General features: G+C 54.6%; 46 protein-coding genes and 1 pseudogene (2 of these 47 running past the window's edge). 11 read left to right on the top strand and 36 right to left on the bottom strand.

Annotation, left to right across the window (positions count from 1 at the left end; genetic code table 11):
- Positions 1-2,443 carry the 5' portion of an alanine--tRNA ligase gene (alaS, locus tag AB1500_05020; GenBank protein ID MEW6182526.1) on the bottom strand. 179 nt of this gene lie to the left of the window's left edge, so the window shows 2,443 of its 2,622 coding nt (coding positions 1-2,443); it begins with the start codon at positions 2,441-2,443; the stop codon falls past the left edge of the window.
- Between the two features lie 501 nt (positions 2,444-2,944).
- On the opposite strand from alaS, the gene AB1500_05015 reads away from it, so the two are divergent.
- Both AB1500_05015 and AB1500_05010 read left to right on the top strand, forming a co-directional pair.
- Positions 2,945-7,186, top strand: coding sequence for a PKD domain-containing protein (locus AB1500_05015; protein ID MEW6182525.1), 4,242 nt, complete (start codon positions 2,945-2,947; stop codon positions 7,184-7,186).
- Positions 7,187-7,292: 106 nt separating this feature from the next.
- Complete coding sequence (locus tag AB1500_05010; protein ID MEW6182524.1) at positions 7,293-11,051, top strand: PKD domain-containing protein; 3,759 nt, start codon at positions 7,293-7,295, stop codon at positions 11,049-11,051.
- A 400-nt stretch (positions 11,052-11,451) separates the two neighbouring features.
- Here AB1500_05010 and deoC read toward each other — a convergent pair whose 3' ends face one another.
- From deoC to AB1500_04995, 3 genes are read right to left on the bottom strand one after another with little or no spacing between them, the layout of a single operon-like run.
- The gene (gene deoC, locus AB1500_05005; GenBank protein MEW6182523.1) at positions 11,452-12,150 is read right to left on the bottom strand and encodes a deoxyribose-phosphate aldolase; all 699 of its coding nucleotides are present in this window, start codon (positions 12,148-12,150) and stop codon (positions 11,452-11,454) included.
- Positions 12,150-12,347, bottom strand: coding sequence for a hypothetical protein (locus tag AB1500_05000; protein ID MEW6182522.1), 198 nt, complete (start codon positions 12,345-12,347; stop codon positions 12,150-12,152). The genes deoC and AB1500_05000 overlap by 1 nt, the downstream gene beginning before the upstream one ends.
- A 17-nt stretch (positions 12,348-12,364) precedes the next feature.
- Positions 12,365-13,288 (bottom strand): D-alanine--D-alanine ligase, encoded by a 924-nt coding sequence (locus AB1500_04995; GenBank protein ID MEW6182521.1) that lies wholly within the window; start codon positions 13,286-13,288, stop codon positions 12,365-12,367.
- A gap of 426 nt (positions 13,289-13,714) precedes the next feature.
- Between AB1500_04995 and AB1500_04990 the strand changes: the two genes are divergently transcribed.
- Positions 13,715-14,680 carry a SpoIID/LytB domain-containing protein gene (locus AB1500_04990; protein ID MEW6182520.1) on the top strand — a complete coding sequence of 322 codons (966 nt, stop codon included), beginning with the start codon at positions 13,715-13,717 and terminating at the stop codon, positions 14,678-14,680.
- A 198-nt stretch (positions 14,681-14,878) separates the two neighbouring features.
- On the opposite strand, the gene AB1500_04985 is transcribed toward AB1500_04990, so the two are convergent.
- From AB1500_04985 to AB1500_04965, 5 genes are all read right to left on the bottom strand, one after another.
- Positions 14,879-15,193 (bottom strand): phosrestin, encoded by a 315-nt coding sequence (locus tag AB1500_04985; GenBank protein MEW6182519.1) that lies wholly within the window; start codon positions 15,191-15,193, stop codon positions 14,879-14,881.
- A 58-nt stretch (positions 15,194-15,251) separates the two neighbouring features.
- Complete coding sequence (locus AB1500_04980) at positions 15,252-15,989, bottom strand: class I SAM-dependent methyltransferase (GenBank protein ID MEW6182518.1); 738 nt, start codon at positions 15,987-15,989, stop codon at positions 15,252-15,254.
- Between the two features lie 161 nt (positions 15,990-16,150).
- On the bottom strand, positions 16,151-16,642 hold the full coding sequence (locus AB1500_04975; protein MEW6182517.1) for an isoprenylcysteine carboxylmethyltransferase family protein: 492 nt from the start codon (positions 16,640-16,642) through the stop codon (positions 16,151-16,153).
- A gap of 15 nt (positions 16,643-16,657) precedes the next feature.
- The gene (locus AB1500_04970) at positions 16,658-17,017 is read right to left on the bottom strand and encodes a hypothetical protein (protein MEW6182516.1); all 360 of its coding nucleotides are present in this window, start codon (positions 17,015-17,017) and stop codon (positions 16,658-16,660) included.
- Between the two features lie 78 nt (positions 17,018-17,095).
- Positions 17,096-17,539: a hypothetical protein gene (locus tag AB1500_04965; GenBank protein ID MEW6182515.1), complete on the bottom strand. Its 444-nt coding sequence runs from the start codon at positions 17,537-17,539 to the stop codon at positions 17,096-17,098.
- A gap of 631 nt (positions 17,540-18,170) precedes the next feature.
- On the opposite strand from AB1500_04965, the gene AB1500_04960 reads away from it, so the two are divergent.
- Positions 18,171-18,416, top strand: coding sequence for a hypothetical protein (locus AB1500_04960; GenBank protein MEW6182514.1), 246 nt, complete (start codon positions 18,171-18,173; stop codon positions 18,414-18,416).
- 221 nt (positions 18,417-18,637) lie between these two features.
- Here AB1500_04960 and AB1500_04955 read toward each other — a convergent pair whose 3' ends face one another.
- From AB1500_04955 to AB1500_04940, 4 genes are all read right to left on the bottom strand, one after another.
- Positions 18,638-19,213, bottom strand: a complete 576-nt coding sequence (locus AB1500_04955; protein MEW6182513.1) for a transposase — start codon at positions 19,211-19,213, stop codon at positions 18,638-18,640.
- 264 nt (positions 19,214-19,477) lie between these two features.
- Positions 19,478-20,098 carry a DUF2703 domain-containing protein gene (locus AB1500_04950; protein ID MEW6182512.1) on the bottom strand — a complete coding sequence of 207 codons (621 nt, stop codon included), beginning with the start codon at positions 20,096-20,098 and terminating at the stop codon, positions 19,478-19,480.
- A 95-nt stretch (positions 20,099-20,193) separates the two neighbouring features.
- Positions 20,194-20,610 (bottom strand): sigma-70 family RNA polymerase sigma factor, encoded by a 417-nt coding sequence (locus tag AB1500_04945; protein MEW6182511.1) that lies wholly within the window; start codon positions 20,608-20,610, stop codon positions 20,194-20,196.
- Between the two features lie 220 nt (positions 20,611-20,830).
- The gene (locus AB1500_04940; GenBank protein MEW6182510.1) at positions 20,831-21,133 is read right to left on the bottom strand and encodes a hypothetical protein; all 303 of its coding nucleotides are present in this window, start codon (positions 21,131-21,133) and stop codon (positions 20,831-20,833) included.
- Positions 21,134-21,721: 588 nt separating this feature from the next.
- Between AB1500_04940 and AB1500_04935 the strand changes: the two are divergent.
- A pseudogene (locus AB1500_04935) lies at positions 21,722-21,919 on the top strand (ATP-binding protein).
- A gap of 498 nt (positions 21,920-22,417) precedes the next feature.
- Here AB1500_04935 and AB1500_04930 read toward each other — a convergent pair.
- The 10 genes from AB1500_04930 to AB1500_04885 all read right to left on the bottom strand — a co-directional run bounded on the left by AB1500_04930 (position 22,418) and on the right by AB1500_04885 (position 35,138).
- Positions 22,418-23,917, bottom strand: coding sequence for a stalk domain-containing protein (locus AB1500_04930; GenBank protein ID MEW6182509.1), 1,500 nt, complete (start codon positions 23,915-23,917; stop codon positions 22,418-22,420).
- A 288-nt stretch (positions 23,918-24,205) separates the two neighbouring features.
- Complete coding sequence (locus tag AB1500_04925) at positions 24,206-26,968, bottom strand: CHAT domain-containing protein (GenBank protein MEW6182508.1); 2,763 nt, start codon at positions 26,966-26,968, stop codon at positions 24,206-24,208.
- 12 nt (positions 26,969-26,980) lie between these two features.
- Positions 26,981-27,829, bottom strand: coding sequence for a hypothetical protein (locus AB1500_04920; GenBank protein ID MEW6182507.1), 849 nt, complete (start codon positions 27,827-27,829; stop codon positions 26,981-26,983).
- Positions 27,816-28,664, bottom strand: a complete 849-nt coding sequence (locus AB1500_04915) for a hypothetical protein (GenBank protein MEW6182506.1) — start codon at positions 28,662-28,664, stop codon at positions 27,816-27,818. The genes AB1500_04920 and AB1500_04915 overlap by 14 nt, the downstream gene beginning before the upstream one ends.
- Positions 28,665-28,765: 101 nt before the next feature.
- Positions 28,766-30,073: a GTPase-associated system all-helical protein GASH gene (locus AB1500_04910; protein MEW6182505.1), complete on the bottom strand. Its 1,308-nt coding sequence runs from the start codon at positions 30,071-30,073 to the stop codon at positions 28,766-28,768.
- Between the two features lie 461 nt (positions 30,074-30,534).
- Positions 30,535-31,593: a DUF262 domain-containing protein gene (locus AB1500_04905; GenBank protein ID MEW6182504.1), complete on the bottom strand. Its 1,059-nt coding sequence runs from the start codon at positions 31,591-31,593 to the stop codon at positions 30,535-30,537.
- A 2-nt stretch (positions 31,594-31,595) separates the two neighbouring features.
- A complete protein-coding gene (locus tag AB1500_04900) occupies positions 31,596-32,405 on the bottom strand; it encodes an FRG domain-containing protein (protein MEW6182503.1) in 810 nt (269 codons plus the stop codon).
- A gap of 270 nt (positions 32,406-32,675) precedes the next feature.
- Positions 32,676-33,248 (bottom strand): hypothetical protein, encoded by a 573-nt coding sequence (locus AB1500_04895; protein MEW6182502.1) that lies wholly within the window; start codon positions 33,246-33,248, stop codon positions 32,676-32,678.
- Positions 33,249-33,435: 187 nt separating this feature from the next.
- A complete protein-coding gene (locus AB1500_04890) occupies positions 33,436-34,413 on the bottom strand; it encodes a glycerophosphodiester phosphodiesterase family protein (GenBank protein ID MEW6182501.1) in 978 nt (325 codons plus the stop codon).
- Positions 34,410-35,138 (bottom strand): hypothetical protein, encoded by a 729-nt coding sequence (locus AB1500_04885; GenBank protein ID MEW6182500.1) that lies wholly within the window; start codon positions 35,136-35,138, stop codon positions 34,410-34,412. Before AB1500_04885 ends, AB1500_04890 begins: the two co-directional genes overlap by 4 nt.
- Before the next feature lie 449 nt (positions 35,139-35,587).
- Between AB1500_04885 and AB1500_04880 the strand changes: the two genes are divergently transcribed.
- Positions 35,588-36,283, top strand: coding sequence for a copper amine oxidase N-terminal domain-containing protein (locus tag AB1500_04880; protein ID MEW6182499.1), 696 nt, complete (start codon positions 35,588-35,590; stop codon positions 36,281-36,283).
- A gap of 326 nt (positions 36,284-36,609) precedes the next feature.
- Here AB1500_04880 and moaA read toward each other — a convergent pair whose 3' ends face one another.
- The 10 genes from moaA to AB1500_04830 form a co-directional block, all read right to left on the bottom strand.
- Complete coding sequence (gene moaA, locus AB1500_04875) at positions 36,610-37,578, bottom strand: GTP 3',8-cyclase MoaA (GenBank protein MEW6182498.1); 969 nt, start codon at positions 37,576-37,578, stop codon at positions 36,610-36,612.
- Positions 37,579-37,774: 196 nt separating this feature from the next.
- Positions 37,775-38,188 carry a DUF202 domain-containing protein gene (locus AB1500_04870; protein MEW6182497.1) on the bottom strand — a complete coding sequence of 138 codons (414 nt, stop codon included), beginning with the start codon at positions 38,186-38,188 and terminating at the stop codon, positions 37,775-37,777.
- Between the two features lie 300 nt (positions 38,189-38,488).
- Positions 38,489-39,430, bottom strand: coding sequence for a DUF4349 domain-containing protein (locus tag AB1500_04865; GenBank protein ID MEW6182496.1), 942 nt, complete (start codon positions 39,428-39,430; stop codon positions 38,489-38,491).
- A gap of 277 nt (positions 39,431-39,707) precedes the next feature.
- Positions 39,708-40,895 carry an AMP-binding protein gene (locus AB1500_04860; GenBank protein ID MEW6182495.1) on the bottom strand — a complete coding sequence of 396 codons (1,188 nt, stop codon included), beginning with the start codon at positions 40,893-40,895 and terminating at the stop codon, positions 39,708-39,710.
- The gene (locus AB1500_04855; GenBank protein ID MEW6182494.1) at positions 40,892-41,686 is read right to left on the bottom strand and encodes an ABC transporter ATP-binding protein; all 795 of its coding nucleotides are present in this window, start codon (positions 41,684-41,686) and stop codon (positions 40,892-40,894) included. The genes AB1500_04860 and AB1500_04855 overlap by 4 nt, the downstream gene beginning before the upstream one ends.
- 233 nt (positions 41,687-41,919) lie before the next feature.
- Positions 41,920-43,128: an ABC transporter substrate-binding protein gene (locus tag AB1500_04850; protein MEW6182493.1), complete on the bottom strand. Its 1,209-nt coding sequence runs from the start codon at positions 43,126-43,128 to the stop codon at positions 41,920-41,922.
- Between the two features lie 88 nt (positions 43,129-43,216).
- Positions 43,217-44,260, bottom strand: a complete 1,044-nt coding sequence (locus AB1500_04845) for a branched-chain amino acid ABC transporter permease (GenBank protein ID MEW6182492.1) — start codon at positions 44,258-44,260, stop codon at positions 43,217-43,219.
- 27 nt (positions 44,261-44,287) lie between these two features.
- Complete coding sequence (locus AB1500_04840) at positions 44,288-45,166, bottom strand: branched-chain amino acid ABC transporter permease (GenBank protein ID MEW6182491.1); 879 nt, start codon at positions 45,164-45,166, stop codon at positions 44,288-44,290.
- Positions 45,167-45,230: 64 nt separating this feature from the next.
- A complete protein-coding gene (locus AB1500_04835) occupies positions 45,231-47,123 on the bottom strand; it encodes an AMP-binding protein (GenBank protein MEW6182490.1) in 1,893 nt (630 codons plus the stop codon).
- Positions 47,124-47,489: 366 nt separating this feature from the next.
- Positions 47,490-48,260 carry an ABC transporter ATP-binding protein gene (locus AB1500_04830; GenBank protein ID MEW6182489.1) on the bottom strand — a complete coding sequence of 257 codons (771 nt, stop codon included), beginning with the start codon at positions 48,258-48,260 and terminating at the stop codon, positions 47,490-47,492.
- Between the two features lie 300 nt (positions 48,261-48,560).
- Here AB1500_04830 and AB1500_04825 point away from each other — a divergent pair, with 300 nt between their 5' ends.
- The gene (locus tag AB1500_04825; protein MEW6182488.1) at positions 48,561-49,076 is read left to right on the top strand and encodes an O-acetyl-ADP-ribose deacetylase; all 516 of its coding nucleotides are present in this window, start codon (positions 48,561-48,563) and stop codon (positions 49,074-49,076) included.
- A gap of 263 nt (positions 49,077-49,339) precedes the next feature.
- On the opposite strand, the gene AB1500_04820 is transcribed toward AB1500_04825, so the two are convergent.
- The 3 genes from AB1500_04820 to rmuC form a co-directional block, all read right to left on the bottom strand.
- Positions 49,340-49,447 carry an RCKP-type rubredoxin-like domain-containing protein gene (locus AB1500_04820; protein ID MEW6182487.1) on the bottom strand — a complete coding sequence of 36 codons (108 nt, stop codon included), beginning with the start codon at positions 49,445-49,447 and terminating at the stop codon, positions 49,340-49,342.
- Between the two features lie 364 nt (positions 49,448-49,811).
- Positions 49,812-50,525 (bottom strand): DNA alkylation repair protein, encoded by a 714-nt coding sequence (locus tag AB1500_04815; GenBank protein ID MEW6182486.1) that lies wholly within the window; start codon positions 50,523-50,525, stop codon positions 49,812-49,814.
- A gap of 168 nt (positions 50,526-50,693) precedes the next feature.
- On the bottom strand, positions 50,694-51,863 hold the full coding sequence (gene rmuC, locus AB1500_04810; protein ID MEW6182485.1) for a DNA recombination protein RmuC: 1,170 nt from the start codon (positions 51,861-51,863) through the stop codon (positions 50,694-50,696).
- Between the two features lie 245 nt (positions 51,864-52,108).
- On the opposite strand from rmuC, the gene AB1500_04805 reads away from it, so the two are divergent.
- From AB1500_04805 to pflB, 4 genes are all read left to right on the top strand, one after another.
- Complete coding sequence (locus AB1500_04805; GenBank protein MEW6182484.1) at positions 52,109-52,861, top strand: SIMPL domain-containing protein; 753 nt, start codon at positions 52,109-52,111, stop codon at positions 52,859-52,861.
- A 313-nt stretch (positions 52,862-53,174) separates the two neighbouring features.
- Entirely contained in the window at positions 53,175-54,404 is a 1,230-nt protein-coding gene (locus AB1500_04800; protein ID MEW6182483.1) for a 2,3-bisphosphoglycerate-independent phosphoglycerate mutase, read from the top strand.
- Positions 54,405-54,477: 73 nt separating this feature from the next.
- Positions 54,478-57,033: an alpha-glucan family phosphorylase gene (gene glgP / locus AB1500_04795; GenBank protein MEW6182482.1), complete on the top strand. Its 2,556-nt coding sequence runs from the start codon at positions 54,478-54,480 to the stop codon at positions 57,031-57,033.
- Between the two features lie 570 nt (positions 57,034-57,603).
- A protein-coding gene (gene pflB / locus AB1500_04790) for a formate C-acetyltransferase (protein ID MEW6182481.1) crosses the window boundary here: on the top strand, positions 57,604-57,671 show its beginning. 2,161 nt of this gene lie beyond the right edge of the window; 68 of the gene's 2,229 nt are visible here — the first part of the coding sequence; it begins with the start codon at positions 57,604-57,606; its stop codon lies off the right edge, out of view.

Raw genomic sequence — 57,671 nt, 5'->3', positions numbered from 1 at the left:
TTACCGCAGCAACAACATTCGCCTTGTCACCCGCAGCGCTCCCGAGAACAATCACCCCGGATCCCAGCCGCTCGCGCAATATGTCCAGCAAACCCCTGAGCTGGGCCATATCGGAGGCGTTTGCCCGCGATACCAGTACGTTGACGCCGTTAATATCCTGCTGGCGGTTTAAGAGGTCCAGCACCTCATATGCGGCCGCCTTATCCTTAAGGGATTCGTTCTCCCGCGAAAGCTCTTTCAATTGTTCCATCAGCGATGTCACCCGGGACGACAGGTCGCGCGGCGACGCCTTCAAAACCTCGGCTATCCGCCGGTAATCATCCAGGGCCGTGTTAAGATAGGTCAGCGCCGCTTCTCCGGTAACCGCCTCAATCCGCCTTATTCCCGAGGCGACGCTGCCCTCGGATATAATCTTGAATACTCCCGCTTCTACGGTATTCCTGAGGTGGGTTCCGCCGCAGAGCTCGATACTGAAATCACCGATCCGGACCACCCGCACCGTATCGCCGTACTTTTCCCCGAATAACGCGACCGCTCCGATTTCACGGGCCTCTTCGAGGGAGGTTTCGAAGGCCTCGACCGGTATGGCCGCGAGGATCGCCCTGTTGACCATCTCTTCCACCCTTTGCAGTTCCCCCGGGTTTACCGCCTGGTAGTGGCTGAAGTCAAACCGCAGTCTTTCCGACGCAACCAGCGAACCGGCCTGGTTGACATGGCTCCCCAGTACGGCTTTGAGAGCCCGGTGCAGCAGATGCGTCGCCGTGTGATTGCCGGCGGTTTTCCGCCGCTGGAACATATCGACCGAAGCGGTCACGATACCCTTTTCCTCAAGCATGCCCTCAATCACCCGCACACGGTGAACCAAGACATCCTCCACCGGGCGGTCGACGCGCTCCACTTCCGCCCGCAGCTTCACACCGGTAAGGATGCCGTTATCACTGACCTGCCCGCCCGATTCGGCGTAAAACGGCGTGGTCTCGAGGACAACGCTGACCGTTTCCCCCGCCTTCGCTGTTTTAACCAACGCGCCGTTTTCAACCAGTGCGAGAACCTTAGCCGGTGTTTCGAGCGTAAAATACCCGACAAAATGAGTCCGCCCTTTGTTATCCCTTATCCGCTTAAACAACCGCTCGCGCTCACCAAGATATTCCGTGGCCTCACGCGCCTGCCGGGCGCGCTCGCGCTGGACCACCATGGCCGCCGCGTAACCTTCCTTATCTAGTGTCATCCCCTGTTCGGCGCAGATCTCTTCTGTAAGCTCCAGGGGGAACCCGTAGGTGTCGTACAGCTTGAAGGCCATCTCCCCCGGAAGGGTTCCGGCCGTCTGTGCCTCGCCGATCATGCGGTTAAGGATCTCCGTCCCCTGCGCGAGGGTTTCGAGGAAACGTTCTTCCTCGGCCCGGATCACCCGGAGGATATACTCCCGCTTCTCGAGAAGTTCAGGGTACGTTTCACCCATTTTGTTTTGAATCTGCGTTGCCACGCGCTCAAGAAACGGTTTATCGACGCCGTAAAGCACACCGAACCGCACGGCCCGGCGCAGCAACCGCCGGATTACGTAACCCCGTCCTTCGTTTGAAGGAAGGGCCCCGTCCGCTACGGCGAAGGTTATCGCACGGGCGTGGTCCGCAATAATCTTCACGGCTGTGGCGGCTGTCGCACCGGCGTCTCGTTGGACGTTAAGGATATCGGCGATTTCGCCGGTCAAGTCCCGGAACAGGTCGGTTTCGAAGCCCGTTTTCACGCCTTGAAGGACCGCGGCCGCCCTTTCGAGCCCCATTCCGGTATCGATACCCTTGTTTTCAAGCGGGGAGTAATTTCCCTTCTCATCCCGGTAAAACTGTGTAAAAACCAGGTTCCAGAGTTCCAGAAACCGGTCGCAGTCGCACCCGACCTTGCAGTCCCTCCCGCAGGAGCTTTCCTCACCGAAGTCAAAATGTATCTCGGAGCAGGGACCGCAGGGACCCACCCCTATCTCCCAGAAGTTGGTGTCCTTCCCCAGCCTGACAATCCGCTCCGGGGACACACCCACTTTACGCCACAGATCGTAAGCCTCGTCGTCCTCGAGGTAAACCGATATCCACAGGCGTGCCGGATCGATCCCCAGGTCCCGGGTCATAAACTCCCACGCCCAGGGAATGGCCTCTTCCTTGAAATAATCGCCGAAAGAAAAATTACCGAGCATCTCGAAAAAGGTCAGGTGGCGGGCGGTCTTGCCGACGGATTCAATGTCCGGGGTCCGGAGGCACTTCTGGCAACTGACCATACGTCTGTTATCGGGAACGGCGGCGCCGGTGAAATAAGGCTTAAAGGGGACCATCCCCGCCGACGTCCACAACAGGCTCGGATCGCTCGCCGGAATCAGCGAGGCGCTCGGAATAACCGCGTGATCCTTTGTCCTGAAAAAGTCAAGAAATTTTTGACGAATCTCTTTTCCTATCATAAAAAACAACCTCTACCTCCCACGCTGTCCCTCAACCACCAGTCACGGCAGACGTTTTTAGCTGCTTTATCCATTCATTATATTAAGCTTGCAATACAGGGTCAAGCAGTCCGTCTCCTTGAGCAGACTCGATCACAGTTGTTAATTAAGCGTGATCTGCAAAAGCAAAGACAATATGAGGAAGATAGATTGACGGCATTAAATATACTTCATTACAGGCAATTACATAAACGGAAAAAGGAAACATATATTACTGATAATATTAATATACTTGAACACAATCAAATTAATTTAACTTCCAAATGCAAATAAATTTACAATAACGACCCAAAACGCATTTTACCTTAGTATATAATTTTAATACAGAATACATGACTCATAACAGGTGCAAGAAAATACCTTCACCTAAAACAGGAAGGTATGTGTTTTATTATTGTTTTATAATCTCCGGTTTTTATAAAAGCTGCAGTACAGGGTTTAGTAATAAACGGAGGTGGTTTGATGAAAAGATTATGGTTGTCCTGTTTATTCAGTCTGTTTCTGTGCTTTACCTTTGCGTGTTCCGCATTCGCCGCCGATCCTCTGTATTACACTCTTTCCGTTACCAGGAGCGGAACCGGGGGTGGAACGGTAACCAGCGATCCTGCGGGGATAGACTGCGGCGGCGATTGCTGCTACCAATTCGTAGAAGGAACAATGGTGAAGCTGGTCGCCACACCCGACAGCAATTCTGTGTTCAGGGGCTGGACCGGCTGCGACAGCGCTTCCGGAAACACCTGCACGGTATCCATGACGCGCAACGAGTACGTCACGGCGACCTTTGTCGCCGACTCCGACGGCGACGGTGTCGCCGACGACGAGGATAACTGTCCGTCCGTCGCCAACGCGGGTCAGGCCAACAAGGACGGTGACGGCGCGGGTGACGCCTGCGACGAATGCCCGAACGACCGTTATAAGACGGAACCCGGCGCCTGCGGGTGCGGCATATCCGACGCCGATACGGACGGCGACGGCGAGCCCAATTGCTCGGACCAGTGCCCGACAGACCCCGCGAAGACGGAGCCCGGCCTTTGCGGCTGCGGCGTAACCGACGCGGATTCGGACGACGACGGCATTCCCAACTGCTCGGACCCCTACCCCACTAATCCGGCCAAACCCGACCACGGCAACACCTGCGGCACCGCGACACCCATTGAGCTAAACAGCGCCACCAACGGCGTTTTCGAATCGGGCACCGACGTCGACTATTTTTCGGTAGAGATATATGAACCGGGAACCCTGTCCGCATACACGACCGTCGAATACAGCTCGACGACCACCGCCGGATACCTTAGAGACGAAGACTGCGACTTAATAACCTGGGACAGTAATTCGCTCGGCAATTTCTATATTATCAAGGATTTAGAAAACCCCGGGACTTACTACATCGGTGTCAAACACTCGACGGAAGGCACGGGGAGTTATACGCTTCACGTCAACTTCTGGCCGGCGGGTTACGTGAATACTACCCCTTGCACCGACATCCGCGTGAGCGGCAATTATCTTTATGCCACCGACCCGTGCGACGGGCAGGAGCACTCGATACAATGGAAGGGAATCGGGAAGGGGAACGCTTACGCCGGTTGCCGCAACGGCATCGCCATCACCGAAGAATGCTCCCCGGGTCTTTGGTGCGCTCCCAGCGATTCCGACAGCTATGCTTATGCGTACGATGCGGTCAACCATATATGGCGCGAGGCGGAGTTGAGCACGGGAGGCAATCTGTCGGCATCCTGGGGCGACAACGGTACGGTTGTGGTTAAGCTGTTCAACGGCGACTACAGGCTGTTCAAATTCGATCCGGGTTTTAAGCAATGCTGGCTTGGTTGTTTATACGGCTGGAATTCAATAGATGTAACGTCCTCCCATGAATTGTCCCACGCAACCTGCGGCGAGATGGAACTGTTCACCTACTACCTGGGCGCCGAGCTTTACACTTACGACTTCGTGGACCACAAGTGGCACGGCATGCAGATACTAAGCGGAGTCAGTCTGAAGAATTACTGGTGGGGCGACGGCGTCTTTGTGGCCGAGGCAACCAACGGCGTTGTCTACGCGTGGGCCTACGACCCTTTTAAACACAATTTTGTCGCCTTATCTCCTTATGTGACCACCAACGGGGTTTACGAACTGACGTGCTGCGAAGGCGGCTTTATGGGCAGTTATAAGCTGTCCGGCGGGGATTCGGAATATCTTTACAGGTACTGGTACAATGCTTTGCCTACCGGTCAGGGTTACTGGTCCGGCGGTTCCTGGGGAACCGCTTATGGTGATTCAGCTTTCGTGGACTGCCGGTTTGTCCCCGTCCCCACGCCGGCGGCGGATTTCACAACCGTTGAGAAAACGGACGGGTTGATTCCGCACTGCGTGCAGTTCCTGTCCAAGACTTTCGGCGGCGCTTACAGCATAGAATGGGATTTCGGGGACGGGTCGTACAGCTACGACGCAAACCCCCTGCACAAATACGATGAACCCGGGGATTACACCGTCAAGCTGACGGTATCCGGTTCCAAAACGTTCACGCGTACGAAAACCATCCACATCGCCGGACCGCCGAAAGCTCAGTTCTCCGCCAGTCCTGCGACCGGCACAAAACCGTTGACCGTCACCTTTACCGACCAGTCAACCGGCGATGTCGATTCATGGTCGTGGGACTTCGGGGACGGCTACACCAGCACCTCGCGGAACCCCTCGCATACCTACAACAATGCCGGCGACTACACGGTCAAGCTCACCGCAAAAGGTCCTTACGGTACGAACATATTAAACAAGGTCTGTTGTGTCCGCGTTTATTCACCGGCGCCGGATGCGCGGTTTACGGCCGGAACCACCAGCGGCACCGTTCCGCTGACGGTATACTTCACCAATAACTCCACAGACAGCGCCCAATGGTTCTGGACTTTCGGGGACGGCGGGACAAGCATACAAAAGAATCCCGCACACACCTATACCTCTCTCGGCAGCTTCACGGTAAGTCTGACCGCAACCGGGCCGGGTGGAACAGATAAACTGACCAAGACAAACTATGTCAACCTTGGGCTGCCTCCGGTGGCGGACTACACCGCCACTCCCATCAGAGGCGCCCCGCCTTTGACGGTGAACTTCACCGATCAGTCTACCGGGACCGTCACGTCGCGTTTGTGGTATTTTGGGGACGGTACCAAAAGTACCCTGAAAAATCCCTCACACGTTTATCAGAACGCCGGCAGTTACACCGTCACGCTGGTCGTTTACAACGCTTACGGTTCGCATAGCAAGACCCTCCCGGGATACATTTACGTTCACCTGCCGGCGGCGGATTTTTCTACCAATCCCTGTTGCGGCGGTGCGCCCTTGACCGTTCAGTTCACCGATAATTCCGCCGGCGGTATCACTTCGCGGTCGTGGACTTTCGGCGACGGCGGTACAAGCTCTGAACAGAATCCTTCATATATCTACAACAACCCCGGCGTCTATACCGTAACCTTAACTGTTTACGGCCCCGACGGATCGGATACGGTAACGCGTTACGTTTACGCCTACGAGCCCGTGGTAGCTCAGTTCAGCGCCGGTCCTACAAGCGGTGACGCGCCCTTGACCGTTCAATTCACCAACCAGTCGACCGGTAGTGACGTATGGGTATGGTGGTTCGGAGACGGAGACGACTACGACGTCAACTACAGTACCGAGCAAAACCCGACACATACCTACCAAGAACCCGGCGATTACGACGTGCTGCTGATGGCCGGCGGCGCCGGCGGCTCCCATGAAGAATTGAAACAGGGCTACATCCACGTTACGGTGGGACAACCCGTATCATCGGACGTTATCGGCGTACTCAGGCAAAAGCCCGACGGCAAGCAGAGGCTCCAGCTTTTTAATCCCCCTGCGACTTCAGATGCGGAAATCGAGCCGCCGATCGCCAGCGACGTGATTTTCGGCAACGCAAACGAAAATAACAGAAGAATTGCCGCCGCCGCGGTGGACATCAACGGCGACGGGATCGACGAGGTGGCGGTCATCGAGCAAAAGCAGGGCGGCGGCCAGCAGCTTAAAATTTTCAACGCGCCGTCGGGACTCGCCGTCAACATCGAACCGGCGACAGCAAGCGATCTCACCTTCGGCAACGCTACCACGGACAAAAACCGGACTGCCCTTGCCGGGGTGGATATCGACGGCGACGGCATCGACGAGATCGCGGTCATCGAACAAAACCTCGCCGGGAAGCAGTTGCTGAAAATATTCCGGGCGCCTGCGGGGCCGGACACGCCGACCGAGCCTCCGATAGCCAGCGACACGACCTTCGGGAACGTTTATCAGGACAGCAGAAAAACAGCGCTGGCGGGGGTGGATATCGACGGCGACGGGATCGACGAAATCGCCGTGATTCAGCAGAAACTCGGCGGCGGCCAGCAGCTTAAGATATTCAGAGCCCCGACAACAACCGGGGTACAGGTTGAGCCGTTCATCGCCGGCGACCTTAGCTTCGGCAACGCGAACACGGACAAAAACCGGATCCTTCTCGCCGGGGTTGACATCGACGACGACGGCGTGGACGAGATCGCGGTCATCGAACAGCACCTCGCCGGCAAGCACCTGCTGAAAATATTCAAAGCGCCTACCGGCTCGGACACACCGACCGAACCAGCCATAGCAAGCGACCTTACTTTCGGCAATGTAAACGGCGACAATAACAACATCGCGCTGACCGGGCTGAAACGGTAGCGCAATTCGAAAAACCGGCTTGAACCGGCCGCGGAAGTTATTCAAGGAATACTAAGCGCTCTCAAACGCTACGTCAAAATACAAAAATTAAAGGAAAGGTTTTACCATGAAAAAGTTCGGACTGGCTATTGTTTTGTGGTTGACTTTTTCCCTGGGCACTGCAGCAAACGCTTTCGCCGACGACCACGGCAACAGTTGCGGCACGGCGACGGCGATGGACGTCAACAGCACCGTCAGCGGGGTATTTGAAACGGGCACCGATCAAGACGCTTTCTTCGTAGAGATTCCGGAGTCGGGAACGATCTCGGCGTACACGACGGTCCCCGTAAGCACCACGACCACAGCAGGTTGGTTGAAAGACAGCGGTTGCGATACCATAGCATACAACAGCAGCCTGACGGGCAATTTCCGGATCACTCGCTTCGTAGTCGATCCGGATACGTACTACATCTATGTGAAGCCTTCAAGTACGGGCGTGACCGGCAGCTATACGCTTCACGTGGACTTCTTGCCTTCGGGTTCGGCAAGCGGCACTCCGTGCGAAAACATCAGCTCTCAAAATCATTATCTGGACGCGGCGGACCCCTGCGACGGCGAAACTAGTTCCATTTACTGGCAGGGGAACACCTATCATGGCTGCTCGGACGGTGTCGCTCTCTCATCAAACTTTGTTCAAAACCCAAGCGACGCCAACGCCTGGGGATACGCCTACAACCCGATCACGCACAGCTGGTGCGAGAAACAACTGAGCACCAGCGGCTGGGAGGGCATGTACCGCGGCGGCAGCGGTACCATCGTCATGAAATACGACAGCTATAACTTCGGGCTCTTTAAATTCGACCCTGGTTACTCCCGGGTCACCTTGGGAGGTTTGGACCATTGGAACTCCCAGGGTGTCTCGCATTCCAGCCAGATCTCCCACACCATCTGCGGCGATATGGTTTTGTTTGAATACAGCCTGGGCGCAGACCTTTTCATTTATGACTTTGTTGACCACAAATGGCACGGTGGGCAGGTCATAAGCGGCGCCGGTGTTGAAAACTTCTGGTGGGGTGACGGGGTATTCGTAGCCGAAACAAGCAACGGCGTTGTTTCCGCATGGGCATATGACCCTTTTAAACATTCTTTCGTGTATAAGGAACTGGGCACTAACGGTGTATACGATCTTTCTCTGTGTGAAGGCGCCGTCGTCATGAGCTACAAGCTGTCGGGTTCCGACGACGAGTATATTTACCGGTATGCATACAACGCCCGTCCCGGCGGGGACGGTTTCTGGTCCGGCGGTTACTGGACAATGGCGTACGGCGACGATTACTATGTGGACTGCGGGTTCGCTTCTGTTCCCGATCCCGCGGCGGATTTCGTAATGGTGGAAGAACAGGTCGGGTCGATTCCCCGCTGTGTACAGTTCCTCTCCCAGGCTTTCGGCGGGGCTTACTCATTTGAGTGGGACTTCGGCGACGGGTCAACCGGCTATGAGATACACCCTTTGCACAAATACACCGCCGCCGGCACCTACACGGTCACCCTGACGGTAAGCGGCTCCGAAGATTTCACCCTCACCAAGACGATATGTATTAATAGACCTGGCACCGGACCTTCAATGAAGCATGATTTTAATAGCGACGGCAAAGCTGATATTGCGGCACTTTACGATTACGGCAGCGGCGCCGCCAGAATCCATACCTGGCTCTCAACGGGTTCGTCCGTTCAGTATCAGGGACCTGATGGATGGTGGAAATGTGACAGCGGTTATACCGTCGGCAATACAACCAATAGAGTCGTAGCGGGGGACTTTAACGGAGACGGTAGAAACGACATAGCAGCATTCTATGATTACGGCAGTGGTACTACCAGAATCCATACCTGGCTGTCGACGGGTTTGTCCCTCCAGTATCAGGGATCAGGCGGTTGGTGGAGTTCGACCGGGTACACCGCCGGCCTGATCACCGGACGAGTAGTATCCGGCGACTTCAACGGGGACGGCAAGGATGACGTCGCGGCGTTCTACGATTACGGCAGCGGCGCTACCAGAATCCATACCTGGCTGTCGACCGGCTCATCCTTCCAGTATCAGGGGTCAAGCGGCTGGTGGAGTTGTGACAGCGGGTATACCGCCGACAATATAACTGGAAGAATAATTTCCGGAGATATTAACGGCGACGGTAAAAATGATATTGCGGCGTTCTACGATTACGGCAGCGGCGCTACCAGAATCCATACCTGGCTGTCGACGGGTTTGTCCTTCCAGTATCAGGGATCGGGCGGCTGGTGGAGTTCAACCGGGTACACCGCCGGCAAAATCACCGGACGAGTAGTATCCGGCGACTTCAACGGGGACGGCGAGGATGATGTCGCGGCCTTCTACGATTACGGCAGCGGCGCTACCAGAATCCATACCTGGCTGTCGACCGGCTCGTCCTTCCAGTATCAGGGGTCGGGCGGCTGGTGGAGTTCAACCGGGTACACCGCCGGCCTGATCACCGGACGAGTAGTATCCGGCGACTTCAACGGAGACGGCGAGGATGATGTCGCGGCCTTCTACGATTACAGCAGCGGCGCCGTCAGGATCCATGCCTGGCTGTCGACCGGCTCATCCTTTCAGTATCAGGGGTCAAGCGGCTGGTGGAGTTGTGACAGCGGGTATACCGCCGACAATATAACTGGAAGAGTCGTTCCTGGAGCGGCGTACATTCAGCCGCCGGCAGCCGATTTTTCCGCCAGCCCTGCCAGGGGCTTAGTACCCCTTGAGGTCTCATTCACCGACAAATCAATAGGTAGTATAACTTCCTGGTCATGGAGTTTTGGTGACGGGCAAACGAGTACGCAGCGTAATCCGTCCCATTTATACTCCGGTTCCGGCAATTACACGGTGAGCCTCACCGTATCGGGTCCCGGTGGTTCGAACAATAAAACGAGAACAGGTTACATTAAAGCAACTTCCCCTACACTTGCGGTGCTCAGTCAGCAACTGGACGGCAGACAAAAACTACTAATTTATCATCTCCCCGAAAGCGTTGGTGATGAAATCGAGCCTGCATTAGCCAGCAATACCACTTTCGGGAACATTTACGAGGATACCAGAAAGACAGCCATAGCCGGGGTGGACATCAACGGTGACGGTATCGACGAAATCGCGGTTATCCAGCAGAAACTGGACGGTACACAGATGCTCAAGATATTCCAAGCCCCGACAACGGTAGGGGATGAAATCGAGCCTTGCATCGCCAGCGATACCACCTTCGGGAACGTTTACGAGGATACCAGAAAGACAGCCGTAGCCGGGGTAGACATCAACGGTGACGGTATCGACGAAATCGCGGTTATCCAGCAGAAACTGGACGGTACACAGATGCTCAAGATATTCCAAGCCCCGACAACGGTAGGGGATGAAATCGAGCCTTGCATTGCCAGCGATACCACTTTCGGTAATGTTTATGAGGACAGCAACAAGGTAGCACTCGCGGGCGTTGACTACGACGGCGGCGGGGCGGAAGAAATCGCGGTCCTCAAACAGAAACTTGATGGAACACAAGTTCTCCTGATACTTGAGGTTCCGAACACCGTTAACGGGGAAGCCGCGCCTCTTCTCGCCAGCGACACAACCTTTGGTAGTGTATATGAAAACACTGGGAAAACAGCCATAGCCGGAGTGGATGTTGACGGCTTCCCCGACGGCGAAGGCGAAGGTATTGACGAGATCGCGGTCATCCAGCAAAAACTCGACGGAACTCAATTACTCAAGATCTTTAAGACCCCTACAATTACCGAGGCCGAGGTTGAACCGTGCATTGCCAGCGATACTACATTCGGAAATGCCGTGACCGACCAAAACAACGTTGCCACAGCCGGCTTGATGAGATGATTCGGGCATAAAAAACCGGCCGCTTTTCCGGCGGCCGGTTTTTTCTCCCGTTAAATCGTTTGTGCTGAACCTCAGCACTAACCCGCCCCTCAAGTCGAAGTGAAAGAAGACAGATAATAAGCGACCACGGCCATGACCATAAGAACCAGGAAAACAGACTTCCAGCTCATTGTACTCACCCTTCCTTATCCCGGACAAAAAACTTTGAACCTTGAACTTTGAACTTAACCCGCGATCCGTAATCCGTGTGCCGAGGACCTCAGCACTTGCCGCGCGGGCCTCAAGGAGATGAAAAATACCAGAAAACCACGGCCGCGGCGATTACGACGACCAGTAATACTTCTTTCCAGCTCAACGAACGCACCCCTCTCCCGTTGGGGAAACCGCTTTGCGACTCCGCTTATCCCGTTTGGAACCTTCTTTTCCACTCCCCGATGATTTTCACCCCGGAACTTGTCCCGATCCGGCTCGCCCCGGCGGCGGCCATCCGCAGCGCGGTATCCAGGTCCCTGATACCCCCCGCCGCCTTAACGCCGATGACTTTGCCCACCGCACCCCTCAGCAGCCGGACGTCGGCTTCCGTCGCCCCTCCCGGTCCGAAGCCGGTTGAGGTCTTCACCATGTCGGCGCCCCGTTCAACCGCGACCCTGCAGCCCAAAAGCTTTTCCTCGTCGTCCCAGAGCGCGGTTTCCAGGATCACCTTGATTAAAGCGTCGGGCCGCACTCCCCTTGCCGCCGCGATTACCGCTTTAAGTTCCTGTTCCAGGTACGGTAAGTTATGCTCTTTTAAAGCCCCGAGGTTAAGCACCACGTCGAATTCCGCCGCGCCGTCGCGCGCCGCCCGGTCCGCTTCCGCCATCTTCCCCGCGACGCTGGTGGCGCCGAGGGGGAAACCGATCACCGTGCAGACCCGTACCCCCGAGTCTCCCAGTTCTACTGCCGAAAGAGGCACGTAAGCAGGATTCACGCAGACCGCGCCGAAACCGTTTTCGACCGCTTCGCGGCAAAGCCTGCGGATATCGTCGCGCGTCGCTTCGGGACGCAGCAGCGTGTGGTCGATCATGCAGGCCAACTCTTCCCGGGTTAATTGCATACTCATCACTGCATCCTTAAACAAATTTCGAACAAAAAGCTGATACATTTTACAAAACCGCCATGGCGCCAAGAAAGAATCGGAAACTTAAAAGCAATATATTCCCCTAAGAACTCTAAAAATCCCGCCCTTGGCGTTCTTGGCGGTTCAACTGCCCCTATTTCTAATAATTCTTTACACCCTTGGCGTTCTTGGCGGTTCAACCCGCCCCCGACGCTGGCTATTCGATCGCAAACCGAATCAACCGCTCGACCAGGTCCCCGAAAGTAATCCCCGCGGCCCGCGCGGCATCCGGGAACAGGCTTACCTCTGTCAGTCCCGGGATGGTGTTCACCTCCAGGACATAGGGCTCCGTATTGTCGCCGACAATGAAGTCCACGCGCGAAAAGCCGCGGCAGCCCAGGAGCTTATACGTTTCGAGCGCCAAAGCCGCTATCCGCCGCTGCACATCCTCCGCCAGCCTGGGCGGAATGATATGGTCGCTCATTCCCGGGGTGTACTTGGATTCGTAGTCATAAACCCCCGTCGCGGAGACTATCTCGAGAAGCGGAAGCACCACCGGCTCAGCGTTGCCCAAAACCGCCGCGGTCACCTCCATCCCGGGAATGAATCTCTCGATCAGAACAACTGGGTCGAACCGCAGGGAATCTTCCAGCGCCTGCCCAAGTCCTTCCCTGCTCCGGACTATGCTCATACCGATGGACGAGCCCTGGGTCGGCGCCTTGACCACTACCGGCGGGGGCATCACTTTTGCCGCCCGCGCCGCCATTGCCGCAAGGGCCTCCTCCGGTTCCGGCTCGATAACCGCATACGGGGGTGTGGGAACCTCGCCCGCCGTCAAAACCCTCTTTGTGGCTATCTTGTTCATCGCCAGCGCGCTGGTCAAAACCCCGGGGCCCGTATAAGGAATACCCATAATCTCCAACAGGCCCTGGATACACCCGTCCTCGCCGCCTTTGCCGTGCAAGGCGATGAAAGCAACGTCCGGGCGCTCCGCCCGCAGCCTTTCCGCCACATCCGGCCCCGCGTCTATCTTGACGGCATCCATTCCTCTTTCCGCAAGCGCCTTGTATACGGCCTCACCGGACCTGAGCGATACCTCCCGCTCCGCCGAACGACCGCCCAACAACACCGCAACGCGCACCGCAGCGCCTCCTCTGAAAATAATCGTTCTTTCGTAGGGCGCGACGATAAGCTGCGTATAGCTTTGTCGGCGCCGCCGGCCGGATGCTCATGTACGTTTCGAGTACGCTCCGCTCCGTCCGGTGTCTTCCTTCGTGCTCTACTTGCTTCTCGTCGCGCTCCGTTTATGTTACGCATCTGTTTCTAAGTTTCAAGCTCACGGGTCTCCCGATTCTCATCCTTTATGTTGCTATAGCATTATGGGAAACTCCTTTTAAACGTCTTCTTTCAGTCTATTCTTCCTTTTTCGCTTAAATCCCTTTCTTGCGCCGCACGGAATATATAATCAGTAGACAATAGTAGGAGCCCCTTATTACCGGCGCCGGCCTGAAATAAAAAACCGTCCCGTAGGCCAATCTATAAATAAAAACCCGACGGGAGTGTCTGCGTGCGCATTCGACTGCTACCGATAATGGTTCTCGCAAGCGTATTCTTTCTACTCATCTACGGCTGCGCCCCTAAAGCGGCGCGGAAGCCGCTGCAGCTTCCGGATATTCCGAAGGAAATAAGCCGGGGCGCCGGTAAGGAACCGCACATTAAGGTTTTTGTGGCCCAGGAAGGGCAGCTAAGGGAAATGCCTTTAGAAAAATACGTTGAAGCAGTAACGGCCGGCGAAATGAAAAGCTCGTTTCCCGCGGAAGCCCTGGCCGCACAGGCCATCCTGGCCCGCACCCACGCGCTTGAATTTGTCGCGGGACACAAGCACTCGACCGTGAATCCCGCCGCCGACATCTCCACTTCCTTCGAAGAAGCGCAGGCCTGGGCGCCCCAAAACGTCAACGATCGTATAAAACAGGCCGTGAACCGGACCCGGGGCCGGGTGGCCGTTTATAACGGCCGGTATATCAAAGCCTGGTTTCACGCCCACGCCGGCGGGTTGACCGCAAAGGCCAAAGAGGGCCTTAACTACGAGTACGCTGAACCGCCTTACACCAAGGTGGCCGATTCGGCTGAAGGACCCGGCGCGCCCAAAGGCTACGCCGCCTGGCGCGCGACCTTCGACAAACAGGAGGTTACAAACGCCGTGCAAAGCCTGGGCGCGGCGCCCCGTGAGTTCAGTGCCGTCGACATCTCCCAAAGAGGCCCCTCCGGACGCGCCACCCGCATCCGCATAGGCGGCGTGGAAGTCCCCGCAGTGGAGCTACGCAAGGCGCTCGACAGCACCCGGATGAAATCCACCCTGCTCACCGGCGCGCGCGTGGAGGGAAACAAGGTGGTTTTCGAAGGCAAGGGGTTCGGCCACGGCGTCGGCATGAGCCAGTGGGGCGCGCAGGAACTGGCGCGCCGCGGCAAAAAGGCGGACGACATCATCCGGTATTACTACAAGGACGTGGATATCGTCAAGATATGGTAGTCGGAATTAACTTTCAGAAGTGCATAATAACCTTGCTAAGCTTATCAAAAAGTACACCGGCCTTCCCCGTCGCCTCGCGGAACTTCGCGAGGAGGCCGGGAAACCCGGTGTCCACCAGGATCACCGTATCCCCGTCCCGGATAAGCGTGGGATGAACGGCGAGTAAATGATTCTAAAACGTAAAGCGGTCCCGGGAAGCTATACCTCTTCCACCAGGAAGAGCAGGATGCTCGAAGTAACGGACCCCGCCTTGTGCCCGCTTTCCGGACCGACGGGAATGAAGATGCCCGAGCCTTCCGGGTAATGCACGATACGGCCGCGGAAGTCGATCTCAAGCTCGCCCTTGAGCACGACCCTGATATGGCCCTTCTCGCACCAGTCATGCTCGACGAACCCGGAAGTGAACTCCACCAGCCGAACCTGCATCGATCCGTCCCGAAAGACCTTGAACCGGACGCCCGCCGCGGGAACCTGCCACGCCAGGGAATCGAATACTATCTTATACCGTTCCATTTTTTATCCTTCGTCTTTCCGGCAACTTATGCCGGTCGCGCGGTATATCACGGAACTTCTATTCCCGAGCCACGGCAATCAGTCGTTTGCTCGATGCTTTATCGTAAGGAGAACCTTCCCAGTCTCCCGCGTAATCCACCTTGCTGAATCCCGCCCCGGCAAGAATGCGGTCCCAGTCGTCCTTGAGGCGGATCCGGATACGAAAAGACGAGTGTTTGAAATCAAAAACGTCTTGAGTGTGTATGAAATCAAAGACCTCGACCTCCATTACGTTCTGCGAGTAATCCATCACAAGCAGCCGTGAAAAGTCCCGGTCATTCACTGCAGGATCAAACCTCGGAGGCTTTTTCATACCTGCGTCGGACTGCCCTTGATCAAACACCAGAATGCCCCCCGTACGCAATACGGATTTTATGCTCCGCAGCGCCCGAAGGACCTCCGCATCTTCAAAGCATTCGTTTATAGAGTTGCTCATGCATACGACGGCATCGAATTCAGCTTCGAAGCGCTTGTCCAACTCGCGATAGTCCACTTTACTGAGAGGAATGTTTTTCTTCGCCTCCGCGATGTTTTTGCGGGCTTGCGCAAGCATCGCCTCCGAGCGGTCGGAGCCGTGAACCTTGCAGCCGAAGGAATCAAACAGAATCAGATCAAGCCCGGTGCCGCACGCGCAATCAAGGACTGCAGATACCCGATGCTTCGCGAAAAGGTCATGAAAGAACCGCTCTCGAAGCGGGTCTTTAGGTTTCATCCTATCGTAGCGTTCCGCAAACCCCTCGTATGGATCGTCTAGCATTTAGTCCTCCTCCGAAAACAAATCTAACCGCCAAGACGCCAAGAACGCCATGAATCAAGACAATAAAGACCAGATAACAGGCAAATTCCGTTTCCAGCGCCGATTTTTATTCTTCGTTGTGCGGATTGCCGCATGGGGCGTTTTTAATATAGTCTGCAGCGTTAGTAGATAAACGGGACCAGTTTACGTACACGCTTTTGATAGGCGGCATATTCAGAGAATCTTTCTTTCAACCACCGTTCTTCAATACGCGACTTGGCATCAAAGAACACGAACAGAATTGCCGCATAACCGATAGTCAGCCAGCCGTGGACCCAGAAAGCCCAGCCGAAAGCCATAAGAACCCCGCCGCTGTACATCGGGTGGCGCACAAGCCGATATGGCCCCGTTTCTACCAGTGTCGCCCGGTCTCTAGGATAAGGCAGAGGAGTAATATTTGCACCCAGGCTAAGTATGCCGGTTATGACTAAAAGGACGCCCGCCGGTATCAGGACGCCCCCCGCAATAGAGCCGAGCAGTGTATACGGAAAGGTCCAGCTCGGCCACCCCAACCACGTACGCGGCCCAAAGACCGCAAGTGCAAACAGGGGAACCTGGGCAACAACCAGCCATTCGCCACGCAAGCCTTTCCACCAGGGAATTCGAGGCATCATTATCCGTACTCCTTCTTAGTGCGGAGCCAGGAACTCGCCGAAAACGAACGTAACGACAAACAACCCGGCCAATATGGGCAGCCATACGAGCCACGAGCGTTCGTGCCGCCGCATCACGGCGATCAGGGCGGCTATCCCGGCGGCCAACCCGCACGACATCATCGCGATGCCGTAGAAAGGCAGTACCGTCCGCCGCCACGGTACATCCTCCGACAAGTGCATGAATACCGCGGCATTGACGGCGGAGAGGAGCACGAACGCGGCCGTCAGCCCGACGGACCACCATCCGAGCCGCGTCGACGGCCTCGACAGGAACCCACGTCCATTGCTGTCCGCGCTTTCTTCACCTGCTTCGTTCTCAGCCATCCCAATCACCTCACCCCGGATAACCTTTCTAATCTTAATCCCTGTGCTGGTCACATTCAGAGCGATTCGGCTCTACGCGGGCACAACTTAGTCGCCCCCGTCCTCCTGCCGCCGACATACGAAGCGCGTCAACATGACTCCGGCGCAGCCGAGCACGACAAGGCCAACCGTATACAGCGCGAGAGAGCCCACGACGAGAGCCCAGGGGAACCCAACAGGCTCTGTCTCTCCCGACGCCAGTCCCGTCGCAACCGCGAGCGCCTGGCCGGCGACAAGCGCCCCCACAGCAAGTCCGAACCCCCACCCGATGAGGCGCTTGTGGCTACGGGCAATAACTGCCGCTAAGATGAGCAGGACACCGCCCACGAGGGCAAGCGGAAACAGCTCCGCCGGCATGAGGTAGTCGATTCTGAAAGTTCCTGTCCGAAGAGAACCCGGCACCGAAGTTGCCAGCATAGCGGCAACGGGCAACCAAACGGCGGCCGTCCCCAGCAGCGCAAGAATTCTTGCGAATGTGTTCATCCATCCCATCGTTTCGCCTCCCTTGAACTGCAGCCGTCCGCCGGCCTTCGAACGAACGCGACTTCCCGAAATACGTTTGATGGCTCAATGTTATGTTCCGAAAACGGTTTTCTCAGGTGTTTCAAACCATAAGTCGGAAAACAGGGGCCAGGTCCTGAATAATAATAACTTTTTTCTAATAAAGCAGGCAAGTCCATTCAGGACCTAGACTACCCTAAAGGAGTTTCAAACCTGTTACACGCCTTGCCCCCCGAAATGTCCAGCCCGGACGGTATATATATATGTGTCACCCCGGTAGTGTAACAAAATACGAGCACTATAATGCCGCACCCATCGGCTGCGGTTCCTGCCACAAAACGAGTTGAGTTATAAGCCAAATTGGCGCGTTAACCTTCAACCCGCCTCTCCCTGAATGCTGAAACCCGCGAAGCCTTCGCGGGTTTACTGTTTTTTTTACTTCACTTGCCGGTATTTCAATGAAATCCTGCCCCGGTTCAGCGAGGATACGGCCGGATTGCGCCGCAACTTACGCTGCATCCGAACATGCGAATGCGCCGAACAATCGTCCCGTAACATGCCGTGGCAAGTACCGCAGTGAAAATCGGAACAAAGCTATTCTGCCGCCCCTTGAGATCTTGAAGTGTCTCTATTTTTGGCCGGCACAATCAGACCGGTGGCAAGCGTAACCTTAAAATTATCTAAAGACAACGGGACAACTTTCACGGATATAAGGACTTTGACAGGCAATCCCGGTAGTTTTGACTGGACGGTCCCGGCGGTGACGGCTGCAAAAACGCAGTGCAAAGCAAAAGTGGTGCTTAAGGACTCCGCCGCAGCCATTATCGGCAACGACGCCAGCGACGCCGTTTTCACCATCCAGCCCTGACGACCGGAACATTACGTTCGCCGCGCCGAAAAAACAAGCAATGAAAAAAGCCGGTCGCTTCCCAGGCGGCCGGCCTTCTTTTACTGTTAAAGTTGTTTACGCTGAAACAAGCTCATGCCGCGCGGCCTTTAGGGCAACATAGGTGATAAATAAGGAGACAGGCTACTTTTATTACTCATTCAAACACTTCCTCGGCCTACCCCTTGGTCTGAGGGTAGACTCTAAACCAACTTCTTTCGCCACTTTCGCCTGCCATGCAGGCATTCCAAAAGGCGATTGCCGGATACGCTGTTGCGAAGCTTTTTAAGCTCTCTCTCATTAAGAAATCCATCAACGTATTCTTCCCAGTTTTCAGGTAATCGGAAAGGTACTTCATCCAGCAATAGATTTTTATTTACATTTATTCTCCCTTTATGGGATGACCATGGCCAGTCTTTTGCTGAATTTGCTAACGACGCCCGAACCGGATTGCCCTCCACATATCTTAGAACTGTCAATAGATGATCGTCTTCCTGGATAATAAAGCTTTTATACCGCCCCTGCCATATATGCCCGGTGGTTCCATAGTGGTTGTGATAACGACGTACGTGACTGGTCATTAACCATTGCATCCACTTGCTCAGATCACCGGCAAGTGCGGGCGCTAAAACCATATGAAAATGATTGGGCATTAGACAGTATGCGAATAGTTTAACCGGGTATCTTTCTTTGGCTTCTTTCATCAAATCTATAAAAGCCTTGTAATCCTGATCTTTATGAAAGACTTCCTGCCTTCCATTGCCCCAAACCTCTCGCAATCCGCGGCATCTTAAATCTCCTAAAAGAAAAACCTTATCCCGCTATTTCCCCTTAGAAAAAAACAGCCTGTCCCCTTTTCTCTTCCCAGGGTTGCCCCTGTACCTCCAAGACTCGCTACTGGCGGTTGGCTGAACCTTACCAGACAGGGTTTACACCTGTTAACTCCTACGACTTCGCTCGGCCGCACAAGGAACAGTCCCCTTGCATAAAAAAAAGAAGCCGATTACTCGACTCCTCCTTAAATAAATTTTTAAATAAATTTCCTAACAGCAGCTGTTTTTTGAACCGGTAGATCCGCAGCAACAATTGTTTTTAGTCTGTAGTGTTTTACTTTCCATTTTATCTGATTGCTTATTTTTCATTGCAGCATAAAATCGTTTCAAGTTGTCAGGCATGACATATTCCTTCTCAGTAGAATTTGCAGGGTGGCTTACCCCTCCGTACACTTCTTTCAGGATTGCTTCAATTATCATAGCTTTGGGCGGAACGGTGTATTCCTTTCCCTGATAAACCCAGACACGGCATTCAACATCATCACCACAGAGATCCCCGCAAGACTCACAAAGGCTTTCCTTTACATCCAATTGAATATCATTCCCGTTTATACGAATAGTAGGAGAGCTTACAAATTTCCAAGCCCTGGCTTGTTCCTCGCTTTGCATATTGATTTTGTTTACCACTACATCAACGCCTGTGGCTTGAAGTATCTTCGATACTTCTAATACGGCTTCAGCAAGGCTTGAGTCTGTTCCCTGGCAGGGAGCACACACGCTTAAATCCAGGTATAAAAAGTCAATAATAACCTGCCTTTTTTGGGCTTGACTATCCTGATTAACATTGCAGCAGCCGGAATCACAGGAACAACCGTTTGCATTCTCGACCATTATAAATCACTCCTCGTATAGTTTAGTCTCATAGACTTTCATTTATAAAGACGGAGGATAACACAAAAGAGACGCAAAGTTTTACGTTTTTTAAATTAACAAAATTTACAAGCGTTGCTTTTATGCTTGTAGTCGATAATATTCCCTAAACGGTCAAATTCAAGATCGCAGCAGCCTAAGAGCATCTCTTTAAGCTTTTCTCTGGCTCTCTGAACCCTAGACTTTGCGCCGGATAATGAAAGTCCTACTTTTTCACCTAGTTCCTTTTGAGTAAGATTATGAAACTCCGCAAAAATTATTGCCTGTTTATATTTTTCTGGCAAGTGACCAATCATCTCCGGCAAACAATTAGAGATTTCAGCATTAACACTTAATTCATCTAAAGAAACATTTACTGTAGGCTCAGGAATTTGAGTTAATTCGGGGGTCTTCTCTTTCCTTCTGTAATAATCAACAATAGCATTTCTTGTTATTCTATAGACCCAGGCAGAGACTTTCTTTTCATCTTTCAAACTATCTATGTTGTTTTGAATCGTATATCTTGCAAAATATCTTCTACATCATATCCGTTTTTAACTCTTTTTTTAATACAATTATTAAGTGTTAGGTTAAAGTCTTGCCAAATGTCATCAATTCTTTTTTCCAAGTCTCCCATCACCTCTGTTTAATCTTAATTTTAAAACTACACTTATATTATTAGAAAGTTTCAGTCAGTCTCTCGAATTTATCATATCATAATATTTTGAATTTTAGCGGCCGGTTTATTTTAACTAAAGATCTGACGATTAGCCGGAAACGAGTGTCGTAGGGCCGGCAGGAAAACGAGTAGCGTTTCAAGAAGATAAGCCTTGTGTGATGGGCTCGGTTCTTCTGGCATACCATAAAAATTCCAAGTCTGTCTTTTGTTGTCACGATAACCCTCCCCTTGACATTCAGATCACCGGCAAGTGCGGGCGCTAAAACCATATGAAAATGATTGGGCATTAGACAGTACGCGAACAGTTTAACAGGGTATCTTTCTTTGGCTTCTTTCATCAAATCTATAAAAGCCTTATAATCCTGATCTTTATGAAAGACTTCCTGCCTTCCGTTGCCCCAAACCTCTCGCAATCCGCGGCATCTTAAATCTCCTAAAAGAAATACCTTATCCCGCTATTTCCCCTTAGAAAAAAGTATCACGGTAGGAACGCCCGTTACCGGGCACCCCCCGCACAGATCCGTACTTGAGGCATTACCTCATACGGCTCCTACCTTGGGTGTATGACGCGAAGTCTCTGATATGGGTATGGATGCAGTATTTTCGCTGTGGGAACCCATGTCATAACCAGCCGCTTAATTCTTTCCCATGTGAGGTTAAGGGACTTCTGGCTTCTGCGTCTTAGTGCGTGAAGCCATCCCTTGATCACCTCGGTTCGGAATGCATCGATTGACTGTTTGTTACCGGGCACGGCGAAGTAGTTGAGGTGCCCCTGTACGACCGAGCGTATCCACTTTCCTTGTACAGGGACAGGCTCATGCCTTCGACGCATGAGCTCTTCCCTCACTGCCTTGATCTTCCCCCGTAGACGTTTGGCTATTGTTTTGCGACGCACGGTAAATCGTTTGTTTTTCCGGGTAGTCGCACTCTTCCAGGTAATCTCCGAATACTATGAAAAACGCAGCGTTATTGTCACCACAAACCTGGAATTCAGCCGGTGGAACGGCATCTTTTACGATGAGAAAATGACTGCGGCAATTATAGATCGGCTGATCCACCACAGTCATTTGCTTGTGTTTACCGGTCCCAGTTACCGACTTAAGAACTCTCCCATAAATTCCTAGATATGGGGGCAGGGGTGCTCCAAAAATTAAGTTCCGTTTGCTACATTTTTATCTTGCCAAACACAGCCAACCAGATATTATCCATACTCTCCTTCTCCTTTTTCCTTTCGTTTTGTCCCCAATTCCACCTCAAGAAAGCTCCACTCTTTGTTGCCGCGAGAACTGTCTTCATAACACATGACCCACCAGAGGAAAAAGCCAGGACTTCCAGAAACGATTCGTTCCTTCTTGCCATCGACTTTTGTCTTCCGAGTAATTAAAGTATGACCCTGTTAAACTTGCTGATTTAATAAGTTAGGCTTTGACGGCCGCAACAGCGGTTGTCCGCCGGCGGATCCATTTAGCGCTGCCTTTGTACTATGCTGTAAGGACTTAGGGAGAAGCAGCCTGTTCTCTTTCTTTCTCCGTCACTTTTCCGTGCCCGGAAACCCTTGATATTACAGGAAAGTTTGCCGGTTGGGCGTCAAAGCTGAGTTTGAGGGAAGAAATTATCTTTCCTTAGAGTAACGGTTTCCATGCATATTTAAGGTCATCTTTAAATCCGTCCTTGTAACTGACATGAATTGAGTTTGGGCCTATGGCAATGGAGTTGCCGCTGCCGGTCCAGGATTCATCTATTTTAGATCTCTCCCACTTATCGGCCGGCTTTGTTGCGTACATAAAACCGGAAGCGGAGCCGTAAACCACATGGACCTGGTTGCCGTTTGCCTTGTCAATAGCGATGGAAGCACTGGAGACGTTGCCGGAACTATTATCCACAATTTCCGTCTGCCATGCGCCCGAGGCATTGGTTGCATATTTAAGTGCATCATCTTCATGTTCATAATATAAAATATGGATCTTGTCGTTTGAATCGACGGCCAGAGATGTGCTCCAACCGGCAGCAAATTCTATCGTGTCTATTGTTGTAGAGACCCATGACCCGGATACATTGGTAGCGTATTTTATACTGTCAGGCGCGGCATCGTCGTAATAGCAGATATGGACCTTATTATTGGAATCCACTCCAATTGAAGCCGAATATGCCGGCAGTGAATTAGCAATAGCTTTATCTACGATTTTAGAAGTCGACCATATCCCGGAAGCATTCGTGACATATATAAAATTCATAGCATTTACGTTATAGTATACTATATGGACCTTGCCGTTTGAATCAACGGCGATGTCCTGATTCCCAAGCAATCCCGCCCAGACTCCGGTCTCTAATGTTGTAACCGAACCGTTATCACAGGTTGCATTCGTGGTATATTTTAACTCTCCGTTTGCGCCGCTATAAACGATGTGACACTTACCGTTGGCATCTACGGCGATGCCGGTGGCATGGTCACCCGCGCTGCCGGCATCCCACCTGACCCAGCTTCCCGATGCATTTGTCAAATATATGAGATTTCCGTTCGTCGTATCGATATAGCTTATATGAACTTTATCATTCGCGTCCACTGCGATAGATGAATTCGAACCGACATTCCCCGCGCTGTCCAATATGGAGATATTCCATGAACCCTTCTGAAGGGTAATTTTTTTTGTGGCACTATCGTACTGCAAGTCAATACCCAACGATTCCGCAACAAAACGGAGGGGAAGCATCGTCCGCCCGTTCATAATTACGGGTACAACTGTAGGGTTAGCCGAATCGATCGCAAGGGCGGTTCCGTTCAGCGATGCCTGTGGTTTGCCAATCCACAGGTCGAGCGAGTTCTTTTCCAACTTTACTGTGATTTTACTCGTAGAGGGCTCCCAGGCAACGGATCCACCGAAAGCTTCAATGACAGCGCGAATAGGCAAAAGCGTCCTGCCTGCGGAAATAACGGGTTTGGTCCCTTGTTCGTCAACCGGTTGCTGAACCCCATTAACCGACATGGATGCGTTGCCAATCCACAGTTGGATAGTCGTTGACGACTTGGCGGCGGCAGACGAAGGTACAAGAAGCGCTGAAGCAAGGAGAACTAAAGTAAGGAGGACGGCAAATAGGACTTTAAACCGGTACGTTCTCCTCATGAGTAACCCCCCTATTTTTCTTTATTTTTTGCATAGCAATTGCTTAATAATATTATAGTTTTTTTACCAGCATATTCACCTTTTATTACTCATTCAAACACTTCCTCGGCCTACCCCTTTGGGCTTTAGACTTTACATCAAATCTATAAAAGTCCTGATCATTATGAAAAACTTTTTACCCCCAGAACGTGCCAAAGAACCGTCCACTGCACGTCCTATACGAAAACCTTTTTCTTCGTTGTCAAAAGAACCGTCCCCTTGACACTGTGCCCTTGACACTGTGACAGTTCAGTCTGCGTCCCCGTGACAGTTAACCAGTCTCGCTTCCGGATCAACCCCACTCCGGACCAGCAGCCGCGGAATGGCATCGTCCTCGCCGAGTCCCACGAGCTTGAGCTCATTGATCCCGAGCTCGAAGGCCGTGCGGACGGAACGACCGAAGGCAAGCCCGCGGTAGAACGCAGCCGCAAACACTCTCGCTGCCTCGTCTCCGATCGAGTCAGACATTCCTATAACAAAATCAATTTCTTTGACGATAGCCTGCGCTTGCACGTCCGAGCAGCACGCGTTGAGGACAACGACTCGAATACCGTCTTTCAGCACACGAAAGAGGTCGGCTAACACATCGGCAGTAACAAGCCTCTCCTCGGACAGGTCAGTGGCGTGAAGCACGATGCCAACTGCTCCACCCCCGTGCCCAGAGAAATGGACAACCGTTGGCTCATCCTCCAGTAGCGCTTGCTGGAGGTCCTCCGGTTGGACGGCCCAACGAGTCCGAACAGCGATGAGGTCCCGGTGTTTCGCGTCGCGCACCTTCTCCTCGATGGCGCGTGCCTCTTCGTCAAGCGCAAGCCGTGATGAACTGCTCGGGTTTGCCGCCAAGAACAGCACCTTCACTTGTTTGTTACGCATATGAGTTGAGTCCTTTCTCGCGAGCTGGTTGGCGCCCTCCGGCGCGCTCCAGAATTGATCGAACCATGACAGAAGCCCTCGGGCGTGCCATGCAACGAGCTTGAGTTCGTGCTTCCACGACCATCTGAACGTTCGTGTTGCCGAGCTCCATCGGCGCGAGAGCAGAATCTCGGCCATGCGCTCGTGGTCGCCGGACTCCCACAGGAACCCGGTATGCTTCATCCACCCCTCGAAGTCGCCCTCTGTAATCTCCGAGAACAGGCGAAGCAGGCCGATCACCAACGTGACGGGCTGGTTCCGTGTCTGAGCTCGTGCGAATTGCAAAGCTTCGGCAGCCAGAGAGGGCGGAGGTCTTCCAGTAGTGTCGCTGGCAAGGAACCGGCGCCACCATTCCTCCACGCCTCCGTGCGCAACTTCTGCATTAACCCGGAAGAGGTCGTCGGCCTTTGGATGATCGAGAAGAATGCGGCCAGCACGTCGGTCGAGGTGCCTCATGATATTAAGGCAGTCTTCGTTCGTTCTCGCTTTGGTAGCGCCCTCGAATACGCGACCAAGAAAGTCGTCACGGACGAGCTCCACCGGAAACGCGCCCCCCTGTGACAAATGCCGCGACACCAGCGGGACGGGATCCCCTAATAGGGTGCGAGCTAGCAACGCGGGCCTGGCGACGGTGTACTTCACCGCTCGGTCTACGATCGGTAACCACCAAGTGGCGGCTGCAGCATCGATGACCTCTAATGCGTCCCGCTCAGCTAAGAGCACATCGACGCCGGCTTCAGGGTGTGAAAGAGTGGAGCGAAGTCTTTTCACGCAGTCTATCAGAGGTCGAGTCGATCCAAGCGCGCTAGTAAGCAGGATTTGCCACTCACGTTCTTGACACATGACCGTAATCGCGTCGAGCAGTGCATCCCCGGCATTGGAAGGCGCGCATGCGGCAAGCCATCTCTCGGACGCGCTTGAGTTCTCGATATAGTTGGCCAGCAGCGCGACGCTATCTGGCCGTGCTTGCCACCAGTTCCAAATGGCTTCCGCCCACTCACGGCTCTTCCGCCGACAAGCAGCACGAACACCGGCACCTACAGCGCGCCGCCACCACGGCGCGTGGCTTTCTCCTATAGCTTGTTCAAGAATCCAAAGGGCGTCCGCGACAGACTGTGCCGGAAGATGGACTTCGATCCATTGAGAAAGTGCATTCTCGATGTCTGCCAAATCGCTGAACAGGTCCAACCTGGCCAACGAGGCGGCTCGGATCTCCCCCACTGACATTTCATTGAGCCGCGTAAACGCGCTCCCCACGAGGTTGATGTCATCCGATGACAACACAAGCCCACCAGTAAATGCTTCCTGTGTCCGTATAACAACGAGTGCATCGCTAGGTGTGCCGGTACCTGCCTCGAGCCGATCAAGACGTTCAACAACTCGCGCTACGCGTTCGAGGACGGCATAGTCTCCCGGGAGGCGGTCGATGTTTTCGTCGATGACCCGAGTAAGGCGCGGCGATGCATTGCCTGTAAACCATTGAGCGGCTGCTCCGGGGTTTCCGCTGCTCTGCTCCATCAGCTTGCGTCCATGCCATCTTGGTTTCAGTTCCGCCGGAACGACGACAATGCTCGACGCGGATACAGAATCTAGGCCTTCAGCGCCGAAGAGGGTACGAAGCGATAGGGAAGCGCGAGCACTCGCCCACAAGTGTAGCCAGAGTGCTCGAAGCAGATTCGGCGCTAACGCCAAGTCAGGCACGACTGCGGGCCCTTCTCCCCTGGATAGGCAGTCAACAATGGCCCCAGCAAGGGATAGATCCGGATTACTTAGATCCGCAGCGCTGCTTCCAACCGCGAAGAGCAGTATATCGAGATCGCCTACGCTCGCGCAGGCGTCGACTGGGACCAGTGCGACCCGTGCCACAACCATATTCTTTCTCGGTGCGTTAACGTCCTCCTCGCCCCTCCAAAGTACCCACCATTGATCGATCCGCTGGCAACCCCAGTATGGAAACCATCTGACCTCTGGTCCGACGTGACCTGCAGGTCTGTCGACGAGAAAGCGCAGAGCATCCAAGACCGGAGCGGATGCCGGAAGAGACGACTCTATGAGATGGTGGCTTCCTGCCCGGTTGCCGAAAACAGCACTCTCGAACATCGTCAGGCTCCTTCACAATCCGAGCAGCCATGCAACAGGCGCTGTGAGGTCCGTAACGTGCTCAGTGCTGCCGGGCGGAACGATATAGCCGAAGTACTCCGGGCCCATCTGCGCAAACTCGACGTCCGGTTCGACTTGGCTAAGAGCGCGGCCCAAAGAAGACAGCCCCCAAACACTCCACGCACCATCCTGCCAAGTACTGCGGATAAAGGCGTCGACCAACGGGAGACGAGCCGCAAGTGTTTCCTCGGGCGTCCCGGGTCTATCGAGTTCGTCCCAACACGACAGCGCGACCGCAAGTCGAGGTGTCGGTATCCTGTGAAACGTTGAGCGCCCCGCAGCGAAGACAAGCATTTGCAGGAGCTCTACATATCGTGCTCGGTCATCCCAGCCTTTGCCCTCAACAGTGCGCTCGTCAGATTGCGTGTGCTCCGGTGCGACACCTGTCGGTCGCTCAAGAAGATCTTCGTAGACCTGGAGATTCGATGGGCGCACGAATAGAATCCAACCCGTTGCTTTGCTGACCGATTCGCGCCACTCGACGGGGAGCAACCGTTGCTCCACGATCGCAAACAGCCGTTCGCCTGCGTATTCCGGCCATTTTAGCAGAACGTTCGCCCCATCGCTTGTTTCCAGTTTATACCGAATTCCGGTCCACGTCTCGGCCGGCGTGTGACCCGCCGCACGACCTTCTTCGAGGCACGATAGTACCTCCTCCAACTTACTCAGATCCTCGACGCCACCTGGGCGCAAGCGCAGCTTTCCTTGACGATCATAGCGAAGCCTCCCGAGAAGTTGCCCTGCATAATGGGTCTTTCCGGTACCTGAACCTCCGAGCACAAGAACATTAAACTCTGACATGTGTCCCCCTAAAGGCCAAGAACGGATCGTGGGAGAGGCGCGGTTCGATCTCATCGAGCGCAATCTCGGCCTTTTCGCTGGCATGGATTGCCTCGACAAAGCACTGCTGAATGGTCTCGGGCTTGGTCACGGTCGTTCGCCAGAAACTCGCGCCCGGAATGAAGTGTTCACAGGTGCGAGAAAGCCCGTCGCGGACAGCTCCGGGCACGTCCACATCGTCCTTCGTCCAAAGCACCATGACAGGGCATGTGCCCTTCTCGGCACCAACTCTCTCTAACAGGTCCCTGGTTGAGCGCCTGCTCTGGGGCAGTTTCTCAGCGTCTTCGAGCGCAGCGGAGTCGATTAGCAGTAGAAGCGCGTTGGCGTGGTCAACTACCCAGCGTGCTCCGGCTGCCGTTGGATCAGCGGGAACGCGTGCCCACCGGGTGAACCACTCCCCGGGCGCATCCGTGAATAGTACGTCACGAAGGGCTCCAGACTCCCGCTGCCGCAAAGTGACATGAAGCACTCCTGGATGGCGCCCCGCACTTGAAGTATGCGGAGGAAAAGACGGTGGTGGCTCTCCGGTCCATCGACAATACTGGACCACAGACTCCCAGCCCCCCAATGTCCATGAACCGGCGAAGTCCCAGCCGCCGATCTTTCCGTACTTCAGAAGCCACATGTAGAAGAACGCGAGCAGTGATGTCTTTCCAGAATCAGGTGGTCCGATCAGCCCGACCACCACCGGCTGTCCTCGTCCACTCAAGATTGTGAGGTCACTCGTTCCAAGGGCGTAGCCATTCCATGGAAGGTCGCTCGTGGGAACATCGGGATGCTCAGCTGTCTCGTCCATCTCGGCACCCTGTTGCTGCCAGTGCTCGCAGTCCCTACGATCAAGATGCCCAAGCGCGCATGTAGTGTCCGGGAAGCAATTCTCGTTGGCACACTTCCATGTCATCGGAGTGCCTCTACGAGCCGGTTGGCTTGGATCCCGCGAAAAACCCACATCGCGAACTCGGCGGGTGACAGAACCAGCGACGGATCGACGCCCGCGCGCTGGCGAACCGCATCAGGAGAAACGCGAGAGCCTCTAGCCGCTTCGCTGACCAGATTGACCAGCGGAAGCCGCGCGTTATTTGTTGGTGCCGTCGGCAGGCGATCACCGAACTCCGTCTTCGCCTCAGCAACGCCCTCCAGGTATGCCAGGACAGACCTCTCGCTGCCACCCTCTTTGAGTTGAGAAACCCGAAGTAGCGTCTCACCGAGGACATAGCAAACGCTTGCTGGAGCGAGCGCTGGCACAATGTCAGAGAGGTCGACTGCGGCTGCGACAGCAGCAACAGTGAGATCTAGCTCGCGGTAGCCGACCTGCAGCGCAGGCGAGTACAAAGCGTCTGACCACCAAAGGACGTCCAGCCGCATGCGACTTGACTCGTGCATCTGCAACATGTCATTCTGCAGTTGTTCGACGTCCCTGAACTGCTCAGCCAACTGCTTCTCAAATCCGCCGAGGTATACACCCAGCTGCTCGGAAAGAGCCTCCGAAAGTCGAGCGTTGCCTAAAGTGACCGCCTTCGCCAAGGCAGTTGCCATGCGGTTCGCAAATTCGTGGGCCCATGGCTGTGCCTGATTGGGCCAGTGTGGATTGGGGCTATCGAGGTCCTGGTTCCGCGGATGCTGTGGCCCCGCCGACCGAGCGACATCCGCGAAGACGTCATCGTCACCAATGGCAGCGGAGATGTTAAGTGAAGCCTTTTCAGGAGACGCCTTCTTCCTGTTTCGCTTTTGCGGCAGTGTGGATAAAAACCCCGCGCGAACTACCGCCTCCTGCTCCGCGAACTCGCCGGCGCCCTTCAGCAACTTCTCGATTAAAGAAGCCGCCTTGCCGAGGCGTACCTGCCGATGCCGAAGTGGTAAAACTGCCGAATTCCATACGACCCCTGCAGAGTTGTGATTTTCTTTCACTACAGCTGCGAGTGCGTCGATGATGATGGACCGCAACAGCTCCCTTGGACGGTTGACGTGGGTGTTTCTCAGCGTCTTCCACTTGGCGACCACCAACTCCTCGACAAGCGCGAACATGGGGTCGTCCTCGCCAACGCTTTCGTCTATCGAGATGAGCGTCGCAGGAATCAGCAAACTAGGCTCCCCATTGAACTTCGCTGAAAGCGCGGAGGAAGCGGCCTGCATCTTGTCAAAGCGCGAATCGTCCGAACCGATATCTACAAGGCCAAGGTTGAGTAATTCCTGAAGAGTCGACACTGATTTAGTCCTCCCGATAGTTTAAGGACTGTCATAGGGACAGTCCTTATGACATAATGCTTTTTTTACGATTAATCTCTTATAGCAGTAATATATAGCAGAATAACCCATATAACAAGTTAAAATCTGCCACATAGCTGTACCCCGCCTGCTGTCGTTTGTCCGCAAGTGCGCGCTCTGCCGCAGGGCCGCTTACGCGGACACGGTGAAAACGCAACTAAGCGAACAGGCGCGCACATCGTGCCGTAATTAAGGGAAAAGTTTGATAGGATGGGAAGGGTCTGTTTTGGACCCAATCAGAAGCATTAGGAGGGTAATGTCAGGCTCTACACGCGGACCGTCGTTCGCTCCGCGGCAAGCCGATGTCGCGCCGGCACGGAGCACAGTGCGCAGGGGGACAAACGACAGGTAGTTTTAAAAGTTAAGTGCATGGTTTTGTTCGACTCCCGGTTGACTCCCTATCATAGTATTATTTGAGCAAATTCGCTCAACCTTTTTTTTAAAATCCTAAACCTTTCTATATGACTTTTCATATCATTAGTACTACGATTAAGTTTATCGTAAAGAACCAGTTCTTCATCAAGTCCAGTTTTAAATTTATTCTTAGATAAATCTCTATTTCTCCGTCTTTGTTTTTCGAATTGTATTAAAAACTCTCTAATGTATCGATCAGCTTCTTGCTCAGATTCTCTTATAAGCCAATAATAGACTGGTATATTGCCAGCTGAAGACAAGATTCGGTCAGATGGAAGAAATATCTCTGACATCCTGTCAAGCATATCGATAACTCTTCTACTAGCTAATTCAAGTTTTTCGGAAGAATCCTTCGCTTTTTCAGAAAATTGGTCCAAATGCTTCTTTTTTGTCTCTGTTGGCTTTTTATTATACTCAAAAAGAAGGAGTTTTGCAGCAGCGTTGAGATCTTGTCCTCTCGTATTAGGAAATGATATATATGACTTAAAAAACACATGTTTAGTAATATATCGGACTAACTCGGGAACAGGCCCCGACATTGCATTCCTTAATTCCGCACCAGTAAGAGGTTTACTCCTATTAAGCCTAACAAAAAGTTGGTTGATTTTCTCTTCGTCATCAGCAATTACCCTCATAACGGATAAATGAAAATTATCAAAGATATCTGCAACTTCAGGATGCATATTTTGAAGATCCTTATAACCCAAACCTCCAAGGGAAAGGTTTTTATCCTCTTCCAATTGAAAGTTATTATCTAATATAAGCTTCCCCTCAAAGAAGTCGAAAATAGCTTCTAACCTTTGTTTACCATCAATAATGGCGTACGGAAGTCTTTTTTTGTTTAAACTTGATATTCCGAAAGTAAAGTCAGCGATATATACTTTCGGAATATCATATTGGTTAATAATAGAGTCAATTAAAAAAGCCTTGTCACTCTTGGACCAAAGTCTGCCACGCCTTTGATACGGCGGTTCGAAATCTATTTTTGATTTCTGTGACCACCACCATCGAAGCACTCTAGGTTCAAACTGAGTTACTTTAAACATAGTTAAACCTCAAAATTAAACTCTCTTTTTATTTCCCTTGCAAGGCCATCTAGGTCAGGGAAAATAACTGAATCAGTAATTCCGTTTCTATTTATTGATGCCATAATACCTGCAAGAGATGCTCTTGGCAGAATTATTCTAATGAGACATCTTTCGGGAAACCCTCTATTATATATTGCTTCCATTGAATCAATTGCTTTTCCAAACACTACAAAAACCCCTCTTTGAGCAACAATCCGCTGGCTATTATGCGAACCGTAAATTGCGAGAGGATATTGTTTCATCATGCTACACTCGCTAATAGGTGAATACGCACTTAAGTTTGAATCGTTTGTCGTTAATACCTTGCCGGTAAATGATTCCAGATCAACGGATTTTTTGTTCCAAGCTTCTGGATCCAAAACCCAAACTGCCGCATCACTCCTAAATGTTATATTACCTTCATCATTTAAGTTGTGCGTTGGGTTAGTAACCGCAAAAAATAAAGCAGCTAATGGGCTCTCAGTCCAATCAAGCAACCTGGTTGGAATCCCGTGATGCTGCATAAAAAACAGCCATTCCCAATTGTCTTTCATTTGTCTTGAACTAAAAGGAATGCTTCTTTGTTGAAACCTATCAAGTAACGATGCTTCTAACTTCATGAAATTTTCAATATTACTCGTAGATTTATGCCTGAACAGAGATGGGAGTAATTTATAAGATTTTTTACCACAACCACGGAACCATAAAGGTCTAGAAAGTGTACTCCCAAGTTCCTCAATGTAAGCGATATACTCGGAAAAAGTATTGATTGTCTTTTCAAAAACAGGCATTTTATGTTCTCTCAGATTATTTAAAAGCTTAAGACTTTCCTGGTGGAATTATAGTTTAAAAAAAAGAAAGCTACAAGTAACAATTTCCCAAATTATTAGGTTAATGTTCATTTCAAATTGCTACCTTACTGCCGCTGCCGTTTGTCCGCAAGTGCCCAGCACTCAACTGGCTGCTCTGGATTGCAACAATGCACATCTGCTGAATTAAACGGGATGGAATAATGCTGTTTGTGGCTCAACCAGGAAGCATTGGGAGGGTAATGTCAGGCTCTATACGCGGGCTGTGCTCTGCGGCTTTGCGATCCGCGCCCGCCTGCGAACTATCGCTTGTTGCGGCGGAACCTTGGATGAAAGCGGTCTAACGGTTAAATCTACAACCCTTCTCCGCCCTCTGAAAAGACCCTCGTCCGCCAAAAGAAAACTGAGGCCTCCGGCGGTTAGACCCCACAAGGTACTGGTTAGCGCCATGCCGGCATTTGTTATAATATCTTCCGGATATGTCCCACGGGCGCCCAAATGAGCCATCATGCCGCGGAACAACCCGAAGCCGGCGGCGCCGGTCGCTGCGCCCTTTAAGATTCTTTTATCGCCGCCCGACTTCGACAGCAGGAAGACGTAAGCTACGCCAAGGATTGAAGCAACTACGAAGTCCCCTGCCATGCCGAAAACCGCTCCCGGTTTTAAAGCAGCCTCTTTGCGCGTTACAAATATCCCGCTGACGATTTCGCTGAAACGTTTTTTCTCGATGCCGGCCTGCACAAAGACTTCATTTAGGATCGCTTTAGGGATGTTGCTTAGAAAACCCAACAGTAACCCGAGAGTAATTCTATCGGCTACCTTCATTAAGCTCAACCTCCGGCGTCAGCCTTTCGCTTATTATCCCTCGATTATCCCCATCCCTTCCGCAGGTTTTTCTAGGCATCGCAAAGGTTACTCTTTTCCGCCCGCGCCAAACCGATGAACTGAGAGGGAAGATGTGATAAGTCAGAGGCGGGACAAACGGCAGAGAAGGCTTATTGGTTCCCCTAATTCATTCTCCCTTCACCAAAGGCGCCACCTTATCGATCCTGTTTGTCCAAATGCACCCGGAGTAATTGCGCGGGAGCTTTTTCAAATCATTCGCGCTGTCAAATCCGCTTGAAAAACCGCCCGTCCCGTTCACCAGGACGACCCGTGTATTCGCGCGGTCCATGCGCTGCAGAAAACGGCCGGGCCAGCCCCAGAGAAGCCTCGCGTACCGCAGGGGCAGATGAATTTCAAGGTTCCTTGCCGCTTTCGGCGTGTAACCCGTCCACCCGACCAGCTCGTAGAGCAAAAGCGCCTTCATCAAGATGGGCTTTGTCAAAACCTTCATTTCCGGATACTTGTTCTTTAAATAACGGACGGCTTCACCGTCGCCGTATACAGAGATCCTGCCCATCGCGCCGGGCGCAGTTTTCCGGACATGCTCGTCCAGCAGCCTGCCCGTTTCCGCGCCGCTGTCTTTGATATGCACCAGAAACTCCTTGTCCGGAAAAGCCTCAAAGACGTCGTCGACCGAAGGCATCATCCCCACGCTCTTTCCCCGAAAGGGATAAGTCTTCCCGTTGTCCGCCGTGTAGCCGTACCCCACATCGAGCTTTCTCAGCTCCGCCATCGTGTAGTCCGATACCTTCCCCTTCCCGTCGGTCCTGAACTCGAGGGCGTAATCGTGAAACACCGCCAGCTGCTTGTCCTTCGTCAACTGCACGTCGAACTCGACGATATCGGCCCCGCAGCGGAATGCCGCTTCCATGGAGGGTATGGTGTTTTCAAGATAGGGGTGTTCCGGTTTGTGGATTATCCGGGCCGTGTTCGTGTTCCACTGGACCTTTTCGACATCGAACGTCTGGGCGAGGCCCCGGTGGGCGAGAAGCGCCGGGCGCTTACCGCTTCCGTCCACGAACACGGAACTGTTGTTAAGCCAAACGAATAAAACAAATGCCGCGATAATCCAGAACGCCTTTTTCCGCAGTATGCCTCTGTTCACGCGCCGCCGGTCCGTTTGAACCACGCGCCCAGCAGTATTCCCGACACTATCAGCACCGTCCAGTCAATCGCGATGACCGCCACCTCGAACCGGTACTCGCGCTGAACCCCGTATGCAACGGAGTACGCGGCGAACGAAAGCACCGCCAGGACAAAACCCGCGATGAAGATCCAGCGGAGCGCGGCTTCCAGCCTGTTCCGCGAAAAGACCGGGGCGATACAGAACAGGGCGGCGCTCATCAGCAAATAGCCTATGTCCTCAAGGGCGATGAAAACGCCGTGCGGATTATACTGCGTCAGGAGCGCGACGCCTTCGGTTTCCCCGTTCAGAAGGCTGGGCTGGATGACGGAGACCTGGAGGAAATAGTCGGTAATGAGTATGGCCGCCGAAATCAGGGCGAAGGACAGCCCGATCTGGCTGAACACCTTCTTTTCCTTCGGGGCGTGGTGATGGACGCATGCCGTCAGCGCCACGAAGAGCAAAAGCATCAGCATGGCTGGGTACATCCAGATGTAATCCCGGGGGAAACGCGCGACGACGTCCGTGAACGGGTACCCGAAGGACGGTTCGGCGGCGTACGGGCCGGTTACCGGCGGCGTGAGTATGGCGATAAAGAAGGTCACGAACGTCACCGCCGACGTGAGGACCGCGACGTAATACCCGAGTTTGCCGGCGCTGCCGCGCGCCGGGGTTGGACTCCCTGCGGATAAACTTTGATTCATCATTTGCTGCCTCCCTTTCAACCTGTTCCGTGATACAAGCAATATATAGCAGAAGAAATCCCGCGTCAAGCAACACGGTAGTCGGCAGTGCTGCCGCGGCCGTTTGTCCGCAAGTGCGCGCATTCTATGGAGCTTTGCTCATTACTCAGTGAAGAAGGCACGATTTTATCAATTCTGTTTTCTATATGCTTTCGAAGTATAGCCGGTCCATCTAACCGGTTCGCGGATTAAAAGCCTGTTCATCCAGCACGCTTACTTTTTGTGGACTTCTGCACAATAGTTGGTTTCACGACCTGTTTATGTTACAATTTGTTAAACCGGCAAGATAAAGAGAGAAAAGCCGAAGTTTTAGGATTCTCAGAAAGGAGGGATAACAGGCCGCTGAAATTTATGCCAAGGTGCTGCTGCTGACAGCGATCGGGCGCTATTAGAATTGCAGGAAGGTGGTAATTATGAAGAGATATGTTGTTGTTGCATTGCTTTGTCTATTGTTGGTTCTGGGATTCGTTGTCATTGCTTATACCCAAGAATCGGCCGTCAGCTTATTACTAAACGGTAAGACTGTAGAAACCGACGTAGCTCCTTTCATAAAGGACGGCCGGACTTTTATCCCTGTCGCCGCCGTGGTAAAAGCCCTTGGTGGCGAAGCGGAATGGGATGCTGTAACCCGGACCGCGTCCCTCACGGTTGGGACAGTCGAACCGGTCGGAAATGCTGAATTAGCCTCTATTAACGGGAAGATCAGTGGCCTTGAGGCAAGTCTTGTCAACTTAAATCAAACGCTTATGGCCATGGTTTTTGACTTCAATTGGCGCACACAAAGGACATACAAGTTCCCGGTAGACACTAAGGTACCGGTAAACGACCTCCACATCGAGTTCACCGGGAATGTCGCGGTGGGCACCGACGATGACGGAAAGGCCGGTCCTTTCCAAGACATCGACGGGAATGGAACAGGCAGAATAGATCTTTCAAATCCGGAAGAGAACGACGGCGACGACGGTGATTCCGACAGTACCCTTGAACCGGGCGATACTGCAAGACTGGTCTTTCGTTCCGCCGCGGGTTCAATTTCCATCAAAAGATGGTATTGGACCAAAGACGGTAAACAGGTCCCTGGTAATGATCACAGCGGTCCGCCAAAATAACACCCGAAAACCCTCACGGGCGTGACAGGGTACCGTGACAGGGGGCGGTTCTTCCGACATAAACGGTTCTGCATGTGATCTAAGCAACCGTCCCCTAACATTTTCTAATATCCCATTACGAGGAAATACACGCTCCAACCTCACGCTCCCACATCGCAATCGGTTCTTTCCCTCGTTTCAAGCGCGGGCAGAAACAACCGATATCGAATATCAAGATGTCGGAAGTCCTAGCAGAGAAAAGAAGGTTTTAATCTTCTATCTTCAATCTTCTATCTTCCACATTCTACATTCTATATTCTGATCTCTAAATCAGGCAGCTTGAGTCTTTACCCCCCGATGCGGGCCATCACGTTGGCGCACCCGCCGGAAGCCTTCTCCTCGTACTTGCTCCGGATCGCGGTCCTTATGATCCCGGCGAGTTCCTCGATCCCGGCGCCGCCGCGGAGCGGTCCCTTGATATCGACCTCGTGCTCGCCGAAAAGACACGGGCGCAGCTTTCCCGCGGCCGTCAGGCGCAGGCGGTTGCACCTGGCGCAGATGTGCCCGCTCATCCCGCTGATGAACCCCACGGTGCCCGCCGCGCCGGGCAGGCGGTAGTACCGGGCCGGGCCGCCGCCGGCCGGTTTCTTCCCCGCTTCCAGCGTCCCGAACTCCGACTCCAGGCGCTTCTTCACCTCGCCGGTGGGGATCGAGGCGTCCTTGCCCCATTCCTTCGCCGGACCGAACGGCATGAGCTCGATGAAGCGCACGTGCAGCGGCCGGTCGATCGAGAGCCGCGCCAGCGCGGTTATTTCGTCGTCGTTAAATCCCTTGACCACCACCGTATTCAGCTTCACCGGATGAAACCCGGATTCCAGCGCCGTTTCCATCGCCGCCAGGACCTTTGCAAGCTCCCCGCCGCCGGTGATCCGGCGGTAGCGTTCCGGCCGGAGGGTGTCCAGGCTGAGGTTGACGCGCTTCAGGCCGGCGTTTTTCAACTCGTTGGCGTACGTCCCGAAAAGGATGCCGTTGGTGGTGACCGCCAGGTCGTCTATTTCGGGAATCCGCGCGATCATCTCCACCAGCGACGTGAAGCCCTTCCGCACCAGCGGTTCGCCGCCTGTAAAGCGCACCTTCCTGACCCCCGTCAGGACCCCGGCGCGGACCACCCTTTCCACTTCCTCAAGACGGAGCACCTCCGCGTGCGGCAGCAGCGGCACCCCTTCCCGCGGAATGCAGTACACGCACCGCAGGTTGCACCGGTCGGTAACCGAAACCCGGAGGTAGTTGATCTCGCGATGGAAGTTGTCCTGCAAGAGCTGAACTCTCCTTTTCATTTATGCAGCGCGGCGATTAGCCGCGTGCAGCTTTGTCATCCCGGCAGGGCCGGTCCTCACGTATTGTCTTATACGCTCCGGCGCGTCCCTGCCAGGCTTTCGCGCTCTACTTGCTTCTCCCCGCGTTCCGTATTACGTTACGTTAGTAAGCTGTTGTTCCCTGATTCCGATAGGTTCACAGTATGCGGCTGTAGTAAATCAATACCCCTATAACAACAATCAAAAAGCATACCGCAAGCAAATCGAGCGCCCCCGAGGGACGATAAACGCCGCGTATGATCTGCCGCCGCGTCGCAAAGAACCGGACCGCCGCCAGCAGCGCCAGCACCGCCGCCCCGCCCATCAGGCTTTCCCCGACAAGGCGCAGCGCCCCGCCCTTGTCTCGCAAACCGGCTTCTCCCCCGGGTTCCACGGCCATCCACCTCACCAGCAGGACGCCGAACGCCACCAGCGCCAGGCAAGTCCGTATCCAGGCCAGGAAGGTGCGCTCGTTTGAAAGGTGGGCCCTCACCTGCGCCCGCACCTTGAGGAACGACCCGGCGGTCGGCTTCTCCCCAGAGATACCGAAATACTTTTCCTTATATTTCACCGGCGCGTCTCACCCTGTTATGAACCCGGACCATAAACAGCCGGGTTTGCGATCAGTCTTTCCATAGCGTGAGACCCGACAGATAAGAAATATTCGATAAAAAGTCGAAATTCCCTTCGTTTTTTTCAGAGGACCGGCGACAACCTGACCGCCAAGACGTCGGGAGAGCAAGGCAAAAGCACAATTACTTATACAATAAAAAAAGCCCCGGATACCGCCTTCCGGCGGTATATTCGAGCGTAGAGAAGAGAAAACCGTGCTTGTATATAGGGTTCTTAACAGCGCCGGAAATAAAACGGCCTACGAACCGTCCATCGTCCGCTCGTTTGTATCACGCCGTTTTTGCCGCGCTCTCAGGAATAACCAGGCGATGAAACCGATTATCAGCAGCGGCAGGGCGGTTCCCACGGCGATTATGAAGAAATTGACCACCGATACAAAGCCCTGCAGGGCGGTGATAAAGGAATCCTTTATGCCCCAGCGCACCAGCGGCGCAGCAACCGAGCCGGGTTTGAAAAGCTCTACGGTTATCGTAGCCATCGACGCGCTTCTTTCAAGGTAATCCACCTTCGCCTGAAGGGACTCGATGTCGCCCCTGATGCGGGTCAGCTGTTCCTCCACCTTGAGCATCTCTTCCACCTTCGTGGCGGACTTCAGAATCTCAAGATACTGTTCCTCCTGGCGCTTCATGTTCTTCAGCCGGGCGGTCAGGTCTATGTGCTGCTCGGTTACCTCCTCGGAACTCTGCTCCTCCGACTCAAGCCTGCCGAGCTTTCGCATCTCTTTAACCACGGCGGCGAACCTGTCCTCCGGGACCTTGACCACAACGGTGGCGCTGTCGGGGCCGTTCCCGATTTCCTCCGACCCGATGCCTGGCGTGCCGGAAGAGACGATCGCCGAACTGACGACCAAACCCTTGTTGCGGTCGGCCAAATTCTCCAGAGCCGCAACCGCCGCCCCAACGTCCTTTACTTCCAGCCGCAGGGTCTTTCTCCGGATTACCAGCCTGTCGGCATCGGCTTCAGGGCTCTTCGCCGTATCGGCGCTCCCGTAACCCGCCGGTGCCCCGCCGACTTCCATCTTTTCCATCGCCGGCTCCGACCTCGTGGTTACAACGGACGACCTCATGCCGCAGCCTCCGAGGAACGCCCCCGTCCATATCACCAGACATCCTACAACCATGATGCCCGCCAACATGTACACCAAACCGCTGCCGCGGGGTTTCCCGTTTCCGTCAGGCATGTGAATCCCTCCAAAGGGCGGCAGTGCGCCCGTACTTCATTAACTAAACACCACCGGCAGCGTTTTTATGACAGGCGATTCTATCTTCTTTGTCTTCTCGAAAATAATTCAACCGCCAAGAACGTCATGTATCAAGAAAATGAATATTGACAACAGTTAATCGTTATTTCCACACCGATTCTGATTCTTATTTGCGCCGTCGTAGGCGGCATGAGCGACTACCTTCTACCTTCAACCTTCTATATTCTAAATTCTATCTTCTACCTTCTGTATATCGTCATCTCTTGTCCACCAGCAGCGCCTCGCCCACGGTTCCCGCGGGCACAAAAGAGACCTGCGCCTTCAGACGCAAGAGTTCCTTCGCCCGCGCGGCGACGGCGGCGGCTAGCTCCGGCGTTCCCGCGGCCCCCTCGGCCGGTTCCGCTTTGAGCGCCAGCTCGTCGCGAAAATCGCGCTGGGTTACTTCCGCCTGCAGCGCCCGCACCTGCGGAAACTCCCCGGCCAGTTCGGCCACCTGGTGCGGGTAAAGGAACAGACCGCGCACCTTTACGCCCGCGGCCGCCCTTCCCAAAACCCCCACCAGCCTTCCGGCCGGAAGGCCGCAGGAGCACGGCTCAGTGGCAAAGGCGCTCAGGTCGCCGGTGGCAAGGCGCAACAGCGGGTACGTCGCCACCATGAGGGTGATGACGATCTCCCCCGTCTCACCGTCGGGGACCGGTTCCCCAGTCTGCGGGTCGACGACCTCCACGACCACGTCCCGCGCCAGGTGCAGCCCCTTCATCCGCGAGCACTCGTACGCGACGCAGCCGGTGTCGGCCGTCCCGTATCCCTGAAAGACGCTCACCCCGTACTTCTCGAGCAGCAGCGCGCGCAGTTCCTCGGTGAGCCGCTCCGCCGTAATCCACGCCCGGCGTACGCGGAGGTCCGCGAGTATCCCCTGCTCCTCCGCCTTTTTCATTAAAGCGTAAAGGAAGCTCGGCACGCCGATATAGGCCGTAACCCCCACATCCCGCATAATCTGTACCTGCAGTTCCGTATTCCCGACCCCGGCCGGGACGACGGTGCAGCCCAGGCCGCGAAGGGCGCTGTCAAACATGAAGCCCGCCGGCGTGAGGTGGTACGAAAAGGTGTTCTGGACCACGTCCCCGGCTTTGAATCCCGCCGCGACCAGCGCCTCGCCCCAGCGCCAGTAATCCTCCCCTTCCCCCTGCGGGTCGTAGATGGGCCCCGGCGAAGCAAAGATACGCTGCACGCGTTTCACGGGCACCGCTAAAAAACCGCCGAAGGGCGGCGCGGACTGCTGCCGCCGGCTCAGCTCGCTTTTCCGGATCACCGGCAGACGCGGCAGGTCTTTAATCTCTTTAATATCGTCCGGTTTCAGTCCCGCTCCCGCGAACCTGTCCCGCACCGCGGGAGAGTTCTCGTAAGCGTAACGGATAAAGCCGCCCAAACCCCCAAAACTCATCCCAGCCACCTCTTGCGCCTTTTATAATGTTTCACGTCGCGGTAACTCTTTTTCTTTCCTACCTCCGTCAGGCCCAGGTAGAACTCGCGTACGTCCTCATTGTCCCTGAGTTTGTCGACCTCGCCTTCGAGGACGATCTTCCCGCTTTCCATGATGTACCCGTAATCCGCAATAGAGAGCGCGATGTTGGCGTTCTGCTCGACGACTAAAATGGTGGTCCCCTCCTGCCGGTTGATTTCACGGATGATCTTGAAGATTTCCGCGACCAGAAGCGGCGCGAGGCCCAGGGAAGGCTCGTCAAGCAGCATCAGCTTGGGCCTGGCCATCAGCGCCCGCCCGATGGCCAGCATCTGCTGCTCACCGCCGGACAGATAACCCGTCACTCGGTTGCGAAGGTCCAACAACCGCGGGAAATACCGGTACACCAGCTCCAGGTCCTTCTTCACATTGGCCCGGTCTTTGCGGGTATAGCTTCCGGCGACAAGGTTCTCCTCCACCGTCAGGTGCTCGAAGACCCGGCGTCCTTCCATGACCTGAAAGATACCGCGCCGCACAACCTTCTCCGCGTCCAGGTTGGTTATTTTCTCGCCGAGGAAGTCGATGTCGCCGTCGGTCACCTTGCCGTTTTCGGCCTGCAGCAAGCCCGAAATCGCCTTGAGGGTGGTCGTCTTGCCCGCGCCGTTCGAACCCAGAAGCACCACCACACTGCCCTCGGGCACGTTCAGCGACATCCCCTTCAAGACCAGAATAACGCGGTCGTAAATAACCTCCACGTTATTTAAAGCAAGCAAGCGCGTCCCCTCCTTTGGGATGCAATGTCAAGAATGTCAAGGGGACGGTTCTCCTGACAGACATACGCCGGTTCTTTGTTGTCACAAGAACCGTCCCCTTGACATTAAGACTGCGGCCGTCGGTTGGAACCGCTTTCTGCAACTCCCGGTCCCGACGGCCGCAGCCGTTTTATCGAAACACTGTACTTTATCCGGCCCCGCCTGAGGTTAGGGGTCTATGGCGGCCGGACCTTTTATTTGTAACCGATCCAATCGGTTATGTACTCGAACTTGCCGCTTTTAACTTCGGCAAGTCTGACCTTCTCACTGCCCCGGTGGCTCGTCGCGGTAAAGGTGACCGGATTGGCCAGCCCTCCGGTATCGAAATCCGCAAGCTGCTCAAGGCCCGACTTGATCGCCTCACCGGTAACGTCGTCACCGGCAAGCTTTACGCCTTCACACATAACCATCGTGGAATTCCAGCCCTGAACGAACTTCTGCGTCTTATCCTCGATCTTCTCGTTCTCGGATGCCAGGTATTCCTTAATCGCCGCCATGCCCGGCACATCCTCGTTCGGGAAGGCGAACGGGATAACCCCGATGTAGCCTTCCGCCGCCGGACCGGCAAGCGCGATCACCTTTTCGTCCGCCGCCCAGTTGAGGCCGATAAACTTCGTCGCCAGTCCGTTCTTCTTCGCGTCTTTCAACACGATGGAAGCCAGGTTCGAGGTTCCCTGAACGATGGCGAAGTCAGCCTTGTTCTTTTTGAGGTCGAGGACCTGCGTGGTGGCGTCGAGCGCCTTCAGGTCGACTATCTCGTCGTTGACTACCTCAAAACCGTTATCCGCAGCGTACTTCTTTCCGTCGGCGATGGGCGACGTGCCGAAAGGTGTGTCGTTGTAAATGAAGGCCACCTTCGGTTTCGCGGCGCCTTTCCAGTTGTCCTTCGCCCATTTAAGCGCGGTACGCGCCTGATCGGAGTATGAAGAGGCCAGCAGGAAATTGTAAGGACAGACGTTTATGTCGAGAAGCCCTTCGGAGTATGATCCGGAGATATACGGGATCTTGTCCGTCGCGATAATCTGCTTCAGCGCCTCGGTATCCCCGGTACCCCAGCCGAGGATCGCCACGACCTTATCCTGTTTTACCAGCCTGTTGTAAGCCTCAAGGGCCTTGGTTTTGTCGTAGGCGTAATCGATATCGATAAGCTTGATCTCCCGGCCGTCGACCCCGCCCTTGCTGTTGATGTAAGCAACGTAGGCTTTAACTCCCTCGGAGTACGGCAGGCCGACGTCTCCTGTAGGCCCTGTGATGTCAAAGATACCGCCGATCTTCACCGGTTCCTTCGGAGCCTCGGTTCCGGCGGGCTCGGTCGCGGTCTCCTTCTTGCCGCAGCCGACCGCTACTAATGTTACAGCGAGACAAACGCACAGTAGGACAACCCATAAACCCCGTAAACGCATTTTTTCGCTCCTCTCTTTGTCCAATCAGACAACTACGCTCGAGACCCTGAAGCCTGAAAAAGCTTTGTTTTCACCTCCCCCGCGCCGCCTAATACGAGAAGGGCCAAAGACGGAAGTAGTTCTTCACGTCGTTCCAGAGCTTCGCCAGCCCCTCCGGCTCGAAAATTAAAAACAAAATCACTATCAGACCGAAAAAAGCGGTCTGCGCCGCCAGCAGCAGGTTCTGGATGTCCGGGAAAAAGGCGCCGACGAAACCGGCGGCAGCCCGGATGCCGATCGGCAGAAGTATGATAAACACCGCGCCGTAAACGGAGCCCATAACGCTCCCGAGCCCGCCGATGATAATCATCGCGAGGTACTGGATGGAGACGTCAACCGTAAAGTTCTCCGGGGTGATAACCCTTTGATAACCGGCCAGCAGCGCGCCGGCGATCCCGGCGTAGAAAGCGCTCAGTCCGAAAGCCATAACCTTGTACTGCAGCAGGTTGATACCCATGACCGACGCCGCCAGGTCGCGGTCCCGCACCGCCATAAAAGCACGCCCCACCCGGCTTCGGAACAGGTTCACGGTGGCCACCACCGCGATAAGGGTAAGACAGAACGCGAAGTAATAAAAACTCGTATCGTTCGTGAGGGAGACCGACCCGAGCGTGGGCGGTTGAATGACGATCCCGGCCGACCCTCCGGTCAGACCGGTCCAGTGCATGATCGTGTACTCGATGATCACCTGCGCGGCCAGTGTCGCAATCGCCAGGTAAAGCCCCTTGAGTCGCAGCGAGGGTATGCCGAAAACGGCCCCGACCATCGCCGCCATGAAACCGGCCAGGGGCAGTGCCGCCCAGTAAGACAGGCCGAGTTTGGTGGTCAACACCCCCACCGTGTAGGCGCCCACACCCATGAAAGCACCGTGGCCGATGGAGATCTGCCCGGTGAACCCGGTAAGGATGTTCAGCCCCAACGCCCCGATAACCGCAATGGCGACAAGGTTGGCCACACTCGTATAATAGTCGTTCACCAGAAGCGGGAAGACGAGAAACAAGGCGATGATCACCGCCACTTTGGCTTTCGCCGCCGGGGTGAACAGAACCGCCATGTCTTCCCTGTAGGAAGTGGCGAATATGCCGCAGTCCATAACAAACGGAAACTTAGGCCGCAAGTTTTACACCCTTTCGATGATTTCCTTGCCGAACAGGCCGTAAGGTCTGATCAGCAAAATTATTACCAGGATAAAGAACGGCATAACTTCTTTCACACCGCCGCCGAAATAGGGATCGAGGTACCCGCCCGCCAGGTTTTCCAGCACCCCTATGATAAAACCGCCGAGGATGGCGCCGGGAATGCTGTCCAGGCCGCCGAGGATGGCAACGGGGAGGACCTTGAGCCCGAGGTGGGCAAGCGATGAATTGACCCCGTTGATGTTGCCGAGCAGGATCCCGCCGACCGCAGCCACCAGGGCCGCGATCGCCCAGGTGATGGCGAAGGTCCTTTTTACGCTTATGCCCATCGACAAGGCCGCCTGCTGGTCGTCCGCCACCGCCCGCATCACTATCCCGGTGGTCGTGAATTTAAAGAACAGTGAGAAGAATATCAAGAGCAGGATGGCAAGGCCCAGCGACCACAGATACACCTGGGAAACCACGACGCCGCCGAAAGTGACCGGCGTCTGCGGGAAGATGTCGGGGAAAATCCGGGTCTCGGTGCCCCAAAAAAGCTGAATGATGCCGCGCATCAGGCTTGAAAGGCCGATGGTGGCCATAATCACGGAGATAACCGGCTCTCCGATGAAAGGCCGCAGCACCAGGCGTTCCACCAGCATCCCGAGCAGCAGGGAAACGCAAAGCGTCAGCCCTATCGCCAGGAGGAAGGGTACCTGGTAAGAGGTGATCAGCCACAGGGATACGTAAGCCCCCACCAGCAGGAATTCTCCCTGGGCGAAGTTTATGCAGTCGCTGGCCTTGTAAATAAGCACAAACCCGAGCGCCACCAGGGCGTAAATGCTGCCGACGACAAGGCCGGTGACCAGCAGTTGTAAGAGCATCAGGCCACCCCCGTTTTCTTGTAGTTATTCAGGCGTTCCGTAAGTGTAATTAATTAGGCCTGAGTTATCCCATCTCGACCACCTTAAGGGCGGTCTGGATCATTCCCTCGCGGCCGTCCCGGTATTTAACCATCGTCTCCACCCTGATTTCCGGCACCCCTTTATATAACCCCTCAATAAGGTCGGCGTACTTCCGAATCACGTACCCGAGCCGGACCTTACGCGTTCTCGTAAGCTCTTCGTCATCGGCGTCCAGCTCCTTGTGCAGGATAACGAACCGTTTTACGCGGACCTGCTGCGGCAGGTCCTTGTTTACCTTTTCAACTTCCCCGGTAATAAGGTTAATCACCTCCGGTTTCTGGGAAAGGTCGACGTAGGTCGTATAGGGCAGGTGGTTGTTCTCCGCCCACCGTCCCACGTTGGCCATGTGCATGTTCACCAGCGCCACCACGTGCGGCCGGTCCTTGCCGATTACCACCGTCTCCTTGATGTACGGGCTGAACTTCAGCTTGTTGCTGATATGCTGCGGCGAAAAGATGCTGCCGTCGGCGGTACGCATCACGTCTTTCAAACGGTCTATCACCACGAGGTGGCCGTCTTCCTCCAGATAGCCCGCGTCCCCGGAATGCAGCCAGCCGTCGACCAGGGTTTCCGACGTGGCCTCCGGGTTTTTATAGTAGCCGTCGAAGACCGACGGGCTTCGGGAGAGTATCTCCCCCTCCTCGGTGATGCGGATTTCGGTCCCGGGGATGGGCTTTCCCACCGTATGGAACTTGACGTCGCCGTCACCGTGGATGACCGAGATACCGGCGATTTCGGTCTGCCCGTAAATCTGTTTCAGGTTCACCCCGAGCGCGTGAAAAAACCTGAAGACGTCCGGCCCCAGCGCCGCACCGCCGGTGTAGGCGCGCCGCAGTCTGGAAAAACCGAGGTGGTCCTTAATCGCGCTGAATATAAAAACTTCCCCCAGACCGTTAAGGACGCGTTGGACCGGGGAAGGTTTGCGCTTGGCCAAACGGCAGTCCGCCATCCGGCAGCCGATACCGGTAAAATAACGATAAAAGGTTCTTTTCAACCAGGAAGAATCCTCGATCTTCACCTGAACCCGGGAAACAACGTCCTCCCAGATCCGCGGCGGCGAAAACATCACGTGCGGGCCTATTTCCCTTAGGTTTTGTTGCACCGTTTCCGGTTCTTCGGGAAAATTAACGGTGAAACCCACCCACAGCGCGGTAGAGACCGCCATCATCTGCTCCCCCATCCAGGCCAGCGGCAAAAACGACAAAAACTCGTCCCCCGGATCGAGGGGGTCGAGGGCCAAAAGGTTTTGCGCCATGCTCAGCATGTTCCGGTGCGTCATTACGGCTCCCTTGGGGAAACCGGTTGTTCCGGAGGTGTAGGCGATCATCGCCGCGTCCTCCGTCCGCCCGCGTCCCGCCATTTCCTCGAACAGGGCGGGGTTTTTCCGGTGAAGTTCTTCCCCCAGCGCTTCAACCTCGGTGAAATCCATTAAAAGCGGGTCCCGATAATTCTTGAGCCCTTTGGGATCGTAGTATATAATCCGTTTTACCTTGGGCAGTTCCGTTTTAATCTCCAGGAGCTTATCAACCTGCTCCTGGTCCTCCACCACAATAAAAACGCTGTCGGAGTGGTCGATTACGTAGCTGACCTCCCGGGAAAGCGAGTCCTGGTAAACTCCTACGGAAACGCCGCCCGCCGCCTGCGCCGCCAGCTCGGCGTAAATCCACTCCGGACGGTTGTCGCCGATGATCGCCACCTTGTCTCCGGTCTTGAAGCCGAGGCTCACCAGGCCGAGACAGAACCTCCGGACGTGGCCCAGATATTCTTCCCATGTCACCGTTTGCCAGATACCAAACTCCTTTTCCCTGAGCGCCACCTTCTCGCCGAAGAGGCGTGCGTTTCGTAGAAGCAACTGTGGTAGGGTCCCTTCCGCCATAGATGTACGCGTCCCCTTAAAGTTACGACTTACAAAGCAAGTCCCGAGTCCTCAGTCGAAAGTCCTGAGTCCCCTCAAAGGAGTCGTGAAAATCCAGGACATAGGACACGGGACATAAGTTACGGGTTAAAATCTAGTCCTAAGTCAAAAGCGAAAGTCTCAGGTCTAAGGAACAGTAGAAAAGAAATAGACCGATACGGATAACGTACAACAGGCTTCGTGACAAGCGACCCGTGAATCCGTTCACTATTGCACATTTCCTGATCCAGACTGAGGACTGGGGACTTTCGACTTAGACTTAACTCGCGACCCGCGACTCGTGACTTCCGACCACTGACTACCGACCGGACAAGCACGGGTCATCTGCTAATGGTCTGACTGATGGCCGAGATAAGCCTCGATGACGCGCTTGTCCTGTTGAACCTCGGCCGGTGTCCCTTCGGCTATCTTCTGACCGAAATCAAACACCGCGATCCGGTCGGAGATATCCATCACCACACCCATGTCGTGCTCGATGAGGATCATCGTCGTCCCCCATACCTCGGAGATGTCCAGGATAAACCGGGCCATGTCCTCCTTCTCCTCGGTGTTCATACCGGCCATCGGTTCGTCGAGCAGCAGGAGCTCCGGTTCCAGCGCCAGCGCGCGCCCCAGTTCCACACGTTTCTGAAGGCCGTAGGCGAGTGTTCCCACGGGTTTGTTCCGGACGCTTTCGATTTCGAGAAAATCAATGATTTCCTCTACGCGGCGGCGGTGAGTTATCTCGTCGCGGCGCGCCGGTCCCCAGTAGAGGCTTCCGGACAAAATGCCGGATCGCATGTGGATATGGCGCCCGAGCATTATGTTGTTCAAAACGGTAAGGTGTTTAAAAAGCTCTATGTTTTGAAAGGTCCTTGAAATGCCGAGCATCGCCCGGCGGTGCGGTTGATAACAGGTGATATCGCGGTCCTTGAACGTTATGCGCCCCGCTCCGGGACGATAAAGGCCGCTGATGCAGTTCAAAAGGCTGGTCTTGCCGGCGCCGTTCGGCCCGATAACCGCCAGAATTTCCCCCTTATGAACCTCCAGACTGACGTTGAAAAGCGCGGCAACCCCGCCGAAATGGAGAGAGAGTTCGCTGATGCCGAGTTGTTTCAACTACCAATATCCCCTTGATTCTCTCGCAGAAACTCCCACCTGCTTTTGGGGATTTCACGCAAGATACCTAACAAACTCCATTAATTCCACATTGAGCGGAAAAATCCTTTTTCCTTTGAACAATTTTCCCAATCCAAATACTGTATCGCCCACGGCGCAACGCCGTCGCAGCCGTTGTTCAACGCGTTTAATTGTGCTATCTTTACAAATATAAGCCGACAGCGAAAGATCCTTGATAAGGGTTCAAAGGGAGGTTTTTTTGTGGCATTCGAAGCCTTACTCGCCGGTTCCAGAATCACGATGACCAGAGGGGATATCACCCGGCAGGACACCGACGCCATCGTTAACGCCGCCAATTCCAGCCTGATGGGCGGCGGCGGCGTCGACGGCGCGATCCACCGGGCGGGCGGCCGAGCCATTTTGAACGAGTGTAAGAAGATTGTGGCCGAAAAAGGCCCCTGCCCGACGGGCGGCGCGGTTATCACCACCGGGGGCGACCTCAAGGGGCGCTACGTGATACATACCGTGGGCCCGAGATGGTCCGGCGGGAACGCGGACGAGGACTCGCTCTTGCGCCGGGCTTACCTTAACTCGCTCGAACTGGCCGCCGGGCACGGCGTCAAAACCATCGCCTTCCCGGCCATCAGCACCGGCGCCTACCGTTTTCCGAAGGAACGCGCCACCAGGATCGCCCTGGAGACCGTGCGGGATTTCGTGAAAAACCATCCGTTTGAGGAAGTGCGTTTCGTCCTCTTCAGTGAAGAAGACCTCGCGGTGTATAAGAAAGTCTGGGATCAAATTTCGACGGAGATCTAGGAGGCTTCTACAAAACTACGCCTGGTCTTCGTCTGACTCGCTGTCCGATACCCGCGTAAGCCCGTGTGCGCTCCGAGCCGGCCAGCTTCGTCTTCATCGACATGCTTGTTTTTCGCAGCCTCCGGCACTTTTTCTGAGTTTAGCAGCCGAAAGCCGTTAGGTTAGTTTTATACTGATTTTCTTTGTTTGCAACAGCCTGCCAGCGGATTGGCGGAAGCTTGCGTTACGCAGATCCCGCGAAGCATGCCGTATATCGGATGTTCTCAAGAGACTTTAGTCATCGTACCCTTTTCCCCGCAATTAGGGCACTGCTGGGGTTTGCACCTGCCTTCCTTGGTGGCCCCGCACTTGCTGCATTTGAAGACGGCCATTCGCCACACCTCCCCCCTTTAAAATAGTACTTCTTTAGATGGGCGCAACGATAAGTAACGCATTGCTGCGTCAGCCAAGCAGAACCGGGTCCTCACGTATTTCCATATACGCTCCGGCCCGCCTCCACCGGTCTTCCTTGCACTGCATCACTTCTCGCCGCGTTCCGTCTTCGTTACGTTACTGCTTCTAAGTAACCAGCTTAAGGGTCTTTATTTTCATTCATCCAGGCGCGTTCCGCCCGGGAAACTCCCTCGAAAAATAATCGTTTTTTCATAGGGCGCGACGATGAGCTTCACCTTCCTCGTACTGCTTGCTCCTCACTGCGTTTCATTTATGTTATTTTTCAACTTCTAAGTAACACGCTTATGGGTCTTCATTCTTTCTCTTCGTTGTGCTGCTTTTCCCCTGCATCCTTTTCCGGACCGCCTCGCCCGTCAATTCCCGGAGGGCGTCGGAAGCGACCCTTTTCGCGCTTTTGCAGCCCGTTTTCTGAATCTCCCCGGCAACTTCTATCGCTTTCGCGTTTAGATTCAGGTTGCGTTTTCCGATCTGGCGCAGCGCCCAGTTCACCGCCTTTTTGACGTTATTCCTGCCGTCGGAGGCCTCCCTTTTCACCAACGCCAGGAATTCCTCGAACGGCCCGTCGCCCGCCTTTTTATCGGCGACTGCAAGACAGGCCATCAACACAAACCCGGCCCTCTTTACGAATTCCTTTTCGCTGCCGCTCCACTCCACGGCCTTCCGGTAGGCGAACCGGGTCTTTTTAAAAAGGTTCAGGCAGCTCTGGTCGCAAATCTCCCAGTAATCGAATTCGGAAGCCCAATCGTCCATCTGCCTTTCGTCGACCAGGCGCGGGTCGTCGACGAGACCGGCCAGAATCCTGGTTTCGCGGATATTGCGCGCCCATAGTTCCCGCGCCAGCCCGTGATCCCTGCCGATGTCCTTCGCCATCTTCCTGAGGTCCGGCATGGAAACCCCGTAGGTCTTAGCGGGCGTTATCCCGAACCTGGCCATTCCCTCCACCGCCGCGGGGTTTGACAGGAATTCGAGCCTTTGCAGGATGTCGTCGATCTCCATAAGAGTCACTCCGTTAAAATAAATCAACCGCCAAGACGCCAAGAAAGCCATGAATCAAGAAAGTGATTATGTGATAATAGTTAATTTGCTGGTTCCACGTCCATCTTCAGATTTCCGTTGTGCCGCCAAGTGCGTGTGGCGAACTACTCTATTAACGTTTGAAACCTGTCAGGACTCGATCGCAGGCTTTTCGGGTTGTTCCGGAACGCTGGCGTTGACCTGGATGTTCAGAAGAGCGCTCCTGATTTTACTCAGATGCGCGCCCGCCTCTTTGCGGGAGTTTTCCAGCATGGTTATACTCCTCGAAAACCGTCCTTCGATCTCTTCCTGCAGCCAGTTCACGTTTTCCTCAATGCTCTGTAGCGAGGCATTGACCTTCTCCAGGTCGATGTTCTGCGAGGCCTTAAGGACCACCTGAAAAACGAGCAGAAGGTAGGGGATGAACATGCTGTAACCGATGAGGACGACCTTCAGCTCGAAAACGGCGGTTTGAATCCCGTAACACAACTCGTAGACCGCATCCGGCACCGCCACGACGCCGAAATTCAACGTCAGGCCGGGGTCTATGTATTTCTTTATTTCCCGCGCCTTGTTCAGGACCGCGGATTCGATCTGCGCCTTGAGCTTTTGCTGCTCGGCAGGGTCTTCGCAGCCGGCGAACTGCTCCACCAGGCCGGTCGCCGCCCATTTGCTGTCAATGGGAAGGATCAGGCCGTTCGGCAGCCTGAGCCCGAACTCCACGAACTTGTTCCCCACCCTGAAATTCCTGACCTGCCAGTCGGCGGGAAGCTTGGCGAAAACCACCTCCAGGATGTTCTCTCCCGCGATGCCTTTTGACTGCGTGCCCGCAATAACCGCTTCCAGCCTCCGGATCGATTCCGCCGTCCGCTGTTCCAGTTCCTGCCGCGCCCTGGCGTGCGTGTGCAGTTCGGTCAGGCTTTCCTTGGCACGGACCACCTCGGAACGGATCGCCGCCGTGGCTTCAATAAGGCTGGCGGCGGTGGCTCCCGTTTCCGCCAGCGTCGCGGCTACGGCCTGCAGCCTCTGTCCCACGGCGTTCTGGTTTTGGTCCACCGCCGAAACACGTTCCGCCAACGACCTGAGTTCAAGCTGCACCCCGTTCACCACCTGGGCCAGCGGCTCCAAATGCGCGATTTTCTCCGTAAGGACCGAGGTCTGCACCTGGTTGGCGTTAACCGTCTGATTGAGGTTCTGAAGCACGGCGGACAGTTCGCCCCCGTTTCCGGGGAGGGGTTTACGGTACTGCGCGTACACCAGGACGATTAGCGCAATCAGGAGCAGGATCACCACGCCGAGCAAAACGTCTACGACAAACACCCCCCTATTTTCCGCGATGGAATCGATGGCAACGGGTGGTTAGCTGACGGCACCTCTATTTTATCACGCTGCCGGTATCCAAATCGGTTCAAATTATTATTTGGGCGTCACAAAAGATGCGGCAGCGGTGTTATTTTGCATGATGAAGCGAAGGAAAACCGGTTTTAATGGCGAATGTGTCTTTGCTTTCCTTAACATTCGACTATCTATTCACAAAAAATTCGTTTCAGGAGGAGAAAAAACCGATGAGTCAGAATGGCGAGAAAAAAGGCTGCCCCGCGGCGCAACTGACGGTTTTTGCGCTTGTTGTAGGGATAAGCTGCATCATCTGCACCTTGATCTTCACCAGCGCCTTTGTTAAAGTCAGGTCGAACTCCGCAATCACGGTCACCGGTTCGGCGGAAAAGGTTCTCAAGTCCGATCTGATCGTCTGGGACGGCAGCTTCAGCAGGCGCTCCGCCACTTTAGCCGAGGCATACGCCGCAATGAAGAAAGACCTGGAAGACGTCAAGGCTTTCCTTAAGGAGAAAGGGGTTCCGGAAGAGGAGATCACGGTTATGCCTATCAACATGAACACGTTTTACGCCGCGGACAAATCAGGCATGCAAACCAGCCAGATAACGGGATACGGTTTAATGCAGACGGTCCAGGTGAAATCGAAGCGTGTGGATGAGATCGGTTCCGTATCCAGAGAGTCAAGCGAGCTTATCAACAGGGGGATTGAGTTCCAATCGTCGCCCCCGCAGTACTTCTACACGAAGCTCAGCAGTTTGAAGATCGGCATGCTTGCCGAGGCCACGAAGAACGCCCGGGAGCGCGCCGAGCGGATAGCGTCCCAGGGAGGCGGCAGGCTGGGTCCCCTGCGTTCGTCGAAGATGGGGGTGTTCCAGATCACACCGGTTTATTCCACCGAGGTCTCGGACTACGGCATCCTTGACACCTCTTCGCTGGACAAGAAGATCACCGCCGTGGTAAACACGGAGTTTGCCATCAAGTAACGGTTTGCCTTCGGGTTTTGCAGCGGTTCGAAACGGTTAATAAACCTGTGTCCGGCGGCGGAAGCGGTACCTCCGGCAGCCGGGCAACAGGTTTTCTTTAGTGGTCACCGTTTGGGAACCAATGCCCTGGGGAAGCGGGAACGCGATCTTCCCGGCGGCGCTTGCGGCTAATTTTTATCGAGATTGTTTACCCTAAAGGTAATGTGATAAAATTCTGTGAAGGCGTATCGCGCTATTTCGACATAATTTAGTAAACATGGAGAGGAAATGGCCCTGGCCGGACAGAACCCAAACGTAAATGGAGGAATCGGCCGTGGACTTGGAAAAACTGGTTGAGGAGTTAACCCATACCGCTGATACGAAGATGCTGCTGGTGGTCCTGGACGGAATCGGGGGGCTGCCGGTGCCGGACCGCGGTAATAAAACGGAACTGGAAGCTGCCGCGACGCCGAACCTCGATTCCCTCGCGCGAAAATCCGAACTGGGATTGGCCCACCCGGTCCTTCCCGGAATCACCCCGGGCTCCAGCGCCGGTCACCTGGCGCTGTTCGGGTACGACCCGCTCCGGTACGTAATCGGCAGGGGGATACTCGAAGCACTGGGTATAGATTTTCCCATCGAACCCCGCGACGTCGCCATACGCGCCAACTTCGCCGCCGTGCGCCACGAGCGGGAGAAAATGACGGTGACCGACCGCAGGGCCGGAAGGCCGCCCACGGAGCATACCGTAAAGGTCTGCGCGCGGCTGCAGGAAGCGATAAAAGAGATCGACGGGGTGCAGGTGTTCATCCGGCCCGTAAAAGAGCACCGTTTTGTGATCATATTGCGCGGCGGAGGCATGGACGGACGCGTGGCCGATACCGACCCCCAGGCGGTAGGCGCCTCACCCCTGGCGCCCAAGGCCCTGGCGCCCGAGGCCGAGCGCACCGCGGCAATCGCCGCCGAACTCCTCAGGCAGCTGGCCTCCCTGCTCCGGGATCAGCCCGCCACTAACTTCGCGTTGCTGCGAGGCTTTTCACAGCGCCCGCGACTGACGGCTTTCCCGGAACGTTTCAAGCTCCGGGCCGGGGCCGTCGCCGTGTACCCCATGTACCGGGGACTGGCCTCCCTGGTCGGAATGGACCTCCTCCCCATACAGGGGGAAAAGGTCGGCGACGAGATTGAAACCCTGCGCCGTTTCTGGAAACAGTATGACTTCTTCTTCCTTCACGTCAAGGCCACCGATTCCCGGGGTGAAGACGGGGATTGGGAGGGGAAAATAAAGGTGATCGAAGAATTCGACCGCCACGTGCCCGCCCTTCTGGAGCTTAAACCCGACGCGCTGGCGGTTGCCGGCGACCACAGCACACCGGCCGTGCTCCAGGGACATAGCTGGCATCCGGTGCCTTTCCTCCTACACTCCCGCTGGGTGCGCCCCGCACGTGACGCCGCAGGTTTTGGTGAAGGCGCATGCGCAGCCGGAACGCTCGGACATTTCCCGCTTCTTTATACGATGAACTTCCTCCTGGCTAACGCGGAGCGCTTCGGTAAATTCAGCGCCTAGATTTTTATTGAACTATACGCCGGGTAATATTTCTTACGATATATTAGTTAAACAACCAATAGGAGGTCATTGAATGCACTTTTTCCGTCCCCTTGCTGTTTTACCACCGCTGCCTGCTGAACTCTCCGATCTCCCCGACATCGCCAAAAACTTCTTCTGGGCGTGGGAACCGGGGATGGACGCTCTCTTCCGGTGGCTTGACGCGGAGCTGTGGGAAAAGATGCACCATAACCCGATCGCCTTCCTTCTCTCCCTCCCGCAGGAAAAATTAACGGAAGCCGCCCAAAACCCCGAATACCTGGAGATTTACCACGAATACCGGAAACGGTTCTCGTCCTACATGAACGCGCCGACCTGGTTCAGCGGCACCTTTGAGCAAAATCATAACCGTGTAATAGCTTATCTTTCAGCCGAATTTGGGATCCACGAGTCTCTGCCCATCTACTCCGGAGGCCTCGGGCTTCTGGCCGGCGACCATTTGAAGGCGGCAAGCGATCTCGGGCTGCCGCTGGTGGCGCTCGGTCTTCTCTATAAATTCGGTTACTTCAACCAGCAGATAAACCCCCACGGAGGGCAGGAAGCCAGCTACCCGCTGCTGAACTTTCACAAGATGCCCATATCCCCTATGACCGACGGCGACGGGCGTGAAATCGAGGTCCAGGTCGAGCTCTCCAACCACCATTCGTGCAGGAACGTATCCCTCAGGATCTGGGAGGCCGCCGTCGGCAGGGTGCGCCTGTTCCTTCTCGATTCCGATACCCCCCGCAACCGCGTGGAAGACCGGCAGCTCACCGGCAGCCTTTACGGCGGGGACCATCAAACGCGGCTTTTGCAGGAGATGTTACTCGGAATCGGCGGGGTCAGGGCGCTCAGGGCCCTCGGGTTTGAACCCGCGGTATGGCACATAAACGAGGGACACGCGGCCTTTTCCGTCCTGGAACGCGTGCGGGAGCTGGTTATGAAAGGGCTTGACCCGGAAACGGCGCGGGAGGTCGTGCGCGCTTCGACGGTCTTCACCACGCACACCCCGGTTCCCGCCGGACACGACATGTTTAACCGGGAGGTTCTCTCTTGTTACATGGAACGTTATTACGGCCAGCTCGGCCTAGACCGGGATTCTTTCTTCGGACTGGCCTGCGACCCCAACAAACACGAATTCAACATGACCCTGCTGGCCCACGGGCACGCCACTTACACCAACGCCGTCAGCCGTTTGCACGGCGATACGAGCCGCAGGATATTCTTTTCGCTTTACCCCAACATCCCCGCGGACGAGATCCCGCTCACCACGGTGACAAACGGGGTGCATATCGAAACCTGGCTGGCGCCGGAATGGATCGACAGCTTCCAACGCCTGGCCGGAGAAGAGTGGCGCACTCCCAAGGCCAGCCCCGAAGCCTGGGAAAAGATCGCGCGGATGCCGGTGGCGGAGGTATGGAGCATCCGCAAGGAAATCAAGGCGGGGATGCTGGATAAGGTGCGCGAGCGGCTTTTAACCCAGAAACAGCGGTACTACGCCTCGCCCGCCGAACAGGCGGAAATCGAGACCTACCTGCCGCCGGACGTACTGACCATAGTCTTTGCCCGCCGCTTTGCCACCTACAAGAGGGCCACCCTGCTTCTGCGCGATAAGGAGCGGCTTGCCGGAATGGTTTCCGACCCCGAGCAGCCGGTGCAGTTGATTTTTGCGGGCAAAGCCCATCCTGCGGACCAGGCGGGACAAGACCTCATCAGACAGATCTATAACCTGAGCCAGCAGGAGCCTTTCAAGGGAAGAATAGCCTTTTTGGAAGACTACGACATTGAAACGGCCCGGTACCTTCTGTCCGGCGCCGACGTTTGGCTCAATACCCCGCGCCGCCCGCTGGAAGCCAGCGGCACCAGCGGGCAGAAAGCGGTGATCAACGGTACGGTTAACCTCAGTATCCTGGACGGGTGGTGGCCGGAGGCGTATAACGGCGACAACGGCTTTGCCATAGGAAGAGGCGAGGTCTACCCTAACGAAGAAACCCAGGACTACTACGACAGCCTCGCCCTGTACGCCATCATCGAGGACGTGGTCATACCCAATTACTATCGGCGTACCAACGGCGTCCCCCGCGACTGGGTCAACATCATCCGCAGCGCCTGGCGGTCCATCCCTCATTTCTTCAACACCGGGCGTATGGTTAAGGAATATACCTCCCTCTTCTATGTTCCTTTAATGAAGAGAAGCGATTATATCGCGCAAAACGATTATTCGGCCGCACGGCGCCTCAAGGAATTTAAACGCCGCCTCATGGATAACTGGTCTCAGATTCAGATTCTTCAGGTTAACGAGGACCGGCCTTCCACGCCGGTTGCCGGCCAGACCGTTTCGGTCACCGCCACCGTTAAGCTCGGCGCCGTTACACCGCAGGACGTGGTGGTTGAACTGGTCCTCGGCAGGACGAAGGATTACCTGCTGCTGGATACAAAAGGCTTCCCGTTAATCGCCGGCGAGAACCTGGGCGACAACACTTACCGGTACAGCGGCGCGGTAAGTCTCACTCAGGGGGCGCTCGGTTTTACCGTGCGCGTCCGGCCCACTCACCCCGACCTGGCTCACCCGTTCGAACTGCCGCTGGTGACCTGGGCGCCGGAGTTCTAGTCAGTAGTCAGTAGTCATAGTCGGTAGTCAGTAGTCAGTAGTCGGTAGTCAGAATATAGAATGTACAACCATAAAACCGGAATTCAGGCGCCCGAATTTAAAGGCTATCCCTGACTCGCTCCCGGACTAAGGACTGAGGACTTTCGACTGAGGACTTAACACGTAACCGTAATCCGTAACTCGCAACTCATAACTCGCAATTTGTAGGGTGGGTTTTACCCACCTTTTCCTTATTTAAAGGCCACTTTTCCCTCCGCCCTCATTCGCCCCGCACCTTCGGGAGATAATAAGAAAAGTCCCGTGAAACCGGAAAGAACGGAAACTTAGGTAGTAGACGGAATGTAGAATATAGAATTTAAATACGGACTATCGTCAAACTTTGGACCGAGAACTTTCGACTGCGTTTCTTCCCGTTTTAGGACTGAGGACTGAGGACTTTCGACTAAGGACTTAACTATGTCACTCGCGATTTCTGTCTGCTGTTTACTTATTACTGGATTTTGACTCGCGACTCGGGACTTGCAACTACTGACTACCGATTACTGTCTACTGAATAGGGGATAAGACTTTATGGACGATTATCTGCCGGGTCTTTCAGGCCATACCTGGCGTCAGGAGATCAACGTCCGCGACTTTAT

The sequence above is a fragment of the Bacillota bacterium genome, from assembly GCA_040755295.1.
Lineage (GTDB): Bacteria > Bacillota > Desulfotomaculia > Desulfotomaculales > Ammonificaceae > SURF-55.
The sequence above is the reverse complement of the archived record's forward strand: the minus strand, read 5'-3'. Positions and strand labels throughout refer to the sequence as shown.

Bases quoted from the DNA above. Each gene is read 5' to 3' on its own strand.
- AB1500_04975 (MEW6182517.1), bottom strand. From the start codon at position 16,642: ATGATGCCTCGAATTCCCTGGTGGAAAGGCTTGCGTGGCGAATGGCTG.
- AB1500_05015 (MEW6182525.1), top strand. From the start codon at position 2,945: ATGAAAAGATTATGGTTGTCCTGTTTATTCAGTCTGTTTCTGTGCTTT.
- AB1500_04980 (MEW6182518.1), bottom strand. From the start codon at position 15,989: ATGCTAGACGATCCATACGAGGGGTTTGCGGAACGCTACGATAGGATG.
- AB1500_04840 (MEW6182491.1), bottom strand. From the start codon at position 45,166: ATGCTCTTACAACTGCTGGTCACCGGCCTTGTCGTCGGCAGCATTTAC.
- AB1500_04850 (MEW6182493.1), bottom strand. From the start codon at position 43,128: ATGCGTTTACGGGGTTTATGGGTTGTCCTACTGTGCGTTTGTCTCGCT.
- AB1500_05010 (MEW6182524.1), top strand. From the start codon at position 7,293: ATGAAAAAGTTCGGACTGGCTATTGTTTTGTGGTTGACTTTTTCCCTG.
- AB1500_04925 (MEW6182508.1), bottom strand. From the start codon at position 26,968: ATGTTCGAGAGTGCTGTTTTCGGCAACCGGGCAGGAAGCCACCATCTC.
- AB1500_04920 (MEW6182507.1), bottom strand. From the start codon at position 27,829: ATGTCAGAGTTTAATGTTCTTGTGCTCGGAGGTTCAGGTACCGGAAAG.
- AB1500_04825 (MEW6182488.1), top strand. From the start codon at position 48,561: ATGACCAGAGGGGATATCACCCGGCAGGACACCGACGCCATCGTTAAC.
- AB1500_04985 (MEW6182519.1), bottom strand. From the start codon at position 15,193: ATGGAACGGTATAAGATAGTATTCGATTCCCTGGCGTGGCAGGTTCCC.
- AB1500_04930 (MEW6182509.1), bottom strand. From the start codon at position 23,917: ATGAGGAGAACGTACCGGTTTAAAGTCCTATTTGCCGTCCTCCTTACT.
- glgP (MEW6182482.1), top strand. From the start codon at position 54,478: ATGCACTTTTTCCGTCCCCTTGCTGTTTTACCACCGCTGCCTGCTGAA.
- AB1500_04885 (MEW6182500.1), bottom strand. From the start codon at position 35,138: ATGATGAATCAAAGTTTATCCGCAGGGAGTCCAACCCCGGCGCGCGGC.
- AB1500_04805 (MEW6182484.1), top strand. From the start codon at position 52,109: ATGAGTCAGAATGGCGAGAAAAAAGGCTGCCCCGCGGCGCAACTGACG.
- AB1500_04915 (MEW6182506.1), bottom strand. From the start codon at position 28,664: ATGGACGAGACAGCTGAGCATCCCGATGTTCCCACGAGCGACCTTCCA.
- AB1500_04845 (MEW6182492.1), bottom strand. From the start codon at position 44,260: ATGGACTGCGGCATATTCGCCACTTCCTACAGGGAAGACATGGCGGTT.
- AB1500_04820 (MEW6182487.1), bottom strand. From the start codon at position 49,447: ATGGCCGTCTTCAAATGCAGCAAGTGCGGGGCCACCAAGGAAGGCAGG.
- AB1500_04865 (MEW6182496.1), bottom strand. From the start codon at position 39,430: ATGCCTGACGGAAACGGGAAACCCCGCGGCAGCGGTTTGGTGTACATG.
- AB1500_04860 (MEW6182495.1), bottom strand. From the start codon at position 40,895: ATGAGTTTTGGGGGTTTGGGCGGCTTTATCCGTTACGCTTACGAGAAC.
- AB1500_04880 (MEW6182499.1), top strand. From the start codon at position 35,588: ATGAAGAGATATGTTGTTGTTGCATTGCTTTGTCTATTGTTGGTTCTG.
- deoC (MEW6182523.1), bottom strand. From the start codon at position 12,150: ATGAGTATGCAATTAACCCGGGAAGAGTTGGCCTGCATGATCGACCAC.
- AB1500_04965 (MEW6182515.1), bottom strand. From the start codon at position 17,539: ATGGGATGGATGAACACATTCGCAAGAATTCTTGCGCTGCTGGGGACG.
- AB1500_04940 (MEW6182510.1), bottom strand. From the start codon at position 21,133: ATGAAAGAAGCCAAAGAAAGATACCCTGTTAAACTGTTCGCGTACTGT.
- AB1500_04905 (MEW6182504.1), bottom strand. From the start codon at position 31,593: ATGTTTAAAGTAACTCAGTTTGAACCTAGAGTGCTTCGATGGTGGTGG.
- AB1500_04835 (MEW6182490.1), bottom strand. From the start codon at position 47,123: ATGGCGGAAGGGACCCTACCACAGTTGCTTCTACGAAACGCACGCCTC.
- AB1500_04950 (MEW6182512.1), bottom strand. From the start codon at position 20,098: ATGGTCGAGAATGCAAACGGTTGTTCCTGTGATTCCGGCTGCTGCAAT.
- AB1500_04895 (MEW6182502.1), bottom strand. From the start codon at position 33,248: ATGAAGGTAGCCGATAGAATTACTCTCGGGTTACTGTTGGGTTTTCTA.
- AB1500_04815 (MEW6182486.1), bottom strand. From the start codon at position 50,525: ATGGAGATCGACGACATCCTGCAAAGGCTCGAATTCCTGTCAAACCCC.
- AB1500_04900 (MEW6182503.1), bottom strand. From the start codon at position 32,405: ATGCCTGTTTTTGAAAAGACAATCAATACTTTTTCCGAGTATATCGCT.